Annotated in this window: 42 protein-coding genes (1 of these 42 only partly in view); 25 read left to right on the top strand and 17 right to left on the bottom strand. The window is 38.3% G+C overall.

Translation table 11 applies throughout. The annotated features are described in order from the left end of the window. Positions 1 to 477 precede the first annotated feature (477 nt). Positions 478 to 1,359: a helix-turn-helix domain-containing protein gene (locus tag ACFSUL_RS20900; RefSeq protein ID WP_377938275.1), complete on the top strand. Its 882-nt coding sequence runs from the start codon at positions 478 to 480 to the stop codon at positions 1,357 to 1,359. A gap of 821 nt (positions 1,360 to 2,180) precedes the next feature. After that, positions 2,181 to 3,392, top strand: a complete 1,212-nt coding sequence (locus ACFSUL_RS20895) for a C40 family peptidase (RefSeq protein WP_377938273.1) — start codon at positions 2,181 to 2,183, stop codon at positions 3,390 to 3,392. A gap of 249 nt (positions 3,393 to 3,641) precedes the next feature. On the opposite strand, the gene tagU is transcribed toward ACFSUL_RS20895, so the two are convergent. Together tagU and ACFSUL_RS20885 are read right to left on the bottom strand one after the other, a co-directional pair. Beyond that, positions 3,642 to 4,574, bottom strand: a complete 933-nt coding sequence (gene tagU, locus ACFSUL_RS20890; protein WP_377938271.1) for a polyisoprenyl-teichoic acid--peptidoglycan teichoic acid transferase TagU — start codon at positions 4,572 to 4,574, stop codon at positions 3,642 to 3,644. Positions 4,575 to 5,075: 501 nt separating this feature from the next. Beyond that, positions 5,076 to 7,598: a bifunctional 2',3'-cyclic-nucleotide 2'-phosphodiesterase/3'-nucleotidase gene (locus ACFSUL_RS20885; RefSeq protein ID WP_377938269.1), complete on the bottom strand. Its 2,523-nt coding sequence runs from the start codon at positions 7,596 to 7,598 to the stop codon at positions 5,076 to 5,078. Positions 7,599 to 8,405: 807 nt separating this feature from the next. Here ACFSUL_RS20885 and ACFSUL_RS20880 point away from each other — a divergent pair. The 6 genes from ACFSUL_RS20880 (at position 8,406) to ACFSUL_RS20855 (ending at position 15,821) form a co-directional block, all read left to right on the top strand. After that, on the top strand, positions 8,406 to 8,756 hold the full coding sequence (locus ACFSUL_RS20880) for a hypothetical protein (protein WP_377938267.1): 351 nt from the start codon (positions 8,406 to 8,408) through the stop codon (positions 8,754 to 8,756). A gap of 107 nt (positions 8,757 to 8,863) precedes the next feature. Continuing rightward, positions 8,864 to 9,853, top strand: coding sequence for a ketoacyl-ACP synthase III (locus ACFSUL_RS20875; RefSeq protein WP_377938265.1), 990 nt, complete (start codon positions 8,864 to 8,866; stop codon positions 9,851 to 9,853). 134 nt (positions 9,854 to 9,987) lie between these two features. Further along, positions 9,988 to 10,236, top strand: coding sequence for a hypothetical protein (locus ACFSUL_RS20870; protein WP_377938263.1), 249 nt, complete (start codon positions 9,988 to 9,990; stop codon positions 10,234 to 10,236). Between the two features lie 388 nt (positions 10,237 to 10,624). Next, positions 10,625 to 11,626, top strand: coding sequence for an LLM class flavin-dependent oxidoreductase (locus ACFSUL_RS20865; protein ID WP_377938261.1), 1,002 nt, complete (start codon positions 10,625 to 10,627; stop codon positions 11,624 to 11,626). Positions 11,627 to 11,848: 222 nt separating this feature from the next. After that, positions 11,849 to 13,861, top strand: a complete 2,013-nt coding sequence (locus ACFSUL_RS20860) for a methyl-accepting chemotaxis protein (protein ID WP_377938259.1) — start codon at positions 11,849 to 11,851, stop codon at positions 13,859 to 13,861. 616 nt (positions 13,862 to 14,477) lie between these two features. Continuing rightward, on the top strand, positions 14,478 to 15,821 hold the full coding sequence (locus tag ACFSUL_RS20855) for an N-acetylmuramoyl-L-alanine amidase (RefSeq protein ID WP_377938257.1): 1,344 nt from the start codon (positions 14,478 to 14,480) through the stop codon (positions 15,819 to 15,821). A 394-nt stretch (positions 15,822 to 16,215) separates the two neighbouring features. Here ACFSUL_RS20855 and ACFSUL_RS20850 read toward each other — a convergent pair whose 3' ends face one another. The 8 genes from ACFSUL_RS20850 to ACFSUL_RS20815 form a co-directional block, all read right to left on the bottom strand. Continuing rightward, a complete protein-coding gene (locus tag ACFSUL_RS20850) occupies positions 16,216 to 17,157 on the bottom strand; it encodes a hypothetical protein (RefSeq protein ID WP_377938255.1) in 942 nt (313 codons plus the stop codon). A gap of 121 nt (positions 17,158 to 17,278) precedes the next feature. Continuing rightward, a complete protein-coding gene (locus ACFSUL_RS20845) occupies positions 17,279 to 20,914 on the bottom strand; it encodes a chitobiase/beta-hexosaminidase C-terminal domain-containing protein (RefSeq protein ID WP_377938253.1) in 3,636 nt (1,211 codons plus the stop codon). A 681-nt stretch (positions 20,915 to 21,595) separates the two neighbouring features. Further along, the gene (locus tag ACFSUL_RS20840; RefSeq protein ID WP_377938251.1) at positions 21,596 to 21,967 is read right to left on the bottom strand and encodes a hypothetical protein; all 372 of its coding nucleotides are present in this window, start codon (positions 21,965 to 21,967) and stop codon (positions 21,596 to 21,598) included. A 376-nt stretch (positions 21,968 to 22,343) separates the two neighbouring features. Then, positions 22,344 to 22,634, bottom strand: coding sequence for a YxcD family protein (locus tag ACFSUL_RS20835; protein ID WP_377938249.1), 291 nt, complete (start codon positions 22,632 to 22,634; stop codon positions 22,344 to 22,346). Further along, a complete protein-coding gene (locus ACFSUL_RS20830) occupies positions 22,622 to 23,050 on the bottom strand; it encodes a hypothetical protein (protein ID WP_377938247.1) in 429 nt (142 codons plus the stop codon). The genes ACFSUL_RS20835 and ACFSUL_RS20830 overlap by 13 nt, the downstream gene beginning before the upstream one ends. Before the next feature lie 33 nt (positions 23,051 to 23,083). Further along, positions 23,084 to 23,230, bottom strand: coding sequence for an FbpB family small basic protein (locus tag ACFSUL_RS20825; RefSeq protein WP_377938245.1), 147 nt, complete (start codon positions 23,228 to 23,230; stop codon positions 23,084 to 23,086). 534 nt (positions 23,231 to 23,764) lie between these two features. Further along, positions 23,765 to 25,417, bottom strand: coding sequence for a M4 family metallopeptidase (locus ACFSUL_RS20820; protein WP_377938243.1), 1,653 nt, complete (start codon positions 25,415 to 25,417; stop codon positions 23,765 to 23,767). A 467-nt stretch (positions 25,418 to 25,884) separates the two neighbouring features. Next, positions 25,885 to 27,018: a diguanylate cyclase gene (locus ACFSUL_RS20815; protein ID WP_377938348.1), complete on the bottom strand. Its 1,134-nt coding sequence runs from the start codon at positions 27,016 to 27,018 to the stop codon at positions 25,885 to 25,887. A 294-nt stretch (positions 27,019 to 27,312) separates the two neighbouring features. On the opposite strand from ACFSUL_RS20815, the gene ACFSUL_RS20810 reads away from it, so the two are divergent. The 11 genes from ACFSUL_RS20810 (at position 27,313) to ACFSUL_RS20760 (ending at position 41,227) form a co-directional block, all read left to right on the top strand. Further along, positions 27,313 to 27,576, top strand: coding sequence for a hypothetical protein (locus tag ACFSUL_RS20810; RefSeq protein ID WP_377938241.1), 264 nt, complete (start codon positions 27,313 to 27,315; stop codon positions 27,574 to 27,576). 276 nt (positions 27,577 to 27,852) lie between these two features. After that, positions 27,853 to 28,122, top strand: coding sequence for a hypothetical protein (locus tag ACFSUL_RS20805; protein ID WP_377938239.1), 270 nt, complete (start codon positions 27,853 to 27,855; stop codon positions 28,120 to 28,122). Between the two features lie 448 nt (positions 28,123 to 28,570). Further along, complete coding sequence (gene eutB, locus ACFSUL_RS20800; RefSeq protein WP_377938237.1) at positions 28,571 to 29,566, top strand: hydroxyectoine utilization dehydratase EutB; 996 nt, start codon at positions 28,571 to 28,573, stop codon at positions 29,564 to 29,566. 331 nt (positions 29,567 to 29,897) lie between these two features. Further along, positions 29,898 to 31,595 carry a PucR family transcriptional regulator gene (locus ACFSUL_RS20795; protein ID WP_377938235.1) on the top strand — a complete coding sequence of 566 codons (1,698 nt, stop codon included), beginning with the start codon at positions 29,898 to 29,900 and terminating at the stop codon, positions 31,593 to 31,595. A gap of 362 nt (positions 31,596 to 31,957) precedes the next feature. After that, positions 31,958 to 33,178, top strand: coding sequence for a M24 family metallopeptidase (locus tag ACFSUL_RS20790; protein ID WP_377938233.1), 1,221 nt, complete (start codon positions 31,958 to 31,960; stop codon positions 33,176 to 33,178). Further along, complete coding sequence (locus ACFSUL_RS20785) at positions 33,169 to 34,173, top strand: cyclodeaminase (protein ID WP_377938231.1); 1,005 nt, start codon at positions 33,169 to 33,171, stop codon at positions 34,171 to 34,173. Before ACFSUL_RS20790 ends, ACFSUL_RS20785 begins: the two co-directional genes overlap by 10 nt. Positions 34,174 to 34,188: 15 nt before the next feature. Next, positions 34,189 to 35,391 carry a cystathionine gamma-synthase family protein gene (locus ACFSUL_RS20780; protein WP_377938229.1) on the top strand — a complete coding sequence of 401 codons (1,203 nt, stop codon included), beginning with the start codon at positions 34,189 to 34,191 and terminating at the stop codon, positions 35,389 to 35,391. A 30-nt stretch (positions 35,392 to 35,421) separates the two neighbouring features. Then, positions 35,422 to 36,672, top strand: a complete 1,251-nt coding sequence (locus tag ACFSUL_RS20775; RefSeq protein ID WP_377938227.1) for a M20 metallopeptidase family protein — start codon at positions 35,422 to 35,424, stop codon at positions 36,670 to 36,672. Next, a complete protein-coding gene (locus ACFSUL_RS20770) occupies positions 36,662 to 37,717 on the top strand; it encodes a homoserine dehydrogenase (RefSeq protein WP_377938225.1) in 1,056 nt (351 codons plus the stop codon). Before ACFSUL_RS20775 ends, ACFSUL_RS20770 begins: the two co-directional genes overlap by 11 nt. Before the next feature lie 21 nt (positions 37,718 to 37,738). Continuing rightward, complete coding sequence (locus ACFSUL_RS20765; protein ID WP_377938223.1) at positions 37,739 to 39,181, top strand: aldehyde dehydrogenase family protein; 1,443 nt, start codon at positions 37,739 to 37,741, stop codon at positions 39,179 to 39,181. Positions 39,182 to 39,682: 501 nt separating this feature from the next. Beyond that, on the top strand, positions 39,683 to 41,227 hold the full coding sequence (locus ACFSUL_RS20760) for a BCCT family transporter (RefSeq protein WP_377938221.1): 1,545 nt from the start codon (positions 39,683 to 39,685) through the stop codon (positions 41,225 to 41,227). 319 nt (positions 41,228 to 41,546) lie between these two features. Here the strand turns inward: ACFSUL_RS20760 and ACFSUL_RS20755 are convergent, their stop codons facing one another. From ACFSUL_RS20755 to ACFSUL_RS20725, 7 genes are all read right to left on the bottom strand, one after another. Then, complete coding sequence (locus ACFSUL_RS20755) at positions 41,547 to 43,688, bottom strand: ATP-dependent Clp protease ATP-binding subunit (protein WP_377938219.1); 2,142 nt, start codon at positions 43,686 to 43,688, stop codon at positions 41,547 to 41,549. A 324-nt stretch (positions 43,689 to 44,012) separates the two neighbouring features. Next, positions 44,013 to 44,459 carry an NUDIX hydrolase gene (locus ACFSUL_RS20750; protein WP_377938217.1) on the bottom strand — a complete coding sequence of 149 codons (447 nt, stop codon included), beginning with the start codon at positions 44,457 to 44,459 and terminating at the stop codon, positions 44,013 to 44,015. A gap of 202 nt (positions 44,460 to 44,661) precedes the next feature. Beyond that, a complete protein-coding gene (locus tag ACFSUL_RS20745; RefSeq protein ID WP_377938215.1) occupies positions 44,662 to 44,823 on the bottom strand; it encodes a hypothetical protein in 162 nt (53 codons plus the stop codon). Between the two features lie 222 nt (positions 44,824 to 45,045). Then, positions 45,046 to 45,399 carry a DUF488 domain-containing protein gene (locus ACFSUL_RS20740; protein WP_377938213.1) on the bottom strand — a complete coding sequence of 118 codons (354 nt, stop codon included), beginning with the start codon at positions 45,397 to 45,399 and terminating at the stop codon, positions 45,046 to 45,048. Between the two features lie 177 nt (positions 45,400 to 45,576). Then, complete coding sequence (locus ACFSUL_RS20735; RefSeq protein WP_377938211.1) at positions 45,577 to 46,770, bottom strand: M20 family metallopeptidase; 1,194 nt, start codon at positions 46,768 to 46,770, stop codon at positions 45,577 to 45,579. Between the two features lie 815 nt (positions 46,771 to 47,585). Beyond that, complete coding sequence (locus ACFSUL_RS20730) at positions 47,586 to 49,004, bottom strand: NAD-dependent succinate-semialdehyde dehydrogenase (RefSeq protein WP_377938209.1); 1,419 nt, start codon at positions 49,002 to 49,004, stop codon at positions 47,586 to 47,588. Positions 49,005 to 49,327: 323 nt separating this feature from the next. Next, on the bottom strand, positions 49,328 to 50,476 hold the full coding sequence (locus ACFSUL_RS20725) for an iron-containing alcohol dehydrogenase (RefSeq protein ID WP_377938207.1): 1,149 nt from the start codon (positions 50,474 to 50,476) through the stop codon (positions 49,328 to 49,330). A 362-nt stretch (positions 50,477 to 50,838) separates the two neighbouring features. On the opposite strand from ACFSUL_RS20725, the gene ACFSUL_RS20720 reads away from it, so the two are divergent. The 6 genes from ACFSUL_RS20720 to tcuA all read left to right on the top strand — a co-directional run. Then, positions 50,839 to 52,425 carry a sensor histidine kinase gene (locus ACFSUL_RS20720; protein ID WP_377938205.1) on the top strand — a complete coding sequence of 529 codons (1,587 nt, stop codon included), beginning with the start codon at positions 50,839 to 50,841 and terminating at the stop codon, positions 52,423 to 52,425. Positions 52,426 to 52,441: 16 nt separating this feature from the next. Continuing rightward, positions 52,442 to 53,128: a response regulator gene (locus ACFSUL_RS20715; RefSeq protein WP_377938203.1), complete on the top strand. Its 687-nt coding sequence runs from the start codon at positions 52,442 to 52,444 to the stop codon at positions 53,126 to 53,128. A gap of 299 nt (positions 53,129 to 53,427) precedes the next feature. Next, positions 53,428 to 54,405: a tripartite tricarboxylate transporter substrate binding protein gene (locus tag ACFSUL_RS20710; protein ID WP_377938201.1), complete on the top strand. Its 978-nt coding sequence runs from the start codon at positions 53,428 to 53,430 to the stop codon at positions 54,403 to 54,405. A gap of 131 nt (positions 54,406 to 54,536) precedes the next feature. Continuing rightward, positions 54,537 to 54,986 carry a tripartite tricarboxylate transporter TctB family protein gene (locus ACFSUL_RS20705; protein ID WP_377938199.1) on the top strand — a complete coding sequence of 150 codons (450 nt, stop codon included), beginning with the start codon at positions 54,537 to 54,539 and terminating at the stop codon, positions 54,984 to 54,986. A gap of 30 nt (positions 54,987 to 55,016) precedes the next feature. Next, entirely contained in the window at positions 55,017 to 56,513 is a 1,497-nt protein-coding gene (locus ACFSUL_RS20700) for a tripartite tricarboxylate transporter permease (RefSeq protein WP_377938346.1), read from the top strand. Between the two features lie 20 nt (positions 56,514 to 56,533). Then, positions 56,534 to 57,671: the 5' portion of an FAD-dependent tricarballylate dehydrogenase TcuA gene (gene tcuA / locus ACFSUL_RS20695; RefSeq protein ID WP_377938197.1), read on the top strand. 380 nt of this gene lie beyond the right edge of the window; the window shows 1,138 of its 1,518 coding nt (coding positions 1-1,138); it begins with the start codon at positions 56,534 to 56,536; its stop codon lies beyond the right edge, outside the window.

Raw genomic sequence — 57,671 nt, 5'->3', positions numbered from 1 at the left:
GAATTTTGCGTAAGAGATGTTCTCGGTTGAAAAATACCAAGTATATTAACCTTCATCTTGATTATTTACATGAAATATAACTTTGAGAATATTTCTAAATGCATATATAATGGTGGAAAATAAAGAAGCACTCCCATTTGAGAGTGCTTTCTGACTGTTTATTAATGAATATTTGGTAGTTCGCTTTGAAGAGATGGACCATTTGCAGAATTATTAGATACACCTGCGATTCCAAAAACTAAGAAAGATACAGCTAGAACAGCTAACAATTTCTTTTTCATAGGTATTTCCTCCCTTTTATCTATTCAATAGGATTTGTATGATTAATGCATAACCTTAAAATAATTAAAACATAAATTGTAAAATATTATAATCGCAGTCAACAGTCTTTTTCACTAGTATTTCTCTTTAAAAATAAGGAAAACGACCTGTTTCATATCAAAATATAATTATAGGCATATTTTAAGGGTGGGATTTATGGATTTTACATTAATTGCTAAAAAAATAAAAGAATTAAGAAAAAATGTAGGTCTTTCACAGAAAGAGTTGGCAAAAGGAATATGTACTCAGGCGCAAATAAGCAAGATTGAAAAGGGAGTTGTATTTCCTTACGCCAATACACTTTACTTGATTTCTCAAAAGCTTGGAGTAGATGTTAACTACTTCTTTGATATCGGTATGACGCCAAGGTTGGATTATGTTCAAGAAGTAAACTATCAGTTGAAGATAGCGAGGAGAAACCTTGATTATGAGGATATTAAAGAAATCGTTAAAGCAGAAGAAAATAATCCTCTGTTTACGCAAAATAAGTCAAATCAACAGATTCTTATGTGGCATAAAGGAATTTATGAATATGAATTAGACCAAGACCTAGAAAAGGCAATTGAAACGTTATCAGAGGCAATTAACTTAACACATAACAAAAAGCAAAAAATTTATACTGAAAAGGAAATAGAAATATTAATATCTATTGGGGTTTTCTATTTTAATGAACGGTTAAAAAAATCAGAGGAAGTTTTTAAAGAAATTATGGAAAATGTAGAAATGCTTCCTCATCTGTATGATCATACTATCAAAACTAGAGTGTTTTACAATTATGCAAGAGTATTGACGAGATTAGAGCAATTTACTAAATCCATTCAATATTGTGAAAAAGGTATAGCGTGGTGTATTGAAAAAGATACTATGTTCTTGTTAGGGGAATTACACTATCAAATTGGCTATAACTTTGAATTGCAAGAGAATTACAGAGAAGCACTGAAGTATATGAAAAAAGCTCTAATTGTATTTGAACTTCAAAAGGATGATAAATATATAAGTATAATAAAAGGAAAAATAGAGGAGTTGAATTCAAAGTAATAAGTAGTTTTTTAGATAATCAAAAGAACATCAGTGTGGAATACACTGTTGTTCCTTTGGTTAGTTAGGTTGCACTATCTTTATCTTCTAAACTCTCCTCCCACCAATACTATAACTATATACACTATCAAAAGTGAACAGTTTATCTTATCACACGCAACCGCATAAAAAATAACAAAGGTAATTGTTCCGGCGGTTGGTTTTAGAAAACAGTTTCTGTCAGTGATGAAGGCTCGATAGAAGGAACTGAATGCCACTTGGGACCCGTTACTAATTAACAGATGCCATTAACGTATACAATCAATCCCCTTTGTCTACGCTAACCTATTTCAAGGGGAGAGCAATATGATATTGGGGTTATAACAGCAATCATCGATTTTGTCTTGCAAAGCCCAGACTTGAAAGAAGAGGTTCATCAGTATTTATTTTGAATCAATGAGTAGTATGACTGGCGTATCTAAAACTTCACCCTAATAGTTTGGTATCGAGGAATCTGTGTTTAAATGGCAGTTTTCTTCTTTGTTATCGCTTTTTTTGGGTATTTCCTCCCCTTTTTTGCATCCGGAAGAGTTTGTATGATTAGTATGTAGGCTAATGATAATAAAAACATAGACTACGACAGTCTTTTCATTAGTCTTTTAAAAAGGAAGTGGATGTCTGAAATACATATTTTAAGAGAAAGTTGTATAAAAAAAGATTCTCGTAACTGCGAAAAAATGTTAGAATATTAGAAAAACTAGCAGAAATTGCAAAAAGGTGTAAATGTATGTAACCATCAACCGATAATAATAAAGAGAAAATAAAAGGTGCGGAGGAGAAAGATGAAAAAATCAATTGTTGCACTCTCGACAACGGCAGTATTGCTAACAAGTTTGCCAGCTGCTGGACAAGCAGCAAGCTATACGGTGCAGCGAGGAGATTCGCTGTATAAAATTGCGCAAAACTATCAAACTAGTGTTTCCGCAATTAAAGAGATAAATGGCTTAACGTCGGATATGATTTTTGTTAAACAAAAATTAACAATTCCTACAACGACTACAGTGTCTGGGAATAAACCGGCAGCGCCTGAAAAAGTAGCTACTACTGAAACCTATAAAGTAGTAGCAGGAGATAGTCTTTATAAAATTGCAATAAAGTTTGGCGTTTCGATTTCAGATTTAAAAAAATGGAATGGATTAAATTCCGATCTTATCTATCCGAATCAACAGGTAAAGGTTAGTGCAAGTGGTGAAAAACCAACTACACCATCTTCGCCAACTCAACCTCCGACGACTGGATCCACAACGACGGTTTATACTGTTCAAAAAGGGGATACATTGAGTGCTATCGCTGTTAAACATGGAACAACGGTTGCAAATCTGAAAGCGTGGAACAATCTGTCTTCTGACATCATTTATCCAAATCAAAAGTTAAAAACAAAAAGTAGCACGGGAACATTGGCACCATCGCCATCTCCATCGCCGTCTAAACCAGTTCCATCACCTGGAACTACTGAAAAAGGTCAATACACTGTCCAAAGTGGAGATACACTTGGCAAGATTGCAGGAAAGTATGGAGTAACAGTCGCAGAAATAAAAGCGTGGAATAATCTGTCTTCTGACATGATCTATGTTAATCAGAAGTTGACATTGAGCAAGAGTGGACAAAGTACCGACCAAGTAGAAAATAACCAGCCTTCCAGTGATTTGTTAACAGAAGCAAAGAAACTACTCGGTACACCATATGCATGGGGTGGCACAACGCCAAGCGGCTTCGACTGCAGCGGATTTATCTACTATGTTTTTAATCAAACTGGTAAAAGTATTACAAGAACAAACACAGACGGCTATTACAACCGTTCCTATTATATCCATACACCAAAACCAGGTGATTTAGTTTTCTTTGAAAATACATACAAAAAGGGAATCTCCCATATGGGTATTTATATTGGAGATGACCAATTTATCCATGCAGGTGATTCGGGTGTTGCTATCAGCAGTGTTCATAACTCGTATTGGAAATCAAAGATGGATGGATATAAACGTTTTTATTAAGAAAAGTAGTTTTGTCTCCTGAGTCGCCAATTGCTATAGGAAAAGTTCCTTGCTAAGCAAAAACATAAAAATAGGCTGTTTTCGTAAGGTTTATTGTTTGTGGGCAATGGACCGTTCCTTTCCGCTGCAGGCACTTGCTTTCCGCTTCCAATCCACTCTGCGTTTTCGATGTTGTTAGAAGTAATATTTTCTTAGAAAACAGCCTTATTAAAAAAGGACCAATCATCGCTGATTGGTCCTTTCCTATGATTAAAGCTCCATATGTTCTTTTAAAACATCCTGTATACGAGTAAGTTCTGCGTCTGGAATGACATAGTAGTAAATGCCGTCAATCTTTGTTCCAGACCCATCCTCAATTTTAATCTGTTCAATTTTATTAGATGCTGCTTTATAGTTCTTTTGAATATTGACCATTTCTTCAAACGTAAGGTTTGTTTTGATGTTGTTTCCAAGTGCATCAAAAATGTCGCCAAAATTCCATAGACTTGAAACGCTAGCACCTTCACGGATAACCGCTTGAATAATCTCTCGTTGACGTAATTGGCGTCCGAAGTCACCACGAGGGTCTTCGTATCTCATTCGAGAAAAAGCAAGTGCTTCTTTTCCGCTTAACTCAAGCTCACCCTTAGGGAACGAGTAGCCCCCGTAAGAAAAACTCAAGTCATTATTCACGGTAACGCCACCAACTGCATTAACAATTTCTTGGAAACTTTCCATATTGATTTGAACGAAGTAATCAACAGGGATGTCCAATAGATTTTCAACAGTATCCATTGCCATCTCTACTCCACCAAAAGCGTAAGCGTGATTAATTTTATCTTTTGTTCCTTTACCAACGATTTCTGTTAAGGTATCACGTGGAATACTAAGCATCTTAACAGACTTTACTTCAGGATTAACCGTCAACACAATCATCGAATCCGATCGGCCACTATCACCTTCGCGCTCATCGACACCCATCAAAAGCACGGAAAATGGTTGGCTTTCATGGAATTCAACTTCTTTCGGACGTTTAGAAGACTTCTCCCGTTCAATCGGCGTATGCATTGTATCGACAGCATTGTTCAATGAGTTATAAACAGAGTAGCCATAAGCACCTCCACCAACTAGCAGAACAAGGACAACAATTAACGCCACCTTCCACCAGCGGCGTTTTTTTGATTTATGTTTATCTTTACGCATTATTTAATGACCTCACTATTAATTTAATTAGGCTAAGCATTAGAATAGCAAAAAAACGTAAAAAAAGATAGGTTGGAGTGACAAGTTATCTGCAGTAAAAAGTAAACAAGGTTCTGAACCTAAATTAGCAAAGGAGAAAATGAGTAATGAGGAATTTCGGTAATTACGTATTTGAGATGAAGTTTAAGTTATATATTAGAAAAAGGGAGTTGGTTTTGTGTTTTCCTCCAATTTACGGGTTTTACTGAATATTAATTGGATTTTGAACTAAGAGGTTACTAAGTTCTATAAACTGTAATATCCCATCGTTAAAGAAAAGCTCTTCTTAATCAAACGTTTAATGCCATCTGTATAAAGATAAGAATCCGGCTCATCATCGCCTATTGCGATGGAGAACCGGACCTTTTAAACTATAGGTTTTTTGTGAACATGAAATTAGGGTGGTTACAAAACAAGGGAAAAGGATGAGGTGATTTAGGACAAAACCATTTTATCTTTTCCTTATTTATTTAACAGCATATAAACAGTTTTTGCAGCTTGAGCACGGGTAGCGTTCTGTTTAGGTCCGAAGTTTCCATTTTCTCTACCTGTCATAAATTCTAGTTCTAGTGCTGCGTTTACTGAGTCCTTAAAAATAGGTGAAATTTTCTCCTTGTCAAAATAGTCGTTTTCTATGATTGGTTTGAAATCTTCACCATTCTTGTAATTGTATGCACGCACAAGCATGGCTGCCATTTGTTGTCGGTTAATTGGTTGATTTGGTGCAAATATCCCTTTTGATACACCTGTAGTAATGCCAGCTTCGTAAGCAGCATTGATTTCTGGAACCAGTTCACCCGTAACATCTTTAAAATGAGTTGTTTCTTTCGCTGTTATGTCTAACGCTCTTGAAATCAAGGCTGTGAATTGAGCACGGGTTATATTGTTGTTTGGAGCAAAGGTTGTATCTGATGTCCCTTTAATAATATTTTTGCTAACTAGATCATAAATATAGTCCTTTGCCCAGTACGTATCACCTACATCAGAAAATTTCCTCTCTTGCCCAGGATTTGTCGCATCGTTTTGCTTAAACTTGATGGAATACTTACCAAAGCCATTGTCTTGTTCACCTAAATATTTATACGTACTTGAGTTTTTAATGTAATCCTGTGCTTTTGTAGAAGTTTCAAATACAACGTTCACATTGCCTTTCACAGGTGCAAATGACCAGTTGTTGTCTGCTTCAGGATTAATGGTTTTCTGCTCCATGATGTAGTCGATAATAACGTTACGATTTTCGTCTGGAGATTTCAGGATAATGTTCGAACCGTCAATCCCAGGGAAGTGACCGCCGCCACTAGCACGGTAGTTATTCGTTGCTACGATGAACTTCTTGTCTGGATCGATTGGTTCACCGTCAAACAGTAAGTTCTTAATACGGTTCGCATTTTCATTGATTAGGTTACCGTCTGCATCATACTTCATAGGCTCTGTAACATCAATTTCATACGTTACGCCGTCGATTACGTCATAGTTATAAGAGCGGAACTCCCCGTTTACAAGAGATTGCTCTTCCGATTTGCTCGTATCAATTTGGTTGAATTGTCCAGCTGACATTTCCAACCATTCTTTGACCTCTGCACCTGTAATCATGACAGCTTGTAACGTGTTAGGGTATAAGTAAAGGTCAGAGACATTCTTTATTGCAAGTTCCCCAGCTGGAATATCTGTATAGTAATCAGGGTTATCTCTTGTTCCAGCTTTAAATGGTGCACCAGCTGATAACACTGGAATACCGTCGTACTCAGTGCCTTGAATGTATTTCTCTACGTACCATTTTTGTGCGTTCGTTACGATTTGAATAGAAGGATCGTCCTTTACCTGTGCAAAATAGCTGTTAATTGGAGCAGTGGTTTCTCCTACTGCACTTCGTACCCAGTCAATTGTTCCCTCATGTTCTTCTTTAACAGCATTTACAATATCTTCATCGCGTTCAATTGGGTTGCCGTCTTCATCGATAATGGAGCGAGTAGATGTTTGAGAATTAATCACATGCCATTCGCCATCCTTAAGTTCTAGCTCAAGGTCCACTAGACCTAAATGATCTCCCCATGAACCAGGCATAACCGAAGGAACGCCGTTAATGGTTCCCTTTGTTATATCAACGCCTTCAATATCGCTGTAAGATTCAGATGGGAAAACACCGTGAGAATGTCCGAACAGAATGGCATTAATTCCTTCTACCTTAGAAAGATCATAAGTAGCGTTTTCTTCCATGCCTTCCTGCGTCACATTTCCTATGCCAGAGTGCGGGATTGCTACGATTATATCTGCGCCTTCTTCTTTCATTTGAGGAACAAATTTATTCGCTGTTTCCACGATATCTTTCGCGATAACTTTGCCTTCTAGGTTCGATTTATCCCATTGCATGATTTGAGGAGGAACAAATCCAATGACCCCCACTTTAAGTGTATGCTCCTCACCATCCTCATCGACTACTGTACGCTCTAGAATTTCATAAGGAGTAAAGTAGTTTTTATCATCAGATGGGTCATCATTTTTATCATCAATATAAACATTTGCATTTACATAAGGGAATTCTGATCCTTTTAGTGATGTCTCAAGGAAATCGAGCCCGTAGTTGAATTCATGGTTACCAATATTACCAGTGTCATAATCTAATAGGTTCATTGCTTTGTAAACAGGATGCGTTTCACCGTTTTCAAGCGGATCCACTTTAGCTACATAATCACCAAGTGGATTACCTTGAATTAAATCACCGTTATCAAAGAGCAAGCTGTTCTTTGCCTCATTTCGTGCTTCTTTAATCAGGGTTGCCGTTTTAGCTAGTCCATAGCTATCTGTGAGTGTATCTTGATAATAATCATAGTTTACGAGGTTAGTGTGGATGTCTGTCGTTTCAAGAACACGAAGCTTTACAATATCCTTGTCCATAACGTCAGCATATGTAATCGAAGGTGCAACTTGAGGTATCATTAAACCTAATGCGAGAGTAGCGCCAGCCAGAGTCTTTTTTTTCAACATAATCTCCCCTAATGTTCGTTTTTTGTCAAACAAATACATAATAACATAACAAGCTTAATTAAAGTAGATAGAAGATATTGATTTTTGCAAAAATAGATTAGATGCCTGTTATCATCCAGATATTGTCGAAGATTGATAAGATTTTGACTGGAATTGTGGTAGAAAAGAGGTACAATTTTTCCTTTCTTCTCGTTTTAGCAAAGGGTCTCGCAAGACACCTCTTTTCTGAAAAATTAATGAGGAGTAGCTCAACTTCAAAAGGAAATAGATGAATAACGATATAGAGTGATATTAGATGGAAAAAGATTATTGTTTTTCGTGTCAACATAAAACTGAAAACAGAAACCAATTTTGTGTAAATGGTGATAGTAGATTAATAGAAGCTAGTTATGAAGAGAGTAGAATTACATAAGAAAATAAATTAATTTGTTTTGATCTACAAAAGGTTTCGTGATGGTTGATTTTAGTTTACTGAAGTAGGGGTAAGGTAAAATTTCTCCTGAATAAAGAAGAGGAGGGTGAGACGTGTATAGTTACTAAGCTTTGAGAAACAATGGATGGTTCTTCTGCTTTGAAGTGAAAGAATCACCTGAACTTGCTGAAAGAGCAATGCTTTTTGAAAACCCCGAAGAGTTTTTATCCATATACAGATTTTATTTATATAGACTTTCTCATTGGTCCTAAATCGCCCTTATATTTATGGTAATTTTATACATGAAAATAAAGCTATGCAATGGTCATTAAGGCCTGTATAATTAGTACTATATTGTGCGAAATATTATATACAATAGAAGGGAAATATATGTAATGGTTAAAACAAGTAGCTACAGTATTAACGTAAATCGAGTAAGGAAAACAATTGATATGGTAATAGTGGGTACATTTACTCCTGAACAAGTGCAAGAGTTTGTACAAGAGTACACAACTAAAGTGAAGAGTATTAATGCACAAGACTATACATTGAATGTAGATTCTACGGATATGGATGTTTTAAGACAGGATATGATTCCGAGTATGGAAAGCTCTATTCGTATGTATCAACAATCAGGATTCGATAAAATGATTATCATGATTAAGAAAAATGCAATCCTTAAATTGCAATTAAATCGTATTCTGAAGAATGTTGGTTTTACAAACGCAGAAATTCAAGAGAAATAGAAAGTAATAGACATAGAACAAAAGGACAAGAAGCAAATAGGTCTTGTCCTTTTGTATGTGCTGATATATATGATTGACTTAAGAAGAAGGGAAGTAGGAAGACAACAATGACTCACGTGAAAATGAAAGAAATAGCAATTTATCACCCTGAAAAATCGATTAGCAATGATTTTTATATTGAACATTTTAAGAAATTAGGAAGAGACTCTACTAATTTTATTGAAAATATTTTAGGAAGAAAAAGCAGGTATGTCATTGATAATGACGATGAAAATAGTTTAACAATGGCAATAGAAGCTTCTAAACGTGTATTAGAAAAAGCAAATATGAAAGGGAAAGATTTAGATATGATTATCTTTTCTTCACAAATCCCTGAATATACTGCCCCGACAAATGCGATTCAATTGCATCATGAATTAAAAGCAGGCAATAAAACAATGGTGATGGATTCGAATGCAAACTGCGCTGGTATGACATTAGCTGTAGACCATGCTTCTCGATATATGCTTGGTAATCCTCATGTTAATTCTGTTCTAGTTGTTGGTTCGGACTATAATTCTCTTATGGGAAATCCAGAAGAAGAAATTACGTATGCAAACTTCGGGGATGCTGCGTGTGCGGTTATCTTAGAAAAAACGGAAGAAGAAACAGGTTTTATAGATTCTATTTATTTTACAGACTCCGTAACGTACGACAAAACGTATTTCCCACGTAATGGTTTATCAAAAGCCATCCATGGAAATGAAGGCAATCAATCTATCCAATGGCTTCCCTTTGATGGAAGTGTAGCGATGCCACCAACATACGATATGTTTGAAACCGTTCTAACGCGTAATAACCTAAGTATGAAAGATATAAATGCTTTTTGCTTGTCACAATTCTCATTAAGTAACATCAAAACAATCCAAAAACATTACAATTTAGAAGATAGTAAAATTATGTATGTAGGAGACCGTTTTGGTTATACAGGTACAAGCAGTCCATTTATAGCCCTTCATGAAGGTATTGAATCTGGTCGTATAAACCGTGGGGATACGATACTGTTTTGGACTATTGGTGGAGGGTATCAGCTTGCGGCTTTGGTGTTTAAATATTAGGGATTCTGCTTAGTTTTGGGGAACATGAGGACGGTGCTTCTTTAAAGTCTATAGCATAGAAAAAGCTATAATGAACACGATAATTATTGGGCAAATTAAGTACCTAAATAATAATTATCGGAGGCTATTGTTTCATGACACAACAAGATCAACAGCAGCAATTAAAACAAGCGCAACAAGACGTTCAAAAAGCGAATCAAGAATTACAAATGGAAAATCAGCAATTATTACAAGCAAACCAGCAGCTGCAAACGGAAGTTCAAAAGTTAAAGCAAGCACAAAAACAAGTTCAGAAAGAACAACAGGATGTTCAAAGTGCACAACAAAAACTCCAGCAGGCACAAGCAGTTTCCATGATATATCAAAATAATCCCCCGGAATAAAATGCTGAGGTTTTGTGGCGAGAAAAGAACCTATCGTTAATATGGCTTTTTTGTTTCATTATTATTTCGAGTGCCTGTCCATTCTTGGACTTTATGTAAGGAGCGAGCGATGCCTTATGGTGCTTCGCTCTTTTTCTGTTTGAAGTATTGGGAAGCTAGATTGTTGTTTTTTAGTGGAAATCAACGGACAGAGTTTACAAGTGAAAACAACAATCTATGAGTAAAGAGAACAATGGTGTTTTGTACAAGCTCTTTGTGATGGAATGCTACCAAAGGTGTAGTAGAAATGGCGGCTTATTGCGAGTGAATTACTAGAAGCATTTAAGTTTGTTTTCTAGATATGGATTGTTACAATAATAGCAATTCATCAAGAGAGAGGGAATTCTAAATGACAACGAATCAACTACCTGTTTCTGTTTTAAATCTAGCCCCTGTACGCGAAGGAGAGGGTCCTAAACAAGCGGTGGATGCGATGGTGGATCTTGCGCAAGCGACGGAAAAAATGGGATATACACGATATTGGATTGCGGAGCATCACAACACTCCGACACTTGTTAGTTCAGCTACATCGATCTTAATAAAACATACATTAGAACATACTGGCCGCATACGTGTTGGGTCTGGGGGGATTATGCTACCTAATCATGCTCCTTTAGTAGTTGCCGAACAATTTGGAACGATGGCGACGATTTATCCGGATCGCGTCGACTTGGGACTTGGCCGGGCTCCTGGTACAGATATGATGACTGCGAGTGCTCTTAGACGGTCCAAAAATGACTCTGTCTTTACTTTTCCTAATGATGTTCAATCGTTACTTACTTATTTTGGGGGAGAAGATGAGCAAGGTTATGTCAAAGCCCATCCTGGTGTTGGCACGAATATTCCAATTTATATTCTCGGCTCTTCTACAGACTCGGCTCATTTAGCAGCAAGTTTAGGACTTCCGTATGTATTTGCTTCCCACTTTGCACCAAGGCATATGGAAGAAGCAATTTCGATTTATCGTGCAAAATTCAAGCCATCCAAATACTTAGATCAACCATATATGGTGGTATGTTTAAATGTGATTGCAGCGGAAACGGATGAAGAGGCGAAACTATTATCGACAACGATGGACCAATTTTTCCTTAATGTTGTACGAGGTACGCAAAAACCGTTAAGTCCTCCTATTGAAAGCATGGATGATATTTGGAACCCGATGGAGGCAGAAATGGCAACATCGATGGCAAGCGTTACCTTGCTCGGAAGTAAGGATACCGTCCGACAACAATTGACGGATTTTCAAGAAAAATATAATGTGGATGAACTCATGGCTGTGTCTTATATCTTTGATCCAGCTAAACAGAAACGTTCATATGAGATTTTGAAAGAAGTTGTAGATGGTAAATAACGATTATTGTGAAAAAGAATAACTGTATTACAAGTCGAAAGGTCGAGTGTAGATTTAATTATCTTCACTCGATTTTTTGTTGTGCACATAGCAGTATACTATTTATTTCAACGTCTGATTGAATCTCGATGTTAGAACCGAAGCTATTTTAACTTTACAAAAACTTAACATACTAAAGACCTTGTATTTATAGACTTTCCTACAGGGGGAGTGATAGACTTAATGGGAATTTATACCTACATCATGACGGAGGAGAGTAATTTGTCTATTTCTAAGTCTGTTAAATCAAAGCTATTTATTTCTCTTTTATTAGTATCTATTATTCCTCTCATTTTAGTGAGTTCCGTTCTTTATGCTAAGACAAATCAAGGTTTTAACACGATTTTGCATGATAATCAAATTTCTACAAAGGAATCAATTTCGAGTCAATTAAACAAGGTGTCTCAGGAATTGTTAGCACTTTCAAAATCTTATTCAGCTAATCCAGAGCTTTTAAAAGCCTATCAAAATGGTGATCGTGAAAAATTAGCTACAGTCGTTAAGCCTATTTTTGAAAGGTTGCGAGAGGAACACCAAGTAGATGTTTTTGAATTTGGTGGACCAGATGGAGAGGTTTATTTTAGAGGGCATAATCCAAAAAAGTTCGGGGATGACAAAAGTGATAAACCTGCTATTCAAGCAGCCCTTAAAGATAAGGAATTATCAGGGTTTGAATTTGGAAGCAGTGGTTTGGCCGTTCGAGCATTTGTCCCACTTAAATATAATAATGAGATAATCGGAACATTACAAACCGGGCTTGATGGTCAAGTTATTCAGTCCATCACCGATTCGTTAAAAGGCGTGCAACTAAACATCACAAATGTGGAAGGAGAAATTCTTGTTGCTTCTGATGAAAGTAATATAGGAAACACAATTGAAAAGGAATCTATTATAACTAAGGTGATAACCGGGGAAGAAGTGTCGAAAGAGAATGATCATACCTTAGAATTTTATATGCCATTGTATGACCCTACGAATACAGAGGTAATTGCAGTCATGCAAATGGTGCAAGATGTAAGTGTTGTTAACAATATCACCGATGAAGTATCCCTTTACCTATGGATAATTGGGATAACGACATTGGTGCTTGTTGTCGTTACTGCTTTGCTGTTGAGTAGAGGTTTTTCCAACCCGATAAAACAAATGACCTCTATTATGGGAGAACTAGCAAAGGGGAACCTTCGCAATGAATGGAATGGGAAGAAAAGAAGGGATGAATTTGGGCAGTTATCTCATTCGGTAATGGTCACACAATCAAACCTTAGAGAAATGATCCAAAGAATATCGGAACTATCAAATGTAGTAAAAGATCAATCGACAGTAATGAAACAAGCTTCTAATGAAATTCATACAGGGAGCAATCAGGTAGCGTCTACTATGCAGGAGTTAGCGGAGGGTTCAGAGCAACAGGCAAATGCTTCTTCTGACTTATCGGAACAGATGGATACTTTCTCAAAACGTGTTGTTCAAGCGAATGAAGACGGAACCTTCGTGTACAAATCCTCCAATGAAGTCCTGGACATTACGGAAAATGGAAATGAATTGATGAGCAATTCGATGAACCAAATGAACAAGATTAATAGGATTGTGAAAGAAGCGGTTCAAAAAGTAGAAAGGCTTGATCATCAGTCAAAAGAAATATCAAAACTAGTAAATGTTATCCAAGAAATTGCCCAACAAACGAACTTATTAGCACTGAATGCTGCAATTGAAGCAGCAAGAGCTGGTGATCATGGAAAAGGTTTTGCGATTGTTGCGGATGAGGTGCGAAAGTTGGCTGAACAAGTATCACAATCCATTACGGAAATTACAGGTATTGTGAATAATATCCAGATAGAGTCAACTAGTGTGTCGGAATCTTTAACGAAGGGATATGAACAGGTAGAAGAAGGTTCACAACAAATAAAAGTAACTGGTGAGGCATTTGGAAACATTAATCAATCAGTCACCAATATGGTAGGGAAAATACAAAGTATTTCTAGTAATTTGACTGAGATTGCAGAGAACAGCACGGAAATCAATACATCCATTGAAAGCATTGCCTCAATCTCTCAAGAATCTGCAGCAGGTATTGAGGAAACATCTGCATCCGTTCAACAGACAAGCGCATCCATTGAACAACTATCTCGGAATGCCGATTCATTAGAACAGCTTTCTGGCGAATTACAAACAATGGTGAAAAAGTTTCAACTTTAGAATTTCAGATCTGGCACTTTCTGATAGACGGAAGGTGGAAATATATCGACATTCGAGGCAGTTACTGTGGTACTTTCATCTAACCTAGCTTTATTAGATGTTGTTATAATTGTAGTAGTGTGACTCGTTGCTAATAAAGAGAAGTAATTGCCCATCTCTACTAATGGTATAAGGCTGATTACTTCTCTTTGTAATACTTATTAACATTGGTTAGCCGCTCACGTTGTGGCGTGTAGTTGTTATTGGTCGGGTGTTAGTCTGACTTTTTCACTGTATAAATTAATTAATCTAATATATCAACAGTTTAAGAAGTAAGCGTTAGCCTAGTGTGCAACTGCTCAAAATGTTGGCTACCACAGATTAAAAGAAAGCTATCTTAAGGCGATTAGAACAAGCCTTTCAAGAACCCTGAATTCATTTGAAATTCCCCCTACCTATTTTTTCGTAAAGGGTGTTATTTTTTAACGGAAATCAACGGACAAAACTTATAAGCAAAAACAACAATCTATGAGAAAAGAGCCTTTCGTAAAAACTAAACGAACGTTTGTCCCTTTCATATTCTATTATATGACATAGTATAAATGTAAGGTCATTTTAATAGAAGGGGAGGGTTTTGATGAAACTTTATTTAGATCCAGGTCACGGTGGTTCAGACCCAGGGGCTCAAGGGAATGGATTGAGAGAAAAAGATATTGCTTTAGATATCGCTCTTAAAATCCGCTCCATTTTAAGAAATAACTATGAAAATGTTGAAATACGGATGAGTCGTACAAGTGACATTAGTAAAAGTTTAGCTCAGCGAACAAATGAGGCTAATTCTTGGGGCGCTGATTATTATTTGTCTATTCATTGTAATGCCTATAACGGCTCTGCCGAAGGGTATGAAGACTTTATTCACAGCAGTTTATCCGACTTTTCTGCGTCAGCCAAGTATCAAGATATTATGCATGCCGAAATCATTAACGTAAATCAATTAAGAAATCGTGGACAGAAGAAAGCAAACTTTCATGTTTTACGTGAGGCGACGATGCCGTCCCTTTTAACAGAAAATGGGTTTATTGATAATGGGCATGATGTTGCTTTAATGAAACAATCTTCGTGGCGACAAAAAGTGGCACAGGGTCACGTAAAGGGTTTAGCAAGGGCGTTTAACCTTAAACGTAAATCAGAGGAACCTAAAACGATTTACAAGGTAATAGCTGGATCATTCAAGACAAAGGAAAATGCGGAAGAGCGGGAATCCTACCTCCGCTCAAAAGGAATAGAATCCTTTATTTATTCTATCACGATTTCTGGTGAACTTTGGTACCGAGTTCAAGCAGGGGCCTTTTCAAGTCGTGAAAATGCCGAAATACGCCTGGTAGAGGTCAAGAATACAGGAGTTCATGATGCTTATATTGCTGCCGAAGAGACTAGCTCTAATCAAACCGACGACGCTGGATACTCTATATTAGGTCAGACGTTTTTGTCTCCTGAACACATGAATCAATACGTTAAGCAAATCAATCCTAATGCGATTGAGCTAGGTTACTATTATCTAGAGTTTGGAGAGTATTATGGCATTAGGGGAGATATTGCGTTTGCCCAAGCGATGCATGAAACAGATTTCTTGCGGTTTACTGGAACGGTAAAGCCCAATCAAAATAACTTTTGTGGGTTGGGAACAACAGGACCAGACAATCCAGGAGCAAGCTTTGATACTCCAAGTGACGGTGTACTTGCCCACATTCAGCATCTATTTGCATACGCATCTACTAAACCATTGCCGGCTAAATATCCACTAATTGATCCCCGTTTTGATCTAGTAAATAGAGGATCTGCTACAACTTGGGTCGCATTAAACGGAAAGTGGGCTGTTCCGGGCACAACGTATGGGCAATCTATTTTAAATCTATATGAGAGAAATATTAATGCTACTATGCAGAATCTAGAGAAAATCCTTCGGGAGATTAAGTCTTAACGACTGTCATTTCCTTTAATTTGTCGGAAAGTCCATATAATTAAGAAGGGGAGTTAGTGGTTTATACAAATTGATTCTCCTTTTGTCTTTTTTTAGAAACGATTTGAAAGCAACTCGATTTGTTAAACAAAATGGCTATTTGATTCTCGGAAATTAGAGACATGCTTCACCATATTCTATAAATTAGCTACTAAGCTGCGTACGACTCATGGAAAGTTCGTCACGCTAAAGTACTATTGTCACGAGAAAATTTGTATAAAATTGTTAGATAGCATCTCAAGGTGTACGGAATCCATGGATTTCTTGTGGTATCTGAAATAAAGTATACGCAGCAGAACCTACCTTCAGCTGTTCACCCGATGGACTGCTAACAAACCACAAGGCGCCTCCAGTGCTATGAAAACATCATCATTCCTAAATCCAAGCTATACGTAACTTCATCATCACCATTCTCATCATTAACTCCCATCTCCAATAACTCTTCAAAATAGAGATGTTCCAATTTTTTATTTAAGATTCCGTAAAAATAAGCAATTGGTTTTTTGATGGCTTTTGTTATCTTTAACTTGTTTATCATCTGTTTGAAGGAGCTAATCGCAGTTGTTAGAACTTGATCTTTTTCCTTTTCACGATTGTTTCGGTAAGCAGCTATTTTGGTCATTTTCCAGTATTCTTCAATTGTTTTTGCCTCATCAAAGAAGCATTTCACTAGTTGGCGAAAGGCTTGAGGGACGTTATCGTTTGTAAACGTATGGTCTAGATCTGTGGTGGTTGGTGTTTTTTTACTAGTAATAGATACTTGTTGATCACCATTATTCGTCATTATGTCTGTTGTCTCATCTGAAACAGTAGTATCCAGAAAAGTGTTAGCGAACTGGTTGTTCTTACGTTTTTTTATAATTTTATTTTTAGTTTTAGAAAGATTACTAGTTTTATGGTGGTTCAACTTATCGCTAGTAGGTGGTTCATTTATCGGGAAACGATTGAAAACATAAAGATTACTAGATTGTGATCCGTTCTTTCGCTCTGTTTCATGAACCGTGAAGATACCTAGTTTTTTCGCCTTTCCAATCATTCGTTTAAAGCTGGAGCGAGAAATTCCGTTATTGTGATATTCTTCGTGAATGGCTTTTAGTAACGTTCCAATTTTAGCGTTGCAAACACCAGGAATTTTTGCGGAAAAGCGGACCAACCGTTTTAATCCTACCAATTCTGCTTTCGTAAACTCTTTTTTATACTCTACCATCCACATTTCCATATGGTTGTTAAATTCTTTCAGACTTGAAAACTGTGAATACTGTTCAAATGTTTTTATGTTGCCAGATTTTAAATTCATTACTCTGCACCACCCTTTCACTGGCTATATAGGGATTGCAGGGTGAAAGGGACACCGTGGGGTAGTGTTAATTGTGTCGGAAATGTGAACTTTATTTGGTGTTGTCACTTCTCAAGTTTTTTCATGAGAAGTGGGGTATCCTTCGCTCCTTTTTGTTTTGAAAAAGGTAGTAGTAGAGAGGTTCATGATAATGGGAAGAAATCAAAAAAGAAGAAGAGCTAATAAGCTCTCCTTCAGAAGTGAAGAATGTAATATCCTCTAGGTTTGCACCTTTTTTAAGTTTAATATTTTTTATGTTTTTTGCTCCTTGGATCTCTTTTACATTTGTGCCGTCGATCACGATGTTTTCAACGGTTGTCCCGTTAAAGTTGATGATGGCGTTAGGTTTCGTTGGTTTGATGTAGACTGTCACATCTTTAAGTGCATTTCCCTTTAATGAGGCATATCGGGCACCTATTAAATGTAGTCCTTTTCTTAATGTTACATTTTGCACTAAGTCTATTTCTGCATACTTAGAGGTTACGTTAATTTTATTTGAATTGACGTTTTTGAATGTGTACTTTTTCAAGTTTTCTGGTGCTGGTGTCGGTTGTTGTGCATTGTTTTTTAATGCCACTTGAATCAGGACTGGATCATGGTCACTTGCACGTCCTTCTGCCTCAGTAAAGGAGGAGTTAATATGGACGATGTCGACCGCTGTTGATTCGGCAAGGTTGTTTGATACTAAGATATGATCAAGTACTTGGGAGTTTCCTTGATACGTATAAGAGTAACGCTCTGTTGCCGGCACTTTTTCAATCATGTTTGTTAATTCGTTTCCTTTTAAAGTTTTCAGTGGATTAGAGAATACAAAATCATTAAAGTCTCCCGTTAACACAATATTAGCATCAGGATCTTTTGTTTTAATATCTTTTACAAAGTTATTTACGATTGTGGCAATTTCCATTCGTTGTTCTTCACTACCAAGGACTGGAGGCTGTACTTTCCCGAATAAAGGAAGGTCTCCACCTTTTGAGTTAAAATGATTCGCTACAACGATGATTGGTTCACCATTAAATTCAAATTGTGCTGCAAGTGGTTTGCGGCTATCATTAAATGCTGGATTTGTTGGATCGATACGGCCTGGATTTAATGTTAGGCTTCCATTTTCAAATCCAACTGATTGTGTTGCAGTACCTTTTGTTCCCTCTGCTAATGAGACGCGGTCTTTATTATAAAGGAAACCAACGCGAATGTTTCCGCCTGGTACACCACCATCTTGTTTATCCTCTGGAGCAATGTCCGTGTAAGCATAAGTTGGTCCGCCAAGCTCGCTGATTTTAGCAATTAATGTTTGGAAGCTTTCATCCGACGCTGTTGTTCCGTCATCTGTCTCCCCGTTGTTATCTTGCATTTCTGTTAATCCAATGATGTCTGGTTGTTTTAAGCTTTCTACAATTGCTTTCGCTAATTTCGTCACTTTGGCATCATCTGTTTTTGATGAGAAGTTTTCTACGTTATAGGAAGCAATTGTTAGTTTTCCAGAATCCGCTGAAATTGTTGTTGTATCACGAGTTGTTTCTCCCTTAACGAGTTCTGGTAATTCATTTTTGTCTGTTAACACTTTGTAGTTGCTGTAGTTATAGCTGACAACTCCAGCGATAGAACCGTTAAAATGATCTCCCGTTTTTGCTACAAACGATTCGTCATCAATATCGATAGCAATTCTTTCTGGATTGTAATCTGTTTCCGATATCTTCAATCCGCCAGCATCAGTGTTTGTCTCAACATTTTCAGGAACAACGATTACCTCTCCGTATTTAGGAGGAGCAACAACCTTTGGATTTTCTACCGCTACAAGCATACCTTCTAAACTTTCAAAAAAGTCAATTCCATCTTCGTCTGGATCAAATGTTGCAAAGCCATCATTGTCAATAATTTCAGTTGGAAGAGCACGATCTTTTCCAATAACGATAGGAGCAGGTAGCTCTTGGTCACTTGCTGTTGTCGTAACCGTTGACGCACTAAGTTCTGTAAAAGTTAAGTCTGTTGTAAATCGTTCTCCATAGCCATCCATCACATACTCTTTTACTTCTCCAGTAACCTCAACGACATCACCAACTTCAACGCCATGAGAGCTCTTATAAACGAGTATGCCTTCAGATGTTTTTGGATCATTATCTGGTTGTAAATCTTGCATATAAAATTCGCTGTTATTCACAACATGTGTAACAATTCCTTCTACACCTGTTACATTTGAATTTTCGAGTAATGAAGTGTGTTTAGCACCTTGAATATCATGAATTCGAATGTCTCCATCTTGGATAATGTATTCGAATACTGCTACTTTACTGTTCGTTAAGCCATTTTTTACAGCAATCGCTTTAATGGTTGTGTTCTCTGAAATAGTAATTGGTTCACTGTATACATTGCTAGCTGTTGTTGGTTCGCTATTATCCGTTGTGTAATAGATAGTTGCTCCGTCTGTTTGCGATGATAATGTTACTGCATCGCCACTATTTACTAATCCAGCTCCAGGTGTAGCAATCGGAGTCTGAACAACACTAGAATCCTGAATAATATCAGCGGCATCTCGTGGGATTAACTGATACGTATCATTATAAGCACCTACTACACCAGTAATAGATTCATAGGTAACACCTGTAGAAAGTAATGCGGCATCTTGAGGACGAATTTGAATTTCTGTCCCTTGTGAATCTTTTGCAATATAATTGCCACCTACAAAAGAATCTATGCTTACTTCTTCCAGTGTAACAAGCATGCCTTCTTTTTCTTCTGTTAATTCACTAGCGTTTAGTACGAGAGGGGAAGGGACGTTTACCTTTTCTATTACTTCCACGTCACTAGCTTCCACGTTAATTTCTAATAAGGAACTATATTCCGTTAATGTTCCTTTTGCACGAACCTTGTCTCCTCTTTCTACGTCTAAATCATAACCGTAAAGTACGATTCCTGCGTTGTCGTCTTGAATATAGACAGTGCTACCTAGTGTTGCTGTAACAATCCCAGTTGTCATAACTGTTGAATCAACTTCTTTTTTTCTAACCTCTGAAATTGTTTCAGCTTGTAAAATCGTATAGTCAAATGTCTGTACATCACTATTATCAAGACCATCTGCTGTTGCAACAGCTTTAATCGTTTGGGCTTCTTCAATTGTTACTGGACCAGTATATTCCGTACTAGCTGAAGTTGGCTCGCTGCCATCTGTTGTATAAAAAATTTTTGCATCTGGAGTTGCCGTAGCTAATGTTACTTCTGTTCCAGACGCTACTGCACCAGCTGCTGGTGCTGCAGTAACAGGTTGAACTTTTGTTGGATCTGTTTCTGAAACAAAGGCATAAGAACTTGGTGATTTCAAACCAGGTGCACCGAAATACGCCTCAAGAGAACCAGTAATTTGCACCTTTTTCCCCAAGTTTTCTGGGTGATCTACTAAATTAAGCTCTGTTCTTATATCGTTTTTTGGCAATTGAACAGGTAAAATCTTTGATGCGTCCGTTTCATCAGGACTGTCTGCAATGGCAAGATTTGTAGCCACAGTAAATGGTCCATTATGGGTGTAGGAAGGACCGGAGTTTGTTACACCAACAATATAACCTTCCACCGCAGCTGTCCCTGTATTATTCGCAATTGCTTCTGATACCGTGATTGCGTCCGCAGCCTTTGCTGAATTTGGATGGATAGGAGCTAGGATGCTTAGCATTAGGATGAAAATTAAGCCAATGTTAAAAGTACGGCTCCAAGTCTTTTTTTTCATTGCATTCTCTCCAGTCTAGTTAATGTATTGAGAATTCCACTGCATTGTTACTGCTCATTTACATCTGTAAAACTTTGTGCAGATGTTGCCACATCCATTAAAAATTCCTACTACGATATTCAATTCTTCTGTCGGATATTACCTCCTTTACTACTATGAAAACTAGCATTCACTCTTCATAATATTGAAAATTTACTCTGTTATTATTATATTCTATTATTTTTAGTTTTTAAGGGGTCGTAGGAAAGGGTTCTTTATGCCCACGATCGGAGGTTTTGGTTTTTTTAGGTGATAACCTTTGCTAGGAGCGGAATATACTTCTGGGTATTTTGCTCTTTTTTGGTGTGCTAACGGGATGCTTATTATGGTCGATTAATTGAGGAGTTTTTCTCCCTCTATAATATTGAAGATTAAAAAAGGGAGGACTGGTAGGTATTTTGTAGTATGGGGTTTTTACTCATTTAATTGTCAAAAGATAAACCAAATACTGGGATAATTAATGAGGTAAATAGTACTGTAGTATAATTTTCATTATATTAAAGCAAAAAGAGTAGCCATCCCACCTTCTTAGTAAAGGCCTGTGGGGTAGTTACTCCTATTTGTAATTACTTATTCAGCATAGTTAACTGCATATTTTAGTCATGTGAAGCCTACTACAACGATAAAAATCCCACATAAATATTACGCAGATTTAGTTATAGCACCCATACCCTCTAGAATTATCTTTGCATCACTATTTAAATAGTTCATGATATCTTCTCGTAAAAACAATTTTGAGTTATCTTTTAAAATTAGCTTAATGCCTTTTACATTAAATTTATAAGCATAAGAGTTGATCGTATTTATTGTTATCATATCTTTTCGAGTCAGTGGTTTTTGATCAGATTGTAAATTTTCTGATAGGAAATTAAGTATATCCTTTGCATTACCCTCTAAACGATTTTTGTGAGGTACTAAACTATCCATGTTCCGTTCGATATACACCCTTGCTGTTACAAAATCAAGCTCTTTTACACTTTTGTTTATTAAGTCTATTATTTCTTTAATATTCATCTTCTCATCCTATCTATTATTAATTAGTAAAAAACGACTAGTTAAAATTACTTATGTGGTATATTGATAAATTATAGCAAAAATGAATAATAAAGTGAGGGTTATTTTTGAAATTTGTCGAAAATTGTTAGGTTTTTAGGGTGGCAGGGAAATAATGGAGAGGTTTCTTGTGTATATGCGTGGGATTACAAGGAAGTTATGTGGTGAGGGAGGGGCTTTTAGAAGCAATAAACATGCGAACTAGTCTTGTTTATGGGAATTTGAACACTATTGCTAAGAGCATAAAAATAGCCATTACTTTCAATTAAATGTTTAATTGAAAGTAATGGCTAGACATTTAGGGGTCTATGCTAACAAATACCGTTATAGACTTAACTTATTCAACAAAAGCAATAATCCCCTCATGATCATCAAGTTCTAACTCTATCCCCGCAGCAAACGGATCAATGTTCATTTCAGTATCAAGCCAAAAGCGAATAGCTTCAATAATATTTAATGTTATTAAAACTTGCTTTCTACCTAAAACATGGGATTCTGCTGAGAAACCATGGTCATCATCAAACATTAATTCAATTTCCACTTCATGAGGTGAAACTTGCCTTTTGTCTGCAATATACAAACAGAGAGCATTAATAATATCTTGCTCGGAAATTTTTATCTTTCCCATGTGTTAGCTTCCTTACGCTTCTTTTTAAGGGTAGTGAATATTTTGCGGATAATGGAAATTAGCACAACGATGGCTAAAACGTTTATCATAAACCCTAAAATAGAACCTAATGCACCAAGGTTACCTAGTAGACTACCAAATAGTAAACCAGCTAATCCGCCGACAAGTAGACCTTTGAAAAGACCACCCTTGTTTGACTTTGTTGCCGTCGATTTATTCGTTGATTTTTGCTTATTTACTTGTTGGTCATTATCCTTTTTGAAAAATGATGGGCTGTTATTGTTTGAGTTAAAGGACTTTTTCCCCGATTTATAAGATTTTGCACTTACCTCTGTTGGGTTCTGATCGAATACATGTCCGACAGGTGCAAGAAACAAGGTGAAAATCATAAGAGAAGCGAGTATTTTTTTTAACATGTGATAGCCTCCATTTTGTTGGGTTTTTGCTTATTAAACTTGTACTCTTTTTCGTGACTCTTCTTGTTCGTGTCTCTTATCTATTTGTTTTTCAATTTTTTCTAATTCAAACTTATCTTTCAAAATTTCTTGCTTATTCTTTTCTACTAATTGATTAAAAGAAAATTTATGTCTTTTCATGAGACAGGTACCTCCTCTTGTTAAAGTATATTTTTGCTTTTATCCCGTGCTAACGAGTAGTAAACCCTACTAATTGAAGTTTTGCTTTAGTAACGTAAAACCACAAAGGGCCTATACCAATCTTTGGTATAGGCCCAAATAACAAAAAAGACCTCTACCATTTGGTAAGGTCTTGCTAACAACGTCTAGTTGCCAACAAAGCCGAGAGCTATTCACTCCGTAATGACGACTTTGCTGTAAAAGCTACTCCCCTTAAAAGGAATATAGAGTTTATATGTTTATTATAGGAGAATAGTAGTTTTATGTCAATAGAGGTCTCTTTTGGAGGTCCGTCCCGCGGTGAGGTAATGCGTTAAAGGGGTGGGGGACGGACCTTTGCTTAGGGGTTATTTACCGGTTTTCTGTCGGTATTGTGGAACCCGACTGTGGAATTCAATAGTTGAATAAATCCGGAGGGAACCTTTTTAAAGGTCCGTCCCTCAGTGCGGTGATACGTTGAGGTAGTGAGGGACGGACCTCTGTTTAGGATATTTCCTATTCTACAATCCCAACTTGATCAAATCCACCAGCAGCAGCTTCGACTTCTGGACTTCCTTCGCCATAAAGGTCAACAGCCGATTGGATGATTGCTTTGCGAGCATCACTGAAATCAGAAGTTGGTGTTAGGTAGGTAGTCATCGCACGGTAGTAAATTTGCCCAAGTGCATCACGTCCAATATCTTGTGCTGTTAAATAGGCAGCATGGTTGATGATAGAGGAGTTGATATGAACACCACCATTATCTAGATGACGTGGAAGGTCATAAAACTCGTCCATGTGAGAAGGGTACATTCCATCGCCATTTCCATAGGGTACATAGTCTTCTTTTACTGGATATTTGCTTGGATCACTCAAGCTACGCAATGATTCTCTACCGTCTGCTTTCGCTCCTGGACCCATAATATCCTCACCTAGCTCCCAGTTTTCATCATCAATTAAGGCACCAAAGATATCTGCAAATGATTCGTTTAGTGCACCTGATTGGAAACGATAGTTTAAGTCAGCAGAATTTGTAATAACGCCATGTGTCATTTCATGGGCAGCTACATCAAGCCCTGCAGAAAGAGGGACCATGTAGGAGCCGTCACCATCACCATATGTCATTTGATAGCCGTTCCAAAAGGCGTTATTATAATTAGTTCCATAATGTACACGTGAAATGATTGGCATGCCTTTATCATCTAGTGAATTCCGTCCGTGTTCTTCAAGGTAGTACTCATACACTTTTTCAGAATTAAAATGAGCATCTACTGCAGGCCTGTCGTATTCATCTTTAAAAGAAGCGCTATTACCTTCAAACAATTCTCCTGTTGGGTAATCATAAGTGAAGATACCTTCTAAACCATCGTGGGAATAGTCGGCTAGTTGAAAAGTTGTACCGGAATGCGGAAGCTTGTTTTTCGAGATATGTAGATGCCTAGTTTCCCCTAGTACACCAGTTCCAACCCCTGTTTGTGTTTTGATTTTATCTGCATGCATGATTGCGTTGTACTGATCAATTACCTCTCCAGTTTTTGCATCGACAAAAACAAACCAGTTACCAGGCTCATTACCTAGGAAGTTAACATTTACTTTATATGCTAGATGGTTTTCATCGTCAAAAGGATAGATAACAAGCTCAGATGTTGGTAAATAGTCAAGTTGAGCAGGAGCATCTACGGATGACCTTGCGACTTCCAGCGCTTTTTTGCTACTTATTTTTGCGGTTGTATCAAGAGAACTTTCTTGGATTTCTTTGTTTTGGTGCCCATTAGTTGCAACAATTTCATTATTTTTGTTGTAGTGTACAATGACTTCTGCACCTTCAATAGGTACACCATTTTTCGTTTGATTAAAACGAATATGTGTCATACCTAGTTCATCTTTTTTGGTGCTTTTTGTTTTTAAGTTTGCTTTAGGATTCTTTAATTCTAGTTTATCTTTGTTTTCCTCTAAATAGTTAAGGGCATCGCTCGCATTACTAGAGGTGCGCTTTTCTGCGTGTTTTTCTTTAACAAACAGAGGGACATTTGCTTTTTTATTCCATTCTTTTGTTACATTTTCTATTACTTTTTCCTCCGGTTGTACTGCTAGAACGTTACTAAATGGGATTGTTCCTGCTAATAGAGTAGACGAGAGAATGATTGGCGCAATGATCCTTTTCTTCAAAATATTACCTCCTAGTATTTAGTGATATTTAGTATAGACTAAATTAGGTTAAATTGAATGATTATTCTGAATTATATTGATTGTAGGTCTAATACTACAGTGAATCCTGATTTACTAGGAGGTATGGACTCTGAATTATTTTGAATCGATAAATTTCGCCTTCCGAATTAATTCAAAGGAACGTGAAAATATCGAAATTTGATGAAAAAATAAACTAGAGTGGTAACAGGGGAGAGGGGGGACAAATAACTAGAATCACAAAGGTCCGTCCCTCAACACGGTAATGCGTTAAATTGATGAGGGACGGACCTTTGTTTGGGGTTGTTTGTCAGTCTCATTTCGGTATTGTGGAATTCAACAGGTGAATATTGAGGTTATATCAACAGGTGAATATCCACCAATATTCACCTGTTGAATAAACCGTTGAATAAACCAGCAGAAGGTCCGTCCCTCAGTACGGTGATGCGTTAAATAGGGGAAAGACGGACTTCTGAAGTGACTTCTGAGCAGTTCCATACGGAAGTTTTATTTCTTCCTGTTTCTTTACTTTTGTATAGTGCCTTGTCGGCTAGGTTATAGTAATAGGCGAATTTTTCCTTTGTGGGTGGAGCAACGGATGTTACTCCAATGGAAATTGTCACAGTTTGAAATGGACTATAGCTATGCTCGATGTTTAATTGTTGTATATTCGTTCTAAGTTGTTCTGCGAATTTCTTTGACTCTTCCGTTGAATAGTAGGGAAGAATGATGGCGAATTCTTCCCCACCAACTCTAGCGCTATAGCCTTTATCCTTGCACATTTTTTTGATTTCTTTTGAAATTACTTTTAAACAATAATCGCCTTTTTTATGTCCATAGGTGTCATTGAATTGCTTGAAGAAGTCAATGTCAAATAAGATTAGCTCGAATGGCTGATTCTTTTTGAAAAGTCGTTTCACTTTTTCATCCAGGTAGCGGCGATTCCCTAACCCTGTTAAAAAGTCTTTGTTTACTAATTTACTAAGAGAATTAACCTTTTGCTGTGAGTTGTTATAAAAAATGATCATCATAATAAAGTAGGCAAACGAGATAAGAAGGGAAATTCCAAACATAATGGATGATTCTCTTCCAGATCTTTTAATATCGTACGAGACCGCGTCTAATTCCTTTTGGATACTTTCTGTCCATTCTCTATGTTCTGTTCGATAATTATTCATCATCTCTCTTGTTTTGTACCATTCCGCTTCTGTTAAAGTAGGATTTTCGCTTAATTCTGCAAAACGATTTTGGAGATTTGCAATTAATGGACGTAGCGTGGTGTTGTATTCTTTCTTTAGTTCAGGGAAGTTTCCGATACTGCTTGTAATTTTTTCGTCATTCCTATCAATCCTATCTCCTCTGGTGTAATCGGGAGTTAATAACGTTGTTTTCGGGTCTAGTAAATAGCCGCGAATTCCCTCTTCTAGGCCCATGACAGCTGTTAACATCCGTTCAGAGTAGGTGATAAGTGGAATAAGTTCTTGGTTTAAAAATTCCGTCTGGTTTTCAAATTTTTTAAATGTATAGAAATGGATACTATTAGTTAAAAGCAAGAGTCCTAATACTCCCCAAGTAATTTTCATTCTCACTTTAAAAACTCCTCCATTGAAATAGTAGAAATACTTTATTTTGACTATAGTTTTATTTTCATTGTAAGTAAATAGCTAATAAGAAAAAAGTCGAAATTTGTCTAATTATTTATACCTGTGTCAGAAGAAATATAAACTTTCTATTTATTTGAAGAAAATACTGCAAATTTAAACTTTTTGTGGGCGAGTTTAGGAAGTGAGAAATAAAGGTATATAGTTTTATAGATATTAAAGACTAGTTAAAAATATCTATTTAATTGTATAAAAATGAAAGGGAGATATTTTATAATGATAATGAAAAGTGATAAGGCGATGATAAATTGTACATGTTTGGAAGTGATAGTTCCCCATCCAATAAAAGAAATCGGTGAAGTTTCAATGTATGTGTTTAAAATGAAAGACGACTTTATTTTTTCTATTCCTCATCATAACTGGTCGTATTATAAGGCGGGGAAAGGAGAGGTAGAAGTAACTGGACCGAGCTCGTTTAGATATCCTGCTTATAATAAAATTTTGATAAACGAAATGAGTCGAGCGATGGCTTCTTTTTAGTGGTGCTAGTTACTTTTTGGAATTGGTTAGTTTATATTTTCGGTACAGGAAGTAGAAAAGACAATGATGAATAAAGTAATGTTTGTTAGAAAACTAACAAAACTTTGGGCTAGCAACTACTTTATAGGACAGAGTTGACCTAATGCCAAATACATCAATGTCTGTGTGGGAGAGAACGGAACAACCAACTAGGCCCTTCGAAATAAAAACATAGATTGATAGAAAGTATTAATTTATAATAAAATCATACTTTTTACCCAGGAGGAGCGAGGAGCAATGTTATACATCGTAGGGGCAGTTATATTATTGATAATAGGGGCTATGATTGGTGGCGAAAGTGGCGTAGGTTGTGTTTTCTTTTTGTTAATAGCCGCCGTATTGTGGCGAATTGGTGTACTTGGTTTTATTATAAGAATGTTGATGTGGGCTGGAAGAATAGTAGTAAATATACTAAAGTGGGTCTTTCAAAAAGTGGTTTACTATGGATATAAGATATATGACCTTTTTGATGATAAAGCAATGGATTTCATACATATGACGTTTTAAGATTTTTCTATATACAAAATCGTAATCAATTTCTTATCAAGAAAAGCACCTTGAGATTTGTATTCATCAAGGTGTTTTTTTAGTTGGAAAAGAGAGTTTTGTTGTTAAATATTGGCCACAAGTGTAAAGTTAGCGCTCATAAATATGTCCAATATTTCCTAAGACTCCCTCAATCTGAATCCCTCCTTAATTGAAGAATTCTATAGAACAAATTGTATGAAAAGCTCCTCATTTTATAGCCACTTTGAGCAATTGATATCTCTTATAGAAGGAATTAGTATTTATTTTAAGAATATGCTCTATTGTTATTTTCTTTTTGAAGTAGAGTTTCCGAGAGGTGTACCTGGAACAATTTTACTGAATTGTGCCAGGAACAGATCTCCACCATTGTTCCTGGCACAAACAAGTTCACAAACAAGTTCACAAACAAGTTCAAGGAGGGGAAAACATGATAAAACATACCAAAGACATAACCATCCGCCATATTTGGGAAGCGAGAAAACAAATTGCTTCTATTGTAAATAGAACACCATTGATTCAGTCTGCTATTTTATCAGAAAAAGTGGGGCGTTCTGTTTATTTAAAGCTAGAGAATGTTCATGAGGTTGGTGCATTTAAGGTAAGGGGGGCGGCTAATAAAATTCTGAGCTTGAGTGATGAAGAAAAAAAGCGTGGGGTTGCGACGTTTTCGACGGGAAACCATGGGATGGCTGTTGCGTATGTGGCCAATAAGCTTGGGATGGATGCGGTTGTCTGTATTTCGAATCGAGTGCCAAAAGCAAAAGTGGACTCCTTAAAAAGGTTGGGAGCTCAAATTGAAATCGTTGGGGATAGTCAAGATGCTGCTGGTGAGCGTTGCTATGAGTTGGAAAGAGAGAAGGGAGTAACGGTCATTGAGCCATTTGATGACCCGCATGTTATTGCTGGTCAAGGAACAATTGGTTTGGAATTGTTGGAGGATCTTCCGAATCTAACGGATGTGATTGTCCCGCTTTCAGGTGGTGGGCTTCTTTCTGGAATTGGTTTGGCGTTGAAAGCAAATGATCCTAATTTAAGGGTAACTGGAGTCTCAATGGAGCATTCGGCTGTTATGTATGAAAGTTTAAAAGCTGGTAAACCAGTAAAGTTAGACGAAAGTGAGACACTCGCTGATAGTTTACTAGGCGGAATCGGACTTGATAACAGATACACGTTTAAAATGGTTCAGCAATATATGGATGACGTGGTGCTCATTCCGGAAGAAGAGATTGCGTATAGTATGGCCTATATGATGGATAAACACCGAATGATTATGGAGGGGGCCGCAGCAACAGGAATAGCCGCCATTTTAGGAGAAAAGATCCCTCATCAAGATGGAGATATGGCGGTGATTATAAGTGGGCATAATGTGGATCTTTCCACACTACTTACGTTGATTCAACAATATACTTTTGAAAATAAATAGTGAGGTTATGTAAAAAATAAAACATTTTTTAGGTCGAAGGGAAGCAATCAGAATGGTAAGAATCCTATACTACGTATCGATCTTAAACACTAAAAAATGAACGTATTTCAAGATTTCCTCCCACCCAATGATGAAACAGTATCTCTGTAGAAAGTAGGATAGTATAATAGGCGGTATTTATACATTTTTCCCATAATTGGTAGTTTTCCGTACTATCTGAATTTATACTATAAGAGGGATAGTTAGCACAATAATGGCTTTTGTCATAAGGACTAGTGGTAACCGATTTTTTCTAGTTATTTTAATTCTCAGGTGTTCAGGGAGGAACAGCATGGTACTAACAATAGGGGATGTTTTAAAGTACGAAATGATGAAAAATGCTAGGATCGTAACAGGGAAAGATTTTGCGAATGAACGGATTATTCAATGGATATCTGTAATGGAGATGCCAGTGGAAAATTTTGTTCGTAAAAATGAGGTTGTATTAACAACTGCAATTGGATGCAATAATGATGTTGAGGCATTAAAAACGTTTGTACAAGATATTATTGACTCGGAAGCAACAGCACTTATGATCGCTTTAGGAAGGCATATATTCGATATTCCAACAGAAGTCATTGATTTAGCTGAAAAGCATGATTTCATGATCATTGTTATCCCGTGGGAAATTCGCTTCGCTAATATTATTGAAGAAGTGATGAAAGAAATCAATGATATCCAGCATAAAGAACGGAAGAAATCAGAGAAGGTACAGCAGGAGCTATTAAAGTTAATTTTAAAAGAAACCAATCTTAATCATATCTCGAAATTTATTCAACGACATATTGGCTGTTCGATCATTATTACCGACCGATCAGGATCTATTCAGGAAAAAAGCTGCCACACCGAGATGTTTGTAGAAAAATGGAATAATTATGTTCTGCAAGGCATCCTTCCTTCTCGAAAACAACCAACTTTACTAACGCGTGATCCGATGTTTCAAAAGTTTCAAATTGTTGAAATAGAAGATCAGACAATACTGCAGATTCCGGTGCTACAAGTTGTAGGTGAGGCAAAAGGCTATATCTTTGTGCTGTTACCATCTAACACATCAATGGATTCTTATTTAACCGAGTTTCGAGTGAACGTGTTGGAGCATGCAGCAACAACAATAGCACTTTGGTTTTCCAAAAAAAATGCCATTGAAAAGACGAAAATGCGTCTTCGTAGTGATTTTGTGCAAGAGCTTGCTAAAGGGGAGTTTATTTCGTATGATCAGGCAAATGCAAGGGCGAAATTACTCGGCTACAATTTAAAACTTCCATACGTTTGCATTGTAGGGTTCCCAGAAAATCTAGAGGTGCTTTTTCAGAAGCGAAAACAAGATTACGATTCCTATGAGCATTGGTTTGAAAGCATGCTTCTCTATATTGAAGAAGAGGTTTTTTACGCAGCAAAATCTCTTAATCGGCAAGTAATGCTGACATATCAAGAAGATCAGTTGCTTATTTTCTTTGAAATTCCTTGCAAAAATGAAAATGAAACCACTCCTCATTTTCTAGACCTAGTGGAACGCCGTTTAGGCAATTTGCTCCCTGAGGTTATCGTATCATGGGGAATCGGGAACTATCGTGAAGGTTTTAAAGGGTTTGCTGAAAGTTATCAACATGCACACCTCGCCTTAACGATTGGGAGACGTAAAAAAGGAACAGGTTCTCGTATGATGTATGAGAACACACGCGTGGACCGTGTACTGTTAAATCTTGCCCAAAATGAGGATATGAAAGAAATCATAATGTCTACAATTGAACCACTTGTTCACTATGATGAGCAACGAAATATGGATTTGATCGGCACCTTTATTGCGTATAACCAATTCCATGGAAATGTAAGTCAAACAGCAAGGTCATTGAATTTACATAGGCAATCCTTGCTGTATCGCCTGAGAAAAATAGAATCATTAACAGGACTCTCGCTTATTGATCCGGATGATTTATTTTTATTGGACTTAAGTATCAAGACGTGGAAATTAGGTGTATCGGCCGATTAATACAAGGCTATTAAAACGTCTACTAGTAATAACACAGTATATGCAAGAGCGCTACTGACTAGTAATCTAGTGAAATATAAGACCGTCATAAAAATCTGGTAAGGAAAAGGATTTTTATGGCGGTTTGTTTTTTTGTGGTGATTTTTCGTACGTGAAGGCCAGTACAGATGATTTGGCACCAAACCCTACAAGTATTCCAGGCACATTTCCCATCCTTTTGATAATTTGACTATAAACTCATTAAATCTTCTTACATTTTTGCTAATGACGGATTTCTTGCCTTGCCACTATAATAAATTTATAGATTAACTATTCAGAATAATGAAAACAAATCATTCAGGAGTTAGGGGGGGAACGTTCCCATGTCATTTGGAACAGCAGAGTATCTAGAAAGAATTCGTAAAACAAAAGAGAGAATGGCAGTGCAAGGGATTGACGTCTTACTTATTACGGATCCAGCCAATATGAACTACTTATCTGGTTATAACGGTTGGTCCTTCTATGTACATCAGATGTTAGTGATTATTAATGATGAAGAACAACCGATTTGGATTGGAAGGGGTCAGGATGCAAATGGAGCGAAGATAACAACCTGGCTATACCATGAAAACATTATTCCATATCCAGATGATTATGTGCATTCTGATAGCAAACACCCAATGGACTTCATCGCTGATATTTTAAAACAAATTGGCCAGGATAAACGTTCAATCGGTGTGGAAATGGAAAACTATTATTTTACTGCGAAATGTTATGAGCAACTGAAAGAAGGATTACCAAATGCCAAATTCAAGGATGCAACGCTTCTCGTAAACTGGGTTCGCATTGTGAAATCTAATAAAGAGATTGAGTACATGAAGCGGGCTGCTGCTATCGTTGAAAAAGCAATGATGGATGGAATTGGAATGATTCATGAAGGTGTTCGGGAATGTGACGTTGCAGCGAAAATTTTTCATACACAAATTACGGGAACAAAGGAATTCGGGGGCGATTACCCAGCAATTATGCCATTGCTTCCATCTGGGGAGAAAACCTCCACTCCACATTTAACTTGGACGGATGAGCGTTACAAACATGGAGATACTGTAATCCTAGAAATGGCTGGTTGTTATAAACGTTATCATGCACCACTTGCAAGAACGGTTAATATTGGTAAGCCCTCCCATAAAATAAAAGCGCTTTCAGACGTCGTTGTTGAAGGATTAAATGCTTGTCTTGACATGATTAAGCCAGGCATTATGTGTGAAGAAATTGAAGAAACATGGAGGAAAACAATCGAGAAAAGCGGGATCGTAAAAGAGCAACGACTTGGTTATGCTGTGGGCTTAAACTATCCTCCTGATTGGGGAGAGCATACAGCGAGTATTCGTAAAGGAGATAAAACAATTCTTCAGCCCAATATGACATTTCATTTAATTCCAGCTATTTGGTTGGATTGTTACGGATTTGAAGCGAGTGAATCATTCCGGGTAACAGAAACGGGCTGTGAAACGTTTGCTAATCTTCCAAGACAATTGTTCATTCAAGATGGGATTCCTACAAATAACACTATTGAAGGGGGGGAGACAGAACCGTGCGTATAGTTACAGAGCAAGAGCTAAAAGAGTACGTGCATTTAAATTTAGAAGCAATTTCCGTTGTGGAAGAAGGGTTTACGAAACTAGCAAACAATGAAGTGGAAATGCCGCCGATTATGCGTGTTGATATTCATGATCAGAATGGAGAAGTAGACGTAAAAACAGCATATGTAAAAGGCAAAGATATGTTTGCAATAAAAGTTTCTTCCGGATTTTTTAATAACTTTAAGCTTGGCCTTCCGAGTGGAAATGGGCTCATGATGTTAATTAGTACCCAAACGGGTATTCCACAGGCGCTTCTTTTAGATAATGGGTATTTGACAGAGGTTCGAACAGCTGCAGCGGGAGCAATTGCTGCTAAATATCTTTCACGAGAGGACACGAAAACAGTTGGAGTAATTGGAGCGGGAAGTCAAGCGAGGTTCCAAGTAAGAGCCTTAAAACTAGTACGTAACTTTAAGAAAATACTTGTGTATTCTCGTGGGATGGACCGTGCAAAAAAATACGCAGAAGACATGGCGGTGGAACTTGGCATAGAGGTCGAAGTGGTAGATAGTGCGGAACAGGTTGTGCGGAATAGTGATTTGGTCATCACGACAACGCCAGCAAAAGAGCCAACTATCAAAGCGGATTGGCTTCATCCGGGACTTCATATCACCGCGATGGGATCAGATGCAGAACATAAGCAAGAGTTAGAGGCGGAAGTGCTAGTTCGAGCGGATAAACTTGTGTGTGATACGATCTCGCAGTGTGCCAGATTGGGAGAGTTACATCACGCACTTGATAGTGGTGTTCTAACAAATGATTCGTCGATTGTGGAACTTGGTCAGTTAACATCGAAGAAGTTGAGTGGTCGTGAGAATGAGGAACACATTACGGTTTGTGACTTAACGGGAACAGGGGTTCAAGATACAGCCATTGCATTATTTGCTTATAAAGAAATGGTTGAACGAAATGTAGGGTTGACGGTTGAAAATAAAACAGTATCATTAAAAAACTAATTGAGGAGTGGTTATATGACAAATAAAAACACGAAACTAGGTACGAAATCAGTATGGGCAGGGGAAAAAGACTATTTAGTGCACGGTGCAACACAAGTGCCGGTCGTTCTTAGTGTTGCTTATGGATATGATGATATGGATGAATGGTATGACGTCGCGACTGGAAAGAAAAAAGGACATATTTATGGACGGAACACAAATCCAACAGTTCAAGCGTTTGAAGATAAAATAAAAATTTTAGAAGGAGCAGAAGCAGCAACAAGTTTTTCAACAGGGATGGCGGCAATCAGCAATACATTAGCAACCTTTTTATTCCCTGGTGACCGAATTGTATCTATTAAAGATACGTACGGTGGTACAAATAAAATTTTCACAGAGTTCCTTCCTCGCCAGCAAATTGATGTCGCTCTTTGCGAAACAGGAAACCATGAGGCAATTGAAGCAGAAGTAGCAAAAGGATGTAAAATTTTATATTTGGAAACACCGACAAATCCAACTGTTAAAATTACCGATATTGAGCGTATGGCAAAAGCTGGCCATGATGCAGGAGCACTTGTCATTGTAGACAATACGTTCGGAACACCAATTAATCAAAATCCACTTTCACTAGGAGTAGACTTAGTGATTCATAGTGCAACGAAATTCCTTGGTGGGCATGCAGATGCACTGGGTGGTGTTGTATGTGGCTCTGAAGAACTTGTAGAGAAAATTTACCACTATCGTGAAATTAACGGAGCGACAATGGATCCAATGGCAGCTTATCTCACGTTACGTGGAATGAAAACACTCCACCTTCGTGTCCGTCAGCAATGTGCCAATGCAATGGATATTGCAAAGTATTTACAAACAAAAGAACTAGTCGAAGGTGTTTACTACCCAGGCCTTGAAACACATCCAAATCACGAGATTGCGAAAAAACAAATGAAAGATTTTGGTGGGATGCTTAGTTTTGCCGTAAAAGGTGGAGTGGATACAGTAAGAGATCTTCTTCCAAAATTACAATTTGCCAACCGTGCTGCAAATCTCGGTGCTGTGGAAACGACAGTAGGGCCTGCTCGCACGACAAGTCATGTGGAATGTACTCCAGAAGAACGGGCGGCAATGGGAATTCCTGAAGGGCTTATTCGCGTATCTTGCGGAATTGAAGATATTGAAGATTTAATTGCGGACTTTGAACAAGCATTTCAACACGTAGAAAGTGCATTAGAAGTTAAATAGATACCTAGTTTTCTTTTGAGGTGATGACAAATGTCAAATGATCATCCGATAGTCGAGCAAATAACTAGTTTGTTTGACAAATTGATTGAATGGCGACGCACGTTTCATCAATATCCCGAACTCAGCTTTCAGGAGTTCGGGACCTCCCAATTTATTGTGGAAACGTTAGAAGGAATCGAAGGAATGAAAGTAGAGAGAGGTATTGGGGTGGAAACCAGTGTTGTTGGAACATTAACCTCTGGTGTAGGTCCGACAATTGCGATTAGGGCTGATATCGACGCCTTACCTATAACGGAAGAAAATCCAACTAGTTATCGTTCAAAAAACGATGGTATCATGCATGCTTGTGGGCATGATGCTCATACGGCTATTTTACTGGGCGTTGCTTCCGTACTTGCTGATTTTTTTAAAAAAGGTGAAGTGATAGGAACAGTTAAATTTGTTTTTCAACCTGCAGAAGAAAGTACAGATGAATTCGGATTCTCCGGAGCCCCTTATATGGTGCAAGCGGGTGTTTATGACAAGGTAGATGCAGCCGTCGCTCTTCATATGTGTCCATGGCTTCCGGTCGGTGAGGTTCAAATGAATGATGGATTCAGTATGGCGAATGTCGATGTTTTTAAGGGACGGATTTATGGAACGGGTGGCCACGGAGCCTATCCAGAACTTGGAACAGATCCAATTTGGATGCTTGGACCTGTTATGCAAGCACTGCACGGGATTGTTGCTCGACAAGTGTCTGCCTTAGATGCAGCAGTTGTAAGCATAGGGCAAATTCATGCAGGCACTGCAAGTAATATCATCCCGACAGAGGTAATGATTGAAGGGACACTTCGCAGTTATTCACCGGAAACTCGTGATCTTTTAGTATCTCAATTAAGGAAAGCATTTTCGATAGTGGAGCCACTTGGTGGTCAATATTCATTAAATATCCAAAGTGGTGAACCAGCCTTAAATAACAGTTCCCTTGTGAACGAGTGGATTATGAAAACGATACTTGAAATCTACCCTGGAATTCATATTACGAAACGTCCATTCGGACTAGGAGGAGAAGATTTTGGTTATGTCACACAAAAGCTTCCGGGTTCGATGTTTTTTCTAGGATGTGCACCATCAGACGGAGTGCACAGAGATTTGCACACACCGATTTTTGATATTGACGAAACGTGCTTACCGATAGGGACCGCGATTCTTGCACAGACCGCGATAAAGTTTTTAAAAGGTGAGGTAAACTTACCAATCCATCCAAAAAATATGGAGGTGAATCCACGTGGTGCATAAGCTAGCTTTTATTGGGTTTGGTGTAGTGGGGCAAGGATTAGCCGAAATTTTACGTGATAAAAAAGAAGCGTTAAAAAAAGGAGAAGGTTTTGAAGCAGCGATTGTGGCAATTTCGGATTTAATGAAAGGTTCGATTTATGACCCAAATGGTTTGGATATCAATACTGCTTTACGAGTGTTAAATGAAACGGGGAATCTTGAAAACTATCCAGAAACGAACACGCTTGTGACGGGCTGGGACAGTTTAAAAACGATTCGTGAAACAAACGCGGATACTGTCATTGAAGTTTCTTATACAGATGTGAAAACAGGGCAGCCGGCTATTAATCATTGTAAGGCGGCATTTGAGAGTGGGAAAAATGTTGTTATGACAAACAAAGGACCTGTTGCACTTGCGTATAAAGAGCTTTCTGCCATTGCTAATCAATATGGGGTTCATTGGGGATTTGAAGGAACGGTTATGAGTGGGACACCTGCATTACGGATGCCGATTGCTACATTAGCAGGAAATGAAATTACTGAAATACGTGGGATATTGAATGGTACAACAAATTATATTTTAACGAAAATGGAAAACGAAGGTGTATCTTACGAAGAAGCATTAAAAGAGGCGCAGGAGTACGGGTATGCAGAAGCGGATCCTACTAGTGATGTAGAAGGCTATGATGCAAGATATAAAATTGTTATTTTAGCAAACTATGTGATGAACGCGCCACTAACGGTAGAAGAAGTGTCGTGCAAAGGGATAGCCGATATTACACTAAAAGACATTGAAGAAGCAAAAGCAGAAGGCAAGCGTTGGAAGCTACTAGCAAAAGCACGTAAAGAAGGCGAGGAAATCATTGCTTCCATTGCGCCTGAAAAGGTTGCTATTACAGATCCACTTGCCTCCATCAGTGGTGCTATCAATGCGATTACTTATGAATGTGATCTTTTAGGTACTGTAACATTAAGCGGTGCAGGTGCCGGAAAAGTGGAAACGGGCTTCTCTCTTTTAATCGACTTAATTACGATTGATCGTGAAAGAAAAGTAGTAAAAATCTAGTGATGGAAAGGCGGTAGTATGATGGCAACTCAACTTACGGGTCAAAGGATGTTTCTTGCGGGTAAATGGGTGAAATGTGATCGAGTAATTGAGGTTCGTGATCCTCAGGATAACAGTGTCATTGATACAGTACCTGCTGCATCAGCAGAAGATATGAAGAAATGTATTGAAGAAGCAAAAGAGGGAGCAAAAACTGCAGCTTCTATGCCGGTGCATGAACGGATGAAAATTGTGAATGCAGCGGCCGATTATATTGAAAAGAATGCAGAAAAGTACGCAAGAACCATTGCGAGAGAAGGAAGTAAAACGATTCGTGAGGCAACAAAAGAAGTAGAGAGATGCATTCAAACACTTCGCATCAGTGCAGAAGAAGCAAGACGGATTCACGGTGAGACAATTCCTTTTGATCAAATGCCAGGAAGCGAGAATCGTGTCGGATATTATTATCGTTTTCCAATTGGAATTATCGGTGCAATTACACCGTTTAATGATCCGTTGAACCTTGTCGCCCACAAAGTAGGACCCGCAATCGCTTCTGGAAACGCAATTATTGTAAAGCCTGCAACGGTTACACCATTAAGTGCTTTATTGCTAGCGGAAGCATTTGCCGAAGCGGGTTTACCTCCCAAAGTGTTATCTGTCATAACGGGTTACGGCAGTGAGATTGGTGATACTTTAGTTACACATCCTGCTGTTCGAATGATTACGTTTACAGGAGGACTCGATGCCGGCGAGGAAATTTCACGTAAAGCTGGTTTGAAAAAAATTAGCATGGAGCTTGGGTCGAATTCTCCTGTTATCGTACTAGAAGATGCTGATGTAGAAGAAGCAGTCGAGTCAACTGTATCGGGTGCCTTTTGGGCCGCGGGACAAAATTGTTTAGGTGTTCAACGTATTTATATCCAAGAAAGTATTATGGATGAATTCGAAAAGTCGTTTGTGGAACGTACCAATCAATATCGTGTTGGTGATAAACAATCAGAGCTAACGGATATGGGACCGCTTATTAATGAGAAAGAAGCGATTCGTGTTGAGCATTTAGTTAATGAGGCAGCGGATAAAGGTGCTTATATCTTAACAGGTGGAGAACGAAAAGATGCTTTTTACTCGCCGACTGTTTTAGCAAATGTACCGGAAGACTGCACGATTGCAAAAGAGGAGGTCTTTGGTCCAGTTGTTCTTCTTTATCCCGTTGCGGATCTAGACGCAGCCATTCAAAAGTCGAATGACGTAAATTATGGCTTACAGGCAGGAATTTTCACTAAAAATATCGAAAAAGCATATAAGGCCATTGCGAAAATGGATGTCGGCGGAATTATGATTAATGACAGCAGTGACTATCGAATCGATGCGATGCCATTTGGAGGTGTGAAAAAGTCGGGGTTAGGACGCGAAGGAATTTCGTTTTCAATACAGGAGATGACAGAGCCGAAAGTTGTTTGTTTTAAATTAACTAACGATTAATCACGATGTCATATATAGAATAGAGAGGGAAGGTGCCACGGTTGCATGATTCCCTTTTGTTCTTTTTAAATAACTGAATATTCAAAATATAAGTAGCGCATCCGATATTTAATTTTCGTATTCAAAAAAGGCTTCTTTTTAGAAGGCTGTTTTCTAAAAGATTATTGCTGTTAGCAACAGTTGAAAATATAGAGTGGATTGGAGCGGAAAGCACTTGAATACTGCGAGATATAGAGGGAAAGTCGAGACCCCGCAGACGAATGTCCAGCTCCAACGGCTAACTCGCTGTGAAAAGGGTGAAATTTCCCAAGGGCAAAGGATGCCTTTACGGAATTTTCCTATTTTCTTCACGAGCTGAACAAGCCGCTTCCGCTTTTCTAGAAGGCTCGACTTCCTCCCCGAGGAGTCTAGTGCCTGCAGCGGAAAGGAACAGTCCATTGCTCACAAACAATAAACTTTACGAAAACAGCCTTTAGAAAAAACAGATAAAGGGTGGTTGATGTGAGGGAAAACAAAGAACATACTTCTTATAACAATCCAGTTTTTAAGGTATCAGCTATTGTCGTTGTCCTTGTTGCGATTTGGGGAGCGATGTCTCCTGAGAGTCTTGCCAAAAATGCTTCCGCTGTTTCAGGGTTGATCAATGATTCATTTGGTTGGTTTTATTTAGCCTCCGTTGCTGGTTTTGTTGCATTTTGTTTATTTCTGGCTTTTAGTAAATATGGGAAAATCAAACTTGGACAAGAACAGGAGAAACCTGAATTTTCCTTTTTTGCTTGGATTAGCATGTTATTTGCCGCAGGATTCGGTGCCGGAATTGTCTTCTGGGGTGTTGCCGAGCCGTTAACTCATTTTGCTACCCCTCCTTTAGCGGGAGTTGAACCTCAATCTGCTGAAGCGGCGCGTGTCGCGATGCGTTATTCCTTTTTTAATTGGGGTTTCCATCAATGGTCTGTGTTTACCATCGTTGGACTAGCCCTTGCTTATTTTCAATTCCGCAAAAAAACGAAATTGCTCGTGAGTGAGACGCTTGATGGTGTAAACATTAAAAAGAGAAGTATAAAAAAGACGATTAACATTCTTGCTATCATTGCAACCGTTACAGGGGTTGCCACATCGATGGGCATGGGAGTTTTACAAATTGATGCAGGACTAAATTATGTATTTTCCCTTCCAAACAGTACATGGATGCCGCTTTTAATCATAGGTGTAATGTTTGTGCTTTATATGACATCAGCGCTAACTGGATTAAATAAAGGAATTAAAATTTTAAGTAACACGAATATGGTATTAGTCATTGGATTTATGCTATTTTTCTTATTTAAAGGTCCGACTGTTTTTATTTTAGAGAGCTTTGTACTAGCGGTCGGTGATTATTTTCAAAAATTTATCGAAATGAGCTTTTTCTTAACACCTTACACAGGTGATAAGTGGGTACATGATTGGACGGTTTTTTATTGGGCATGGGTTATCACATGGTCGCCATTTGTTGGTTCGTTTGTTGCTCGAATATCAAGAGGAAGAACGATTCGCGAATTTGTCATTGGAGTGCTAATTATCCCTCCAGTTATTGCATTTATGTGGATGGCCATTTTCGGTGGAACCGGAATACACATGGACTTATTCCAGAATACAGCCCTTTCTAATGCAGTTTCACAGGATGTAGCAACAGCAATATTTGTTTTTTTACAAGAGTTTCCACTTTATGGCATACTATCTGTGCTAATGCTTGTGCTTATTGCGATTTTCCTTATCACATCAGTAGATTCTACGGTATATGTTCTTGGAATTATGTCATCAAATGGAAATGAAAATCCATCGATTGCTGTAAAAGCTATTTGGGGAGTGTTAATTGCAGCCATTACAGGTGTACTAATTGTCAGCAGTGGATTAGAAGGCTTGCAATCCGTTGCGTTAATTGCCGCCCTTCCATTTACCATTATCATGATTTTAATCAGTATATCCCTATTTAAATCCCTGCATCGTGAGCAAAAAACTGTAAAAGAGGATATTAGCGAAATAGCGCCACAAAGGGAGGCCCAGTAGGATTTGAAGAATTAGTAATTATAGGACGCTAAAGAAAAGGAGTACTACAAACAAAGGAAAGCGAATTTACTTTGTCTGTAGTATTCTTTTTGGTGTCTAGTACTCAGTACGGTGTTGGATGAAAGTGGAAAGTTGTAGGCATCTAGTGAGGAAACGATCCAGGAAAAGGATAAATGAGCGGAGACGAGTCATAAACGATTCAGAGTCTCAAAAAACAATCCCGCATAGAAGAATCAATTCAGAAACGGGGAGAACAGGAACAACCCACTAGTATACAAAAAATGGCCCCTGCACAAAACAGGGACCATTTTAATATTATCTATCTCACTACAATCTCTTCCTCTACTACATCAATCACTACTTCTGTAACTTCATCCTTTTCCAACAATACATCCGCAATCTTATCTTCCACTTGCTCTTGAATAACGCGGCGTAATGGACGGGCGCCGAATGCTGGATGATAACCTAGTTCGACTAGTTTTTCTTTTGCAGCTTGTTCGACTTTTACAGTGATGTTTTGTTCATCTAATTGTTTTTGTAAGTCGTTCAACATAATGTCTAGGATTTGTAGCATTTCTTCTTTTTCTAGTGATTCAAATTCAATGATGCTATCAAAACGGTTCAAGAACTCTGGTTTAAAGTAAGCACCAAGTGATTGGAGGATATTTGTTTCTTTGATTGCATCCGTTCCACCTGTATCGAATCCTACTACAGCTGGTTTTTTATCTGTCACTCCAGCGTTACTTGTCATAATAATAATTGTTTCTTTAAAGCTTACCGTTCTACCTTGACTGTCTGTTAAGCGACCATCTTCTAGGATCTGTAAGAACATATGCTGAACATCAGGATGTGCTTTTTCAATTTCATCCAATAATAGGATGCAATAAGGATTGCGTCTTACTTTTTCCGTTAATTGTCCAGATTCTTCATGCCCCACATATCCAGGAGGAGAGCCGATAAGTTTAGACACGGAATGTTTCTCCATGTATTCACTCATATCTAATCGAAGCATGGCATCTTTCGAACCAAATAATTCTTCTGCTAGTGTTTTTGTTAATTCTGTTTTACCGACACCAGTTGGTCCGACAAATAGGAAGGTACCAATTGGACGTTGCTTTGCTTTTAATCCTGCACGGCTACGACGAATGGCCTTTGCCACCTTTTTCACGGCTTCTTCTTGACCAATTACTTTTTCGGACAGGTTAGCTTCTAGGTCTTTCATTCGTTTACGATCATCCGTTTGTAACTTTCCAACAGGAATACCTGTTTTTGTTTCGATGATTCGTTGAATAAGGTCTTTGTCGACGATTGCTTTTGTATCTGCTGAACCTTCTTGTAGTTGTTTTTCAAGTTCTACTTCTTGATCACGAAGTTTTGCTGCTAACTCATAGTTTTCCTCTGTCGTTGCAGCTGCCTTTGCCTCTTGGATTTCCGTTAGTTTTTTCTGAATAGTAGAAGCTTCTTTTCCTTCTGATAAAAGATTCATTTTTGAACCTGCTTCATCTAAAAGGTCGATTGCTTTATCAGGCAAGAAGCGGTCTTGAATATAACGGTGAGACAATGTTACACAGGCTTCTAATGCTTCGTCTGTGAACTGAATGCCATGATACTCTTCGTACTTCGCTTTTAGGCCTTGTAAAATTTCTAACGCCTGATCAGCTGTTGGCTCGTTGACCATTACAGGCTGGAAGCGTCTTTCTAATGCAGCATCTTTTTCGATTTGACGATACTCTTTTAATGTTGTTGCACCAATTACTTGTAATTCTCCGCGTGCCAGTGCAGGTTTTAAAATATTCCCTGCATCCATGGAACCTTCTGCTGATCCAGCACCGACAAGTTGGTGAATTTCATCAATAAACAACATCACATTTTTACGGTTTTGCAGTTCGCTGATGATTGCTTTCAATCGTTCCTCGAATGAACCTCTGACACCAGTACCAGCAGTAAGTGAAGCAACATCCATTACATAAACTTCTTTGTTTAGCAATTTAGATGGAACGTCTCCGGCAACAATTTTACGTGCCAAACCTTCTGCAATCGCTGTTTTACCAACACCAGGCTCCCCAATTAGAACGGGATTGTTTTTGTTGCGTCTATTTAAAATTTCAATAACACGATCGACCTCTTTATCTCTGCCAATAACAGGGTCAATTAATCCTGCCTTTGCAGCGTTTGTAACGTTACGCCCAAACTGATCTAGGATTCCGTTACCGCCGCCATTCGCCTCTTGCGCTTGAGGGCCAGCTTGCTGATGATTGGCAGCAAAAGAATATCCGTGATTACCAGGCATGCTCATTCCCTTGAATAGCTCATCAAATGGAAAGCCATTTAACCCGGAAGGCATTTTTGCTTGTTGTTTTTGAAAACAAGACGAACACATACGTAATGTGGATTTTTTATGATTAACTTGTGTGTATACTTCAATACTTGCTTGATTTTGTTGACATACTTGACATTGCATCGATAACAAACCTCCTAATAAGTTAAGTGGTTTACTGGTCAAATTGACTTTGACTATATTTGACCTTATGACCATATTATAGTCTGACCTTTTTTGACTTTCAAGAGTTTTGCTTGTGGGAAAATTTGGTTTATATACAATTCTTAGATTGTGTTGAATTAGGTTTATCGAATGAAAAGGAGTAATTTTTCTTAACGAAAAGAGAGGATAGAAAAGGGTCAAAATATGAGGGGGATTCTTTAAAACTTATCAAAATAGTTCATAAATAAAAAAGTAACTTTCTTCATAGAGGAAGCGGAAAGGGAGAGAAGCAAGGTGAGATTACTATTTTACAATTGGAGATTGCACTCCTGCTAGCCAATCTAATATAAAGGGTGCTTGATGTTGATTTAAATTTTCAGGGATCTCACTTTTAGAAAGGAAGCATAATTTTTTACTTTCTTCATTTGAACGTAAAGTGCCTTTAAAGTCTTTAACATGGAAAATAATCTGGATGCTATAAACTTTGTCCCCATTAGCATATTGAGCAAAACCATTTTCTCCAGAATATATTCCGAACAGCTTTATATTAGTTATTGATAGGTTGGTTTCTTCCAAAACTTCTCTTTTCACAGCTTCTTCAAACGTTTCTCCTAATTCCATAATTCCACCAGGTATTCCCCATATGTCAAAATCAGTTCTTTTTTGTAAAAGAATTCTTCCCGAGAAATCTTCTATTATAGCTCCACACCCGACCGTTAAAAGGGTTTCCTGACCAATCATTTTTCTCATTGTCTTTATATAATCATTCACTGTATAGACCCCAATTCTGTTTTTTTCTTTATTTAAACATGGATTGGTAAATCTGTCATTTTTTATATAAAATGATGTTCCTTTAAAGGTAAATAGAGAGAAGTTTAGTGTGGCTAATCTGAGAGAGTATTCCGATGGTTTTCGTATTATTAAAAAAGCACTACCACGAAAACGTGTAGTGCTAATAAATATCTATTTTCCCGTTCCCATTGCAAAATTCACAAGGAATAAAAGCATCTTCCCAACCATTGCCACAACACTCTGTACACACTATTTCATCATCTTTTATAGAGGCACTGTTGGCTATTGCTGGTGCTATCATTGAAATCAGTTTTTTAAACAATTCCATCACTCCCTTTGTTATTTTGTGGGGAGTGATGCTGTTTTATACAGTATATTTCCTGTGGAGACCTAGCATAATACGACAAATACAGTATGTAATCGTGTTTACAAATTGGAAATAGGTAATAAATTTCCACGGAAATAGTCGAAGATTGTTAATGAAAGAAGATTCTATAGTTAGGTTAGTGTAAAAGGGGGCAAGTGCTAGTATTCAACAGAATTCTTATGTTAACAGCTCTTTAATCACCCTAGCATGATTATGTTCCTCATCTTTTGCCCCGTACAAGAGAACAAGATTCCCTTGCTTGGCATAATCCTTTAACTTCTGAAGAGCGTGTGCCTTTTGTTCCTCATTATCTAATTCTTTTTTATATTCTTCTTTAAAAAGCTCAAATTTTTCCGGATCATGATGGAACCATTTTCTAAGCTCTGGACTTGGAGCAACATCTCGTAACCATTCATCAAGATTCGCGTCTTCTTTAGAGATTCCTCTTGGCCAAACTCGATCAACAAGAATTCGTTTTTCATTGTGTTCACGATTAGTAGAATGGTAAATTCGCTTGATTTGCACATTCATTCGTAAGTCCTCCGTGAGTTGTGACTTGTTGGTGTTTCAGGTAGTATTTTTCCACACTCTTAGCGACGTATCAACCTAAAGTTAAAGGTCCGTCCCTCACTGCTTTAATGTGATAAAAAATAAAGAGAGCCTCCTGTTGGGCTCTCCTTTGATTTGATGTAATAGTTGAATTTCTGTTTAGCGTATTACCGTTTCTGACTCAGCTTCTAAGTACGCAAATGCTGCAGAGAGAAGTGTTTTTGCTGCGTTTAGCATCGCTCTTTCATCGATATCAAATTTCGGATGGTGATGCGGATAAATGGCATTTCTTTCTGGGTTGCCTGCTCCAGTGAAGAAAAACGTACCAGGTACTTTTTGTAAGTAGTAGGCGAAGTCTTCACCGCCCATCATCGGTTCAATTTCATAAACGGCATCTTCTCCAACTACTTCTTTTGCACAAGCAGCAGCGATGTCTGTTTCCTTCGCATGGTTGACAACCGCAGGGTATCCTTTTGCGTAGTCAAATTCGTATGTTGCTCCATATCCAGAACAAAGCGACTGAAGATAATTTTTCATTTCTTTTATAATAAAATCCTGAACTTCTGTATCAAAGGTCCTAACTGTCCCGACGATGGTCGCCGAATCAGCGATAACATTGAAGGCATCACCTGCGTGGAAGGACCCAACCGTTACGACAGCAGGCGTAAGTGGATTAACACGACGACTGACAATCTGTTGTAGCCACTGAACATAAGTTGTTCCAAGAGCAATCGAATCGACCGTTTCATGAGGAGAAGCACCGTGTCCACCTTGTCCTTGGAGTTTTATTGTGAATCGATCGGCTGCTGCCATTACTGGACCTGTTCGTACACCAATTTCTCCAACTGGGATTGGTGCCCACAAGTGAGTACCAAAGATAGCGTCGACTCCATCCAAACAACCATCTTCAATCATTGGCTTTGCACCGCCCGGAGCCAACTCTTCAGCAAATTGATGGATCAACACCACTTTTCCTTTTAAAAGATGTTTATTTTCCTGAAGGACTTTTGCTACGACTAAAAGGGTTGCGGTGTGAGCGTCATGTCCGCATGCATGCATGACACCAGGTACCTTAGAGCGATACGGGACATCTTTTCCATCTTGAATAGGAAGTGCATCAAAATCCGCTCGCAAAGCAACTGTTTTCCCTGGCAAGTCCCCTTGGATTGTCCCAACTACACCTCGACCACCGACACCAGTTCTTACGTCAATCCCTAAATCAGTTAAATATTCAGCGATCTTTTCCGGTGTGTGTACCTCTTGGAAAGATAACTCTGGGTTTTCATGAAAGTGGCGTCTCAAAGAAATCATTTCTTCATAATGGCTTTCTAGCTTATTAAATAATGCGTTCAAATGTATTCACTCCTTTAATAAAAGTATAATAATTCTGATAACTAATTACTATAGTAATCGCTTATAAAATGGAGAGGAATATTTTAAGAGTAGGTTGTTTGTATAAAAAATATTTTTAAGCATCGTAAAATCATTTAGGATAACAAAAATGAATTGACTCTATATTACCTTTTTGTCACTAAACTAGCTTTTTTTAGTAGATGGTGGCTTGTTTTCAGCCACCGTGTGAGTTTTTCGTAGAGGTTGTTTTTTTAAAACGGAAAACTAAGTTTACCCCACTGAGTTGATTAGAGCGGAGGGGACTTGATTCCTGCGGAGAAGAGGAAAGTGGGAGACCACACAGGCTCCCATTCCTCACAGCGGAAAGCAAGTGCCCGTAGCGGAAATCACTGGGCTGAATTTATAAGTGAAAACAACAATCTCTGAGAAAAGAGGTTTATCTACAAAGGCAAGTAGGCCAGCATTTTTGGGATTATTTGTCTGTTTGTCTAGTAAACAACTAAATTTGTCCAGTAATCCCTTGCAATTGTCCACTAAAATAAAAAAGTGTCCAGTAAACCTGTTAAAGTGTCTAGAAAGTGAAAAAAGTTGTCCGATAAAATGAAGTAGTGGGGTTTTCACCATTCATTCGTCTTGTTTTTCCATCCGATTAGTAGAAGCAAATACAGTTAATGATGAAGTATTAGTTAAATATCAAAATAGCAAATGTAAAATGAATAAAACGCTAAGATTAAAAAATAACCCTAGCGTTTTTAAAAAGTATATTTAGTTAGAACCGCTACCAACTCTTAAAAAGCACTCATCACGCTCCATAATCACAACCCAACCGAAATATATTTAACTTCCAAATACTCTTCAATACCATGATGACCACCTTCACGCCCTAAGCCACTTTGCTTAAATCCGCCAAATGGTGCTTGTGGAGTAGATGGCATTCCGTCGTTCAACCCAACAATGCCGTATTCTAATTGTTCGCTAACGCGGATTCCTTTCGTGATATTTTCGGTGAACACGTATGCCGCTAAGCCATAGATGGAGTTGTTGGCACGAGTGACGGCTTCGTCCTCGGATGTAAAAGTAGTAATTGGTGCTACTGGTCCGAATGTTTCTTCTTGCATACAAAGCATATCGTCGTTGACATTTGTTAATACAGTAGGCTCGAAGAATAGCCCCTCACGAGCGTTACCCCCGGATACAACTTTTGCACCAGCACTCACCGCATCTTCTACATGTTTTTTTACCTTAGTTACAGCAGCTTCATCAATTAACGGTCCAATTTCGACCCCTTCTTCTAGACCGTTTCCAACCTTTAACTCCTTCACTTTTGCTGCGAATTTTTCCGTGAATTCTTTCTCAATGGATTCATGGACATAGATACGATTGGAACAAACGCATGTTTGACCAGCGTTTCGGAATTTTGCAGCCATGACACCGTCAACTGCTTTATCGATATTACAATCATCCATCACAATAACAGGTGCATGACCGCCAAGCTCTAGTGACACCTTTTTCACTGTTTCTGCGGAACCGCGCATAAGGAGCCTTCCTACTTCTGTAGAGCCTGTAAATGTTAGTTTTCGAACACGCGTGTCCTCCAACCATGTTTCCCCGATTTCTTTTGCATCTCCAGTGACAACGTTGACGACACCCTTTGGAATACCTGCCTTTTCGGCGAGTTGAGCGAGTTTTATTGCGGTTAATGGTGTCTGCTCGGCAGGTTTAATCACTACCGTACAACCTGTTGCAAGTGCTGGAGCCACTTTACGGGTAATCATTGCTGCAGGGAAGTTCCATGGTGTAATTACGGCAACAACACCAACTGGTTGTTTTTGCACAAACAATCTTTTATTACGTTGCGTTGCAGGGATTGTTTCCCCGTAGACTCGTTTGCCTTCTTCTGCGTACCAGGAGATAAACCCATTTGCATAATTGACTTCTCCGAGTGCTTCCTTAAAAGGTTTTCCTTGCTCGCGTGTCATCGTGCGGGCTAAGTTTTCTTTATTTTCATTTATTAGACTATGCCATTTAGTAAGGAGCTCGCTTCTTTCGTAAGCAGAGTATTGAGACCATTCACGGAACGCTTCATGTGCGGCATGGACGGCTGACTCCGCTTCCTTTTTACCGCCGTTCGGGACAGTTGCAATTCCTTCATTTGTTGCCGGATTTACTACTTCAATTGTAGAGAGTTCACTTCCAATTTCTTCTCCGTTAATCATCATTTGATAGTTTTCCATGTTTCTCCTCCTTGTTTCATTGTAGCGGGTACTATTTGTGCCAGGCACAGAAGTGTGTGCTTGTTCCTGGCACAGAAGCTTGTATTTGTGCCAGGCACAGAAGCCTGTGTTTGTGCCAGGAACAGAAGTGTGTATTTGTTCCAGGCACAGAAGCCTGTGTTTGTACCAGGCACAGAAGCCTGTGTTTGTACCAGGTACAGAAGTGTGTGCTTGTTCCTGGCACAAAAGCTTGTATTTGTACCAGGAACAAAACAAAAAGCGACCATTTTTATCCTTTACCCAAGCCTTTTGTAAAAATTGTATCATTTTTCAATGAAAGAAACTTAATAAGCGGATTGATAAATTTGTTCTATTTCGGCCTTTTTCAATTGACGTGGATTATTTTTTAACAATCGCTCGATTTTACTAGCGTCCTCTGCCATATCAGCAATTGCAGTTTCTGGAATATTAAACGAACGTAAGCCAGAAGGAATATTGACCATTTCACCTAGTCGTTTCATCGCAAAAACCGCTTTGTCAGCTGCTTCTGAAACAGACAAGGAGCGAACATTCTCCCCAAGGGCAACAGCGATATCACGGAATCGTTCCATGCACGCAATTTTATTCCACTCCATTACATAAGGAAGCAATAAGGCATTACTGACACCATGTGGAATATGATAGCGACCGCCAAGGGGGTAAGCTAATGCATGTACAGCTCCAACTCCAGCATTTCCAAACGCCATTCCTGCCATTAAACTAGCAGTTGCCATATTTTCACGAGCTTCAATATTTAAAGGATTAGCATAAGCTTTTGGTAAATTATCAGCAATCATTTTAATTGCGTGGATTGCTAAGGCATCTGTAATGGGAGACGCATGTACAGAAATATATGCTTCAATGGCATGTACAAGGGCATCGATACCGCTTGCTGCTGTGACAGAAGGTGGCATTGTTAGTGTCATTTCAGGAGCAACAATCGCAACGTCTGGTAATATATAGTCGCTTACAATTCCTTTTTTTAGTTGTGCTTCTGTATCAGATAAAATAGAAATATTCGTCACTTCCGAACCGGTACCAGCTGTTGTAGGAAGAGCGATAATTGGTGCCCCTTTTTGCGGAACAAGCTCCGTTCCAATCAGCTCGTTTAACTCCCCATCAAACGATGCGTAAGCGGAAACACTTTTAGCGATATCGATTGCACTTCCACCACCAATCGCGATCAATCCATCATGTTTTCCTTCATTAAATACGTTTGTGCATTCTTCAACGATTGAAAGTGCCGGATCAGGCTTTACTCCTTTAAAAACACCAAAAGGAACCCCCTCCAATAAGTCTGCTATTTGATCGACTACCCCAATTTTTTGAAGAATATCATCTGTAACAAGCAAAGGATTAGTGATCTGCAGTCGTTTAATCTCAACGGGCAACACTTCCGTTGCCCCTTTCCCTGTTATTAATTTATTGGCTATTTTAAAAGTAGAAACTGTCATGTGAAATTCCCCCAATTTATTTACTAGATTACTAGCAAATTTTATGCCAGCTTTCAGAAAACTATGCGTGCCGCCTTTGATAGGAAAATTTATTAGGAAGTTTGATTATTTTCTTAATCAAAAAGGGAGATTTGATTAAAAAATGAATCACTGTTCCCACTTATTATGTTTTTGGGCGATCAAGAGGTCCGTCCCTCGTTGATTTAACGCATTAATGTGATAATAGGATAGGCTTTGCTTAGTTTGAAATAGTTTTAAGACGGTGCTGTATTGTTTTCGAATCTACGAAAGACCCATACTCCTTTTACGGACAAAATGATATATTTATATAATAGAATATTCAGTAAAAATGGGAGATTTATATGAAACGATTGCTAATGGTTCCTCTTCAAGTAAAAATATTGGGGCTTGTTATTTCGCTTTTACTTATGGTGATTGGTTTATTAACGTGGATGTTTGCTTATATGGAGTCGAGAGAGGATGTAGAGCAAGCGGAGGAGCTTGCGTTGCAGACAGCGAAGACGCTTTCGTATATGCCTGTGATTCAGGATTCCTTTCGAAAACAGGAACCAGAAGACAGTTTAAGTGCGGTCGCGGAGCAAATACGAGGGCAGGTGGATGCTTCTGCGATTCTTCTCGAGAATAGAGAAGGGCAGATATACAGCTATGTTGGTCAAGGGGGCATAGATGGTGATAGGAAAGAGCGTTCCCGGGTACTGTTGTATGGCAGTAATGACATTATTCATGAAGGAGAAGGCGACAACGAGGTTTTAAAGGGAATTGTTCCTGTTATGGTTCGATACGATAATTACGAAAAGGTAGAGGGTACGGTAACAATAGAATTTAATATGGCAGAAATACGTAAGAATATTGCCTCCGAAATTCAAACGATGCTTATTCTTTCTTGTATTGTTCTTTTCCTCGGTATTTTAGGAAGTGTTTTTCTTGCTCGAAGTATAAGGAAGGACACATTTGGATTAGAACCTTACCAAATTGGTGCTCTATTTAGAGAGAGAAATGCGATTCTCCAGTCGGTAAAAGAAGGAATTGTCGCAATTGACGAGCAGGGAACGATTACAATGATAAATCAATCGGCACGGGAATTGCTCGATGTAAAAGAAAATGTTGAGGGAAAAACGGTGAAAGAAGTCATCTCGTCACCCGCTATGCTAGATGTTCTTTATTCGCGAATTAAAGGAAATAATGTAGAGCTTCAATACAAAGAAAAAACGATGATAGTAAACTCTCAGCCTATTATGGAGAATGATAAAAAAGTAGGAACAGTATCCAGTTTCCGTGATAGGACAGAGGTAAAAAAAATGGTCGATGCCCTTTCCGAAGTAAAACAATATTCTCAAGACCTGCGTGCTCAAACGCATGAATTTAAAAATAAACTTTATGTTCTTCTCGGTCTCATTCAGCTCGGTAAACAAAAGGAAGCAATCGATTTAATTAAAGAAGAGTCAGAGATACAAGAACACCATATGAATATTTTCTTCCATAGTCTACTAGATGAAAAGGTCCAAGCTATTTTACTAGGGAAACTAGCAAAAGCCTCAGAAAAGAAAATTAATTTTGAAATAGATGGAGAGAGTTCTTTGGCTCCACTTCCAGCACATATTGGCTTTTCCCCGCTTATTGTTGTGTTAGGAAACCTAATTGATAACGCATTCGAAGCGGTAGCGGATAATGATGAGAAATCCGTTTCTTTTTTCGTAACGGATATTGGAAACGATATCATTTTTGAAATAGCGGATAGTGGAAGTGGTATTTCAAATGAAAATGCAAATGTGATTTTTCAGAAAGGGGTCTCCTCAAAAGGCGAGAATCGGGGCTATGGTCTTGCGAATGTAAAAGAAGAAGTAGATCTTCTTGGAGGTTCTATCGAATGGAGTTCAAGTGAGGATAGCGGAACTGTTTTCACTGTATTTTTACCGAAAAAGGAATAGAAGGGAGAATAGTAAAATGCTAAACGTTGTAATTGCAGAAGATGATTTTAGAGTAGCTCAAATACACGAGGAATTTTTAGCAAAAAACAAGAAAATGAAGTTAGTCGGCAAAGCAGTTAACGCAACAGAAACAATAGAGATACTGAATTCACAAAAAGTGGATCTACTTTTACTAGACGTATACATGCCTGACAAACTTGGAACAGAGCTACTGCACAATATTAGGGCAGAGCATCCTAACGTGGACATCATCATGATTACTGCTGCTAAGGAAAAAGCCTTCTTAGAAAAAGCATTAAGATACGGCATTGAACACTACTTAATCAAGCCAGTTACGCTGGAAAAATTTCAAGAAACAATGAACAACTACGTGCGAAAGAAAATGACGCTGGAGTCGTTATCAGAGGTTGACCAGCAAGTATTGGATAGTCTTTTTAGCGGACAAAAGACAAAAGAAGCCGAAAAGAGAAACAACCTTCCGCCTGGAATTGACTATTTAACCCTTAACAAAGTGACGAGTATTTTACGAGATGAAAAGGAAGGGATCACCTCGGAAAAAGCCGGTGAAAAAATGGGTGCATCAAGGACAACAGCCAGAAGATATCTCGAATATCTTGTTGGAACGAAGGTTGCGACAGTAGAGCATGTGTATGGAATTGTTGGGCGACCGGAGAGGCGGTATCGATTAATTGATGGGGAATGAGAGTGATTAGTGATATTTAGGTAGGAAATGGTAGTTCTATAGAGTCCAACACTGTAGCACTTAGGGGTCAGGCACGAAAATACTATTCTGTGCCTGACCCCTAAGTGCCACTCATTTGATAATTAAAAACATTCTGAACAAAATGAACAAAATACCCATAAGTTTTTTAAAACACAATATTTTGAAAACGTTTACATAAATAAAGCTAGCCACTAAGATAAAATTAACGTATTTCACCCTAATTCAATAGGGGGATGGAATTAGGTAAATACAAACAGAATAAAAGGGGTGTAGATTTTATGAAAAGGTTAGGAATACTGTTCCTTGTTGGTGTCATAGCACTAATGACTGCTTGTTCGAATTCTGCTTCAGGTGGGAAAGACTTTCCATCAAAGAATATTGAAATTATTGCTCCCGCATCTCCTGGTGGAGGATGGGATTTGACGGCTCGTTCTGTGCAAAAGGTTTTAAGGGACAACGATATTGTAGATAAAAACATTAACGTAATTAATAAGCCAGGTGGCGGTGGTGAAGTAGGATGGAAATATCTTGAGACGAAGGATTCTCATTATCTTGCTATCAACTCGAGTCTCGTATTAACAAATAATTTGCTTGGTCAAAGCGATTTGACTCATGATGATTTCACTCCAATCGCAACGCTTGCGACGGAATGGCAAGCATTAGCAGTTCCGATTGATTCGGAGTATGACTCAGCTTCTGCGTTGCTGGATCAAATGAAGAAGGATCCGAAGTCTGTCAAAATCGGCGTTGGCCCAGGGCTTGGAAACGATGACCATTTATCATTAGTTCAAGCGGCAAGTGAAAAGGGAATTGACCCTACTAAAATGGATTTTCTTGTGTATGAAGGCGGCGGCGATGTTGTAACGGCTCTGCTTGGTGGACATGTTGATGCAGTAACTACTTCTCTATCAGAAGTGAAGGAGCAACATTTAGCAGGTAAACTAAAAATTCTTGCTGTTTCATCTGAAAAGAGATTAAAAGGTTTGGATGATGTTCCTACTTGGACGGAAGAAGGCGTGGACATGGTATTCCCACACTGGAGAGGAATCATGGGACCTCCTGATATGTCAGAAGAGGAAATTGCTTACTGGGATGAAAAAATCGGAGAAATGGTGAAAACCGATGCATGGAAGAAAATGCTTGAAAATAATGATTGGGATGAATTTTACAAAGATAGCAAAGAAACAAAGGCTTTCATGAAAGAACAGGCCGATTTATACGAAGAGTTAGTAAATAACTCAGGATTAGTGGAGTAAAAAGAAAAGCGGAAGCGGCTTGGTCAGCCCCAGGCACAGCATAAGACAAGCATCCCAGAAAGGTGGTTTTTGCCTTTATGGGGTGATGGTATTGGCTAGCCGCTGAAACTAGAAAAAGGAGGAAGGAGCCAATGAAGGTAATAAAATTAGGAATGCCTATCTTTTTGATTCTATTAAGCTGCTCCTTTTTAATAGCATCTATCAACCTACCAAAGGCAAACTTAGGGAACCCTAATGGACCACTTTATTTTCCAATAGGGTTAAGCATACTAATGTTGATATTTAGCGTCGTTTATTTGTTTCAAGAATGGAGAAAATTAAACGAACATAATGAAAGTATTAAACTCTTGCTAGAAGGACGGACACCGAAATTAATAGGGTTAACTGTATTGTATGGGGCCATTTACGCTTTCATTTTTGAACCTATTGGTTTCCTTTTCTCTACTGTTTTATTTTTAGGAGCCCTATTGTTTACTGTCAATGGTAGAAAGAAAGTGGTTGTCAATTTGGCGGTGGCAGTTGGTTTTTCCTTCTTGTCTTGGTATGCATTCAGCGTTTTACTAGGAGTCAGTCTACCTTAGGAGGTGATCTAATTGGATATAAATAATTTTATGGAAGGTTTGATGACCGCTCTAGAACCAATAAATATAATGTGGGTCGTTATTGGAGGTTTCCTTGGTACGATTGTCGGAATGCTTCCAGGTCTGGGACCAGCTACAGCGGTTGCGGTCCTCATTCCGATTACGTTCGGTATGGAACCGACAAGTGCCATCATTTTAATGGCTGCCATTTATTATGGAGCAATGTACGGTGGGTCAAGAAGCTCGATTCTTTTGAATACGCCAGGAGATGGATCAGCAATTGCTGCTACATTTGATGGTTATCCAATGGCACAGAAAGGGCAAGCTGGCCAGGCAATGGCGATATCGGCTGTCGCTTCCTTTATCGGGGGAATTATGGCGGTTATCGGTTTTATTTTCCTCGCAGAGCCATTAGCAAGTTTCGCCTTGAAATTTGGTCCTGCTGAATACTTTTTATTAATGCTTCTTACACTTTCTGCGATTGTATCTCTTTCAGTTGGAAAAATGGTTAAAGGGTTCATCGCAATGTTTCTTGGTCTTATGTTAAGTACAGTAGGGATTGATACGCAAAGCGGTGTGTACCGTTTTACATTCGGAAGTGCACATCTGAGTGAAGGAATTGATTTCCTTATTGTCATTATTGGTGTGTATGCAATTGGAGAAGTGCTTTTTAACTATCTAACTATTGATAAATTGAAAAAAGAGAAAAAGAAAGTCGGCAAGATTTGGTTTACGAAGGATCAGTGGAAAAGGTCAATGTGGCCAATTATACGGAACGGTCCAATTGGTTTTATTATCGGCGTACTGCCTGGTGCTGGTGGTTCAATTGCCTCAATGATCAGTTATTCTACAGAAAAACAGATTTCGAAAAAGCCTGAGGAATTTGGAAAGGGTGCAGTCGAAGGGTTGGCAGCTCCAGAGTCTTCAAATAATGCGGCCTCTGTTGGTGCGTTAATTCCACTCCTAACAATGGGTATTCCAGGGTCTGGTACTACAGCGGTAATGCTGGGGGCACTTGTTATGCTTGGTATGAAGCCAGGTCCATTGCTTTTTGAAAATGATCCGAATACGGTATGGACATTGATTAATAGCATGTTTATTGGAAATATAGCTTTGGTTATTATTAATATTTTGCTTGTTGGTCTTTTGGTGAGAATTCTTGATACACCGGCAAAAGTATTATATCCGATTATTGTTTTGCTGGCGTTTATCGGAACATATACGCTAAGTTACAGTGCAATAGACTTCTTTTTACTTTTGTTATTCGGAATATTCGGTCTATTTTTAAAGACTTTAGACTTCCCAATTGCTCCACTAGTGCTTGCACTAATCGTTGGAGCTGATATGGAGCAAAACTTCCGAATGGCTGTATTGTCCTCGGATGGAAGTCTTGACATATTCTTTGCTACACCAATCGCTATCGGTTTAACGATTTTAACACTGCTTTCTCTCTTTTATCCATTGATTATTAAACTAATAAAAAAGAGAGGAACAAATCCAAATAATCCGATATCAAAAGATTTATAAAGACTGAAGGAGGAAATAGTATGTCTACTAAACAATCATATGATTTAGTTGTTGTTGGAGCGGGGAATGCTGCTCTCTGTGCTGCAATTTCAGCAAGGGAAGAGGGAGCAAAAGTACTCGTGCTCGAAAAAGGTCCAGAACATAAGCGCGGTGGAAACTCCTTTTTCACTGATGGGGCGATCCGCGTTGCCTATCATAATTTGAAGGACATTCGTAAAGTGATGCCGGAACTTTCCGATGAAGAGGCAGCTAACATTGTGATGCCTGAGTACAATGAAGACGATTATTATGAAGATATTATGCGAGTAACAGAAGGAAAAAGTAATCCAGACCTTGCAAGACAATTAGTAGATCGTTCTTTTGAAACGCTTGTTTGGATGAAAGGTCATGGGGTGAAGTTCGAACTAAATTCTGATAATCAGTCTTTTGTAAAAGAAGATGGGAAACGTCAATTTTGGGGTGGTCTTCCGGTTAAAACGGAAAACAAAGGTGTTGGCTTGATGAAGCAGTTGTTCTCTCGTGCTAAAGAGCTTGGCATTGATGTTTGGTATGAATCAGCTGCAGTTGAGCTTGTAAAAGAGGATGAGCGAATTACTGGCGTTGTTGTTCAGCAGGAGGAAACGAACGTAACGGTAAATACAGCTGGTGTTATCTTGGCTTGTGGAAGCTTTGAAGCGAACAAACAGCTGCGTAGTCAACACATTGGAGAGGAATGGGAAGCAGCGATTGTCCGTGGAACAGAGTATAACACAGGGGACGGAATTTCGATGGCACTTGCAGTTGGTGCGGAGAAATTTGGTGAGTGGTCTGGCTGCCATTCTATTGGAACCGATTATAATGCACCAAAAGTCGGCGATTTCACAAAGCCAGGCGATATTTTTAAAAAGCACTCCTACCCACTTAGCGTTATGTTAAATAACCAAGGGAAACGCTTTGTAGATGAGGGAGCAGACTTCCGTAACTACACGTATGCAAAATACGGTAGAGAAATTTTAAAACAGCCTGATCATGTTGCTTATCAAATCTATGACGCGCAGGTTCGTTCACTGCTTCGCAAAGAATATGATTTAGAAGAGGCAACCTATTACAAAGCGGATACATTGGAAGAGCTAGTGGAATTGTTGCCGGTAAACAAGACGGAGTTTTTAAAAACGATTG

Source organism: Bacillus seohaeanensis, assembly GCF_042684945.1.
GTDB lineage: Bacteria > Bacillota > Bacilli > Bacillales > Bacillaceae_B > Rossellomorea > Rossellomorea seohaeanensis.
This window is presented reverse-complemented; position numbering and strand designations above follow the sequence as displayed.

What these genes read in the sequence shown, in the direction of transcription:
- ACFSUL_RS20900 (WP_377938275.1), top strand. Translation starts at nt 478, where the DNA reads ATGGATTTTACATTAATTGCTAAAAAAATAAAAGAATTAAGAAAAAAT.
- ACFSUL_RS20895 (WP_377938273.1), top strand. Translation starts at nt 2,181, where the DNA reads ATGAAAAAATCAATTGTTGCACTCTCGACAACGGCAGTATTGCTAACA.
- tagU (WP_377938271.1), bottom strand. Translation starts at nt 4,574, where the DNA reads ATGCGTAAAGATAAACATAAATCAAAAAAACGCCGCTGGTGGAAGGTG.
- ACFSUL_RS20885 (WP_377938269.1), bottom strand. Translation starts at nt 7,598, where the DNA reads ATGTTGAAAAAAAAGACTCTGGCTGGCGCTACTCTCGCATTAGGTTTA.
- ACFSUL_RS20880 (WP_377938267.1), top strand. Translation starts at nt 8,406, where the DNA reads ATGGTTAAAACAAGTAGCTACAGTATTAACGTAAATCGAGTAAGGAAA.
- ACFSUL_RS20875 (WP_377938265.1), top strand. Translation starts at nt 8,864, where the DNA reads ATGACTCACGTGAAAATGAAAGAAATAGCAATTTATCACCCTGAAAAA.
- ACFSUL_RS20870 (WP_377938263.1), top strand. Translation starts at nt 9,988, where the DNA reads ATGACACAACAAGATCAACAGCAGCAATTAAAACAAGCGCAACAAGAC.
- ACFSUL_RS20865 (WP_377938261.1), top strand. Translation starts at nt 10,625, where the DNA reads ATGACAACGAATCAACTACCTGTTTCTGTTTTAAATCTAGCCCCTGTA.
- ACFSUL_RS20860 (WP_377938259.1), top strand. Translation starts at nt 11,849, where the DNA reads ATGGGAATTTATACCTACATCATGACGGAGGAGAGTAATTTGTCTATT.
- ACFSUL_RS20855 (WP_377938257.1), top strand. Translation starts at nt 14,478, where the DNA reads ATGAAACTTTATTTAGATCCAGGTCACGGTGGTTCAGACCCAGGGGCT.
- ACFSUL_RS20850 (WP_377938255.1), bottom strand. Translation starts at nt 17,157, where the DNA reads ATGAATTTAAAATCTGGCAACATAAAAACATTTGAACAGTATTCACAG.
- ACFSUL_RS20845 (WP_377938253.1), bottom strand. Translation starts at nt 20,914, where the DNA reads ATGAAAAAAAAGACTTGGAGCCGTACTTTTAACATTGGCTTAATTTTC.
- ACFSUL_RS20840 (WP_377938251.1), bottom strand. Translation starts at nt 21,967, where the DNA reads ATGAATATTAAAGAAATAATAGACTTAATAAACAAAAGTGTAAAAGAG.
- ACFSUL_RS20835 (WP_377938249.1), bottom strand. Translation starts at nt 22,634, where the DNA reads ATGGGAAAGATAAAAATTTCCGAGCAAGATATTATTAATGCTCTCTGT.
- ACFSUL_RS20830 (WP_377938247.1), bottom strand. Translation starts at nt 23,050, where the DNA reads ATGTTAAAAAAAATACTCGCTTCTCTTATGATTTTCACCTTGTTTCTT.
- ACFSUL_RS20825 (WP_377938245.1), bottom strand. Translation starts at nt 23,230, where the DNA reads ATGAAAAGACATAAATTTTCTTTTAATCAATTAGTAGAAAAGAATAAG.
- ACFSUL_RS20815 (WP_377938348.1), bottom strand. Translation starts at nt 27,018, where the DNA reads ATGAAAATTACTTGGGGAGTATTAGGACTCTTGCTTTTAACTAATAGT.
- ACFSUL_RS20810 (WP_377938241.1), top strand. Translation starts at nt 27,313, where the DNA reads ATGATAATGAAAAGTGATAAGGCGATGATAAATTGTACATGTTTGGAA.
- ACFSUL_RS20805 (WP_377938239.1), top strand. Translation starts at nt 27,853, where the DNA reads ATGTTATACATCGTAGGGGCAGTTATATTATTGATAATAGGGGCTATG.
- eutB (WP_377938237.1), top strand. Translation starts at nt 28,571, where the DNA reads ATGATAAAACATACCAAAGACATAACCATCCGCCATATTTGGGAAGCG.
- ACFSUL_RS20795 (WP_377938235.1), top strand. Translation starts at nt 29,898, where the DNA reads ATGGTACTAACAATAGGGGATGTTTTAAAGTACGAAATGATGAAAAAT.
- ACFSUL_RS20790 (WP_377938233.1), top strand. Translation starts at nt 31,958, where the DNA reads ATGTCATTTGGAACAGCAGAGTATCTAGAAAGAATTCGTAAAACAAAA.
- ACFSUL_RS20780 (WP_377938229.1), top strand. Translation starts at nt 34,189, where the DNA reads ATGACAAATAAAAACACGAAACTAGGTACGAAATCAGTATGGGCAGGG.
- ACFSUL_RS20775 (WP_377938227.1), top strand. Translation starts at nt 35,422, where the DNA reads ATGTCAAATGATCATCCGATAGTCGAGCAAATAACTAGTTTGTTTGAC.
- ACFSUL_RS20765 (WP_377938223.1), top strand. Translation starts at nt 37,739, where the DNA reads ATGGCAACTCAACTTACGGGTCAAAGGATGTTTCTTGCGGGTAAATGG.
- ACFSUL_RS20755 (WP_377938219.1), bottom strand. Translation starts at nt 43,688, where the DNA reads ATGCAATGTCAAGTATGTCAACAAAATCAAGCAAGTATTGAAGTATAC.
- ACFSUL_RS20750 (WP_377938217.1), bottom strand. Translation starts at nt 44,459, where the DNA reads ATGAGAAAAATGATTGGTCAGGAAACCCTTTTAACGGTCGGGTGTGGA.
- ACFSUL_RS20740 (WP_377938213.1), bottom strand. Translation starts at nt 45,399, where the DNA reads ATGAATGTGCAAATCAAGCGAATTTACCATTCTACTAATCGTGAACAC.
- ACFSUL_RS20730 (WP_377938209.1), bottom strand. Translation starts at nt 49,004, where the DNA reads ATGGAAAACTATCAAATGATGATTAACGGAGAAGAAATTGGAAGTGAA.
- ACFSUL_RS20725 (WP_377938207.1), bottom strand. Translation starts at nt 50,476, where the DNA reads ATGACAGTTTCTACTTTTAAAATAGCCAATAAATTAATAACAGGGAAA.
- ACFSUL_RS20720 (WP_377938205.1), top strand. Translation starts at nt 50,839, where the DNA reads ATGAAACGATTGCTAATGGTTCCTCTTCAAGTAAAAATATTGGGGCTT.
- ACFSUL_RS20715 (WP_377938203.1), top strand. Translation starts at nt 52,442, where the DNA reads ATGCTAAACGTTGTAATTGCAGAAGATGATTTTAGAGTAGCTCAAATA.
- ACFSUL_RS20710 (WP_377938201.1), top strand. Translation starts at nt 53,428, where the DNA reads ATGAAAAGGTTAGGAATACTGTTCCTTGTTGGTGTCATAGCACTAATG.
- ACFSUL_RS20705 (WP_377938199.1), top strand. Translation starts at nt 54,537, where the DNA reads ATGAAGGTAATAAAATTAGGAATGCCTATCTTTTTGATTCTATTAAGC.
- ACFSUL_RS20700 (WP_377938346.1), top strand. Translation starts at nt 55,017, where the DNA reads ATGGAAGGTTTGATGACCGCTCTAGAACCAATAAATATAATGTGGGTC.